Source organism: Chryseobacterium polytrichastri (assembly GCF_900142445.1).
Classification (GTDB): Bacteria; Bacteroidota; Bacteroidia; order Flavobacteriales; family Weeksellaceae; genus Chryseobacterium; species Chryseobacterium polytrichastri.
Genome location: NZ_FRAV01000016.1, coordinates 1 through 57,671, shown reverse-complemented (window position 1 = coordinate 57,671; position 57,671 = coordinate 1). Strand labels below are relative to the sequence as shown.

The window sequence follows — 57,671 nt, the reverse complement described above, 5'->3', positions numbered from 1 at the left end:
TTAAACGGAACTGAGCTTGCTATTTCTGAATCTCAGGAAAGAGTAGCAGTTGTTGTTGATCCAAAAGATAAAGAACAGTTTATCAAATTCTGTGAAGATGAAAACATTGTAGCTGTTGAAGTGGCAAAAGTGACAGATTCAGGAAGAATGCAGATGTTCTGGAAAGGCGATAAAATTGTTGATCTTTCAAGAGCGTTTTTGGATACCAACGGATGTGCTAAAAGTCAGGAAGTGAAAATTACACATCTTGAAGAAGTAAATGAAGAAACTCAATCATTCAACGAAGAGAATTTCTTAAAGATTTTAGCAGACAAAAATGTAGCTTCTCAAAAAGGATTGTTGGAAATGTTCGACGGATCTGTGGGAGGAACTACGGTTGCGATGCCTTTAGGAGGGAAATATCAGCAAACGTTGATGGAAGGAAGCGTTCAGACGTTACCCATCCTTGGCGCAAAAGATATTGAAACAGTTTCTTTAGCAAGTTGGGGATTTGATGCAGGGATTTCTAAGCAGAATTCACTGTTAGGATCTTCTTATGCGGTGGTAGAAAGTGTGGCTAAGATCGTTGCGATGGGTGGCGATTATAAAAATATCAGATTAAGTTTCCAGGAATATTTTGAAAAATTAGGTCAGAATCCTGAGAAATGGGGGAAACCTTTAGCTTCATTATTGGGAGCTTATGATGCGCAGATCAATCTTGGATTAGCTGCTATCGGAGGTAAAGATTCAATGAGTGGAACGTATCAGGATCTGAATGTTCCGCCAACGTTGATTTCTTTTGCTTGTGCTAATGGAGAAAAGAAAAATATTATCTCTCCTGAATTTAAGAATGAAGGAAATAAATTGTATTTCTTCAATCATATTGCTCAGGAAAACGGACTTCCAAATTACGAAAGCTTAAAAGCTGTTTTTGAATTTATTTTTGAAAATATCAAAGCCGGAAAAATTGTTTCTGTGAAAACAGTGAAGGAAGGCGGAGTTGCGGTTTCTCTTGCAAAAATGAGTTTCGGTAACAGATTAGGAGCTGAGATTACGATTGATGATAGCGTTTTATTAGCTAAAAATATCGGTAGCTTAATTATTGAATCTAAAGAAGAACTAAGTTTTGCAGCATTACAATTAATTGGTGAGGTTAAAGATTCGAAAGTTATTACAATTAATAATGCTGAATTTGCAATTGAAAAACTTTTAGCTGCAAATACAAACACATTTGAAAATCTTTTCCCAACGATTGAAAAAGAAAAACTGACGGTTGAATTGGATTCAAAACTGAATTCAATCAATCCGAGAAATATCATTATTAAAAAACATGGAATTGCTCAGCCAAAAGTATTCGCTCCGGTTTTCCCGGGAACAAATTGCGAGTATGAAACGCTAAATGCATTCCAGAAAGAAGGAGCTATTGTTAGCAGCTTACCACTGAAAAATATAAGTCACCAATTGCTTGAAGAAAGTATTGATGCTTGGGTGGAAGAAATCAGAACTTCTCAGATCTTAGCATTCTCAGGAGGTTTCTCTGCGGGTGACGAGCCGGATGGTTCTGCGAAATTCATCGTAAATGTTTTGAAGAACGAAAAGATGAAAAATGCCGTTCATGAATTATTAGAAAGAGACGGAATGATCATTGGTATCTGTAATGGTTTCCAAGCTTTAGTTAAATCTGGATTGTTGCCTTACGGACAAATCAAAGATCTTGATGAGAATTCTCCAACCTTGGCTCATAATGCCATCAGAAGACATATTTCTCAGATGGTGAATGTAAAAGTGGTGAACGATGAAAGTCCGTGGTTGAAAGGGATGAAAGACCAAGTGTTTACCATTCCAATTTCTCATGGGGAAGGTCGTTTCATGGCTTCACAAGAAGAACTTGAAAAGCTATACAAAAACGGACAAGTTGCCACTCAATACATTGATTTTGATGGAAATATTGCACACGGAATGCCGTTTAATCCAAATAACTCATTATTCGGAATTGAAGGAATTACGAGTCCATGCGGTAAGATTTATGGTAGAATGGGACATCCTGAACGTTTTGCAGAAGGGTTGATGAAAAACATTCCTACTGCGAATTATCACAATATATTTAAAAATGGAGTTGAGTACTTCAAATAACAATAAACGGAAAAGGACTGTCATTAATGGCAGTCATTTTTCAAATCTGGCAGGTTTCTACGAAGAAGTTTCCAAGGTCTTGACGAAGGATATTAACTGGAAAGTCGGAACATTAGACGGCTTCAATGATATCTTATACGGCGGTTTTGGAATTTTTGAAAATGATGATGAGGTAGAAATCCTTTGGGAAGAGTCTGAAAAGTCCAGAAAGGATCTGGGATTCGAAGCAACAAAAGAATTTTACGAAAATAAAATCAAACAAGGAAAACCTTTTAATGTTGAATTGATTCAGGAAAAATTGAATAAATTGATTGAGGGAAAAGGACAAACGTTATTTGATGTTTTGCTTGAGATTATAGAAGAACACAAAAATATTGTACTAATTTTGAATTAAGTTGAACCATTAAGGAGAATTAAGTTTTTAAGTTTAGTTAAGCTTAAATTACGAAAACTAACAAAGCTAGTATAGGCGATGTCATCCTGAGCATAAATTGAAGGTTTACGAACGTAGTTCACGAAGGATCTTAATAATTCTTAACTAAAATCTTAATGGTTTAAAATCAAAATCTTTAATAGTAAAATAAATGAAGAAAATAATATATGGTTTATTCTTTGGTGACAGCATCACCTACGGAGAATATGACGGTGTTTTTGGAGGTTGGGTTGATATTCTGAAGAGGTATGCATTGCAGAAATATAACGAAGGTGCAAAAGACGAATTGATACTTTTTAATCTTGGAATTGGAGGAGAAACAACTGAGGGTTTGATAAAAAGGATTCCGCATGAATTAAGGGCAAGAAATTCTGCTGATGGAAATATTGTTTTTATCGGTTATGGAGCAAATGACTTAGCGATAAAAGAAGGGAGTCAAATGGTAAGTCCTGAGCAATTTAGAAATAACATTCAAACTGCAATTCAACATGCGAAACAATATTCCAACGATATTTATTTGATAAGTATTTTACCGTTTTCTAAAACTGTTGATGGGCTGGTGGCAACTTCAGGAAAATTGAGAACCAATGAAGAAGTTGTGATGTATAATAAGATTCTTAAAGATATCTCGATTGAAGATGGATCAATTTATATTGATTTTTATTCTGCGTTTTTAGAAGATAAAGAATTTTTGCTATCAAAAGATGGAGTTCATCCTAACGAAAAAGGCTATGGAATGATGGCTGAAATTGCCCTGCCAATCATTGAAAAATATTTAGATTTTAAACACAAATAATCATTAATTTTTTCACAAATAACACAATCATCTGCGTAAATCCGTGAAATCTGTGGAAGAAAAAAGCTTTAGCCAGAACTTTGTATCCTCAATATAGGCTAGTTTGTTTTCTCGGGATGACAAAATCAATCAAAAGATATATTTCCAATACACCAAAATTCCAACAATAACAGATAAAGCCGCCATCAAAATAACCGCTCCCGCAGAGATATCTTTAATAAAGCCTATTCTTTTATCAAAATCCGGTTGAATAAAATCACATATTTTTTCAATGGCAGTATTGAAAATTTCGGCTGATAAAACACCAAAAGATACGATCAAAATTAAAGCAGTATCAAGTGTGGAAAGTTGTAAATAAAAAATTAATATAAGATTAACAATGAACGCCAGAAGTTCTAATTGAAAATTTCTTTCAGATTTTATCATTAAAAAAACACCTCGAAAAGCATTCAGAAAACTTTTATGAATCGGTGGTTTTCGCATAAATGAAAAGTTTATTTACAAATATAATTAATTGCTTGAAGAAAATCCTTATCTTTATTCCTTTATGATGTTTTATCATAAAAAACCAAAGTAGAGGTGATGTGGATAATCTTTTGATGGTTGTTAATAACTCTCAGGATTATATTTTTTAATCTATTTTGTATTTATTATATTTGTAAAAATTTATTTTTAAATCTATGAAATTTATTATTTCAAGTGGAGAACTGCAGAAAGCTTTGCAAACTGTAAGTGGCGTAATATCAAGCTCTCAATCGAGACCTATTTTAGAAAATTATCTTTTTGAATTAAACGGGAATAATGTTACTATCACTGCATCTGATGGGGAAACTACTCTTGTTACTTCTTTGGATGTTAAGTCTGATGATTCGGGTAAATTTGCTGTTCCTGCTAAAATTTTTCAAGATTTTATCAAGACATACGGCGAACAGCCTTTGACGTTGTCTGTAAAAGATAATGATGAGGGAACGGGAAGTCAGCTTGAGATTTTAGATGAAAAAGATAATTTCGCAGTAGCTTTAGATAATGCTGATGATTATCCGGAATTGCCGGAATTTGATGCTGCTCAAAGCGTTACAATGTCTGCGGGAGTTTTGTCTGAAGCTCTTACGAACACTCTTTTCGCAACAAGTAATGACTCTCTTCGTCCTGTAATGACGGGAGTTCTTTTCCAGTTTGGAGAAAATGAAACAAACTTTGTTTCTACAGATTCTCACAGATTGGTGGTGTACAAAAGAATGGATTTGATGAATCCTGAGCCAATGGAATTCATCATGCCTAAAAAACCTTTAAATATTTTCAAAAATATCTTAGCAAGCTCTAATGAAGATGTAACCATCGATTTCAATGAGAACATGGCTAAGTTTACTTTTGGTAAGCATATCTGGATTTGTAGATTGATTGATGGGAAATATCCTAACTATACAGCGGTAATTCCTAAAGAAAACCCGAATGTATTAACAATCAACAGAAATCTTTTGTTGGGAGCAATTAAGAGAGCATCTATTATGTCTAATAAATCTACGAATCAGGTTAGATTTAAATTGTCGGCAAACATTCTTCACCTTCATGCAGAAGATACAGAATATGCAAACAAAGCAGACATGCAGATTCCTTGCGATTATAATGGTGAAGATATCAACATTGGCTTTAGCTCTAAATTCTTAACTGAAATGTTAACGATTTTAAGTTCAGACGATATTACAATGAAGATGTCTCAACCGAACAGACCAGGAATTATTGAACCGTTGGATGGTCTTGAAGAAAATGAAAATATCTTAATGTTATCAATGCCAGTCATTGGATTGTAATATTTGATTAGATAAAAATATAAGAGGTTCTGAATTTTCAGGATCTCTTCTTGTTTCTAATAAGTAAAAATTAACAAAACTATTTGTTTTAAGTTAGTTCTAAATTTCGATATTTCTCAAAAAAACACGACATTTGTAACTCGAAAAATTCAAATAAAATTTTCAAAATTTAATAGATGAAATCCAAAGGTTCCATCTGTCCTAATAAATAGAAATTATCAGATGAAACTGTGAAGTTCCATTTGACCAATTAAAAAATAGATTTAGTAAATGAAAATATCAAACAACTGGCTGAAGGATTATGTTAAAACGGAATTGAAACCTGAAAGAATTGGTGAATTCCTGACGGATATTGGTCTTGAGGTTGAAGGGATAGATAAATTTGAAAGTATCAAAGGAAGTCTGGAAGGTATTATCGTAGGTAAAGTTTTAACTTGCGAAAAACACCCTAATGCAGACAAACTGAATAAAACAACAGTAGAAATAGGAAACGGAAAGGTGTTAAACATCGTTTGCGGAGCTCCGAATGTAGAAGCTGGGCAAACTGTGCCTGTTGCGGTTGTTGGAACAAAAATTTATGATAAAGAAGGTGGTTTTTTTGAAATTAAAGAAGCCAAAATCAGAGGAGAGGTTTCTCAGGGAATGATTTGCGCAGAGGACGAACTAGGTCTTAGCAATGATCACGGAGGAATCATGGTACTGGATGAAGAAAAATATGAAGTTGGAAAGAATTTTGCTGATTATTTTGAATTGACAACAGACGAAGTTTTTGAGATCGGATTAACACCAAACAGAACCGATGCAATGTCTCACTATGGGGTTGCTAGAGATCTATTTGCTTTCCTTTCTACAAATAAGCAAAAATCTGAATTTGAAAAAGTAAGTTCTGAAACGTTAAATAGTGAAGGTGCTCACAGTTTTAGTTTAGAAGTTGAAGATGCAGAATTATGTCCGAGATATATCGGAGCTGTCATTGAAGATGTAAAAGTTGCAGAATCTCCGGCTTGGTTGAAAAGCAGATTAAAAGCAATCGGATTAAGCCCGATTAATAATATTGTAGATATTACAAACTATGTTCTTCACGGTTTAGGACAACCTCTTCACGCTTTTGATGCAGATAAAATTGCTGACAAAAAAGTGAAAGTTGGAACCGTAAAAGAAGGAACTAAATTTACAACGTTAGACGGTGTTGAAAGAACTTTAAACGGTTCTGAGATTATCATCAAAGACGGAAGTGATAACCCAATGTGTATTGCCGGAGTTTTCGGTGGTGCTCATTCCGGAGTTTCTAATGAAACGAAAACTATTTTCTTGGAAAGTGCTTATTTCAATCCGGTAGCGGTAAGAAAAGGAGCCAAATTCCACGGTTTAAATACAGATGCATCTTTTAGATTTGAAAGAGGTGTAGATCCAAACATCACAAGAACTGCGATTACGCATGCTATCAAAATGATTCAGGAGATTGCAGGTGGAAAGTTGACCGGAGATTTGTTGGAAGAGTATCCAAAGAAAATTGAAGATAATTATGTGATCATCAGATTCTCTAAAATCGAACAGATTTTAGGAACTAAAATTCACAGAGAAAAAGTAAAGGAAATTTTAAAAGCCCTTGAAATTCAAGTTTTAAATGAAATTCAAAATGGTTTTGAAATCTCCGTTCCTGCTTACAGAGCAGACGTTACAAGAGAAATCGACGTTATTGAAGAGATCTTAAGAATCTACGGATATAACAAAATAGATGCTCCACAAAAGATTTCTTTCACTCCTGTAAAGCTAAGTGCGAAAGATCAGGATGAATTGGAAAACAATTGGGCAAGAAGTTTACAGAGCCTTGGTTTCAATGAAGTGATGAACAATTCATTAACTTCTGTAAAAGATGAAACGGATGCCGTAAGATTGTTGAATCCGCTAAGTAATGATTTAGCATTCATGAGAAAGTCTTTATTAGAAGGACTTCTAGAAAATGCTATTTACAATATCAACAGAAAGAATCAAGATATTAAGTTCTTCGAATTCGGTAAGATCTATCACAAAAGAGCACAATACGAAGAAAGAAAACAAATGGCAATTTTGATTTCTGGAAGAAATGTTGCTGAAAACTGGTTGCAGCCAAAATCTGCAACAGATTTCTATAACTTGAAAGCGTATGTGAAAGTTTTATTAGAAAGATTGGCTGTTGATTATAAAGAAGTTGCTTTATCTGATGCAAGATTCTCTGATGCTTTAGCATATGAGGTGGAAGGAAAAGCTCTCGTAAGAATAGGAAAAGTAGCTCCTCAGATGTTGAAAGATTTTGATATTGATCAAGATTGTTTCTATGCTGAAATTGAATTAGAGTTTGCTCAGGAATTACGTTCTAAAAATGTATTGAAGTTTAATGATATTCCAAAATTCAACAAAATCAGAAGAGATTTAGCTTTATTGATTGATAAGAATATTACGTATCAGGAATTGTATGAAACGGCTAAGAAGAATAAATCTCCATTCATCAAAAACATCAATTTATTTGATGTATATGAAGGGAAAAACCTTCCGGAAGGAAAGAAATCTTATGCAATGAGTTTCGAGTTGTTGAATGAAGAAAAAACGTTGGAAGAAAAAGAAATTTCTCAGGTTATGGATTCTCTAATCAAATCTTTCCAAAAGGAATTTGCTGCAGAATTAAGATCTTAATATAAAGATTACTACATTAATATATATTATCAAAACGGACTTTTTTAGTCCGTTTTTTTGTTTAATAGAAGGTATTTCGACTCGTCCAGAATGTTTTATCTAAATACTTACTGCGTTGCTTTGATAGTGAATTTTTAGCGATGTCATGCTGAACGGAGTCAAAGTGTTTTTAATAATAATTCTAATAATTTTTATAAAAAGTATCATGTTAATTTTCAACTAATTCCTATCAAGAGCTTCAAAATAAAATTCAAGAAGAAGTATTTTGGGAAATAATAAAATCCTCTGAAACCCGTTTGAATAATATAATTTCCGTAAATTTGGTTAAATCTAAAAAGAGAAAAATGAAAAATATTTTTTTAAGTATATGTACAGCAGCGGTATTGGCATCGTGTGGAACAATGTCGAGTCCTTCTGCTTCTAAAGTAGGAAAATCTCAACCGTCATTGTCAAACACAAAATGGACGTTGGCAGATAATGTAAAAGGAAAAGTTCCAACGTTAAATATTGAAGGGGAAAAGATCAACGGAAATGCGGGATGTAATAATTATTTTGGGACAGCAAAAGTAGATGTATCTACGGGAAGTTTTTCTGCCGGACAAATGGGTTCTACAAGAATGGCTTGTGATAATATGAGCGTAGAGCAGAATTTTATGGATATGGTAGGGAAAGCTAATAAATATGTTGTTTCCGGAAATACATTAGAATTGTATAAAGACAATCTTTTATTATTGAAATTTAATAAAGCTGAATAAATAAAAAAGGAACTCAATTTGAGTTCCTTTTTTTATGCTTAAGAGAGTTTCTTAGTCTTCCTCTTCTTCGTCGTACTTAGCCAACTCTTCATCACACCATTTGAATGCTGCTTCTACCACTTTAGTAGCCTCATCTGCCATAGTTTCTTCATCATCACCTTCTAAATCATCTAACCACTCAACTTCTTCTTCCTCAACGTTTAAGATAAATCTTGGATATTCTGTATGAACTACGAATAAATCTTCTGGAAATTCCGAATTATCTGCTAATAAAAACTTTGGTAACTTCATTTTTTTAATGTTTTAACTTTGATCAAAGATAATAAAATTATTGATATTTGTTCTTGTCGATTTTAATTTTTTGTAAAACTTTATAGCGCGTTAACGTTGTTCTTTTTAAAGTATCTTCAGGTTTAAAAGTGATGTATACTTGAGGATTTACGGTACTTATTAGTTCTGCTACCTGTATTTTTTCTAAATCTTTTTCTTCGATGATAAAAAACTTTAACGGGACTTTATCTAATTTTTCAGATTGTAAAAACTGAGTGATTTCTTTTCTGTTTTCAAGATAATTTCCTTTTGAAAGCCAAGTAAAAGCGAATCCTGAAAGCAAGCTTAGAGCGCCAATTACATATACTTTAATATCAAATATATCAAATAGTTTCTTGAAATAAACAATCCAGATAGGTAAACTAAAGGGGGCCATTAATCTGTAGTCTATAGAATTTACGGAATAAAAATATTGAATAAAATAAGAACAAACTATTCCCGAAGCGCCTACAAAAATGTAAAAAAACTCAGGATCAGACAATTTATTTTTTATAAATAAATAGATCATCAAAAGAATATTTACACATCCAATTCCATAGATAGCATAATTTATTTTTCCGCCGCCAGGGTCTGCAATGTGAATAAACGGATTAAAGCTCGTACATAAACCTTGGAATAATTCTACCAATAATTGAGAAGTAGAATGAAGACCCATTTCTAAAAATTGCTGAACGTAATTTTCATTAAAATAATCAATGAATAGAAATTTATAAAGAACAATAAAAATGAAACTTATTGCAGCAGAAACGATGAAGGATAAAGAATATTTTCTTTTCCAGAAAATAAGCCCGTAAAGTCCGGTTCCTCCAATAATGAATAAAGCGCTGTACCGGATGTTATAAAGTGCAATTAAAGATAAAGATAGATAGAAAATAGCTTTCCATTTTTCTAACTTTCCTGTAATGATGAGCATTGCGGTATATAAAAAAAGAAATACAAAAGGAAGAATGAGGGCTTCACTCATCGTGTAAGAGTAAATAGAAAGAAAACCAAATAAAGAACTTATAATAATGGTTTCTCTTACATAAAAGTTCTTTTTCCAAGCAAAAAATATGATAAAAAGAAATGCTAAAAGACCAACAACTTTACTGCTCCAAAATTCATCGAATCCAAAAAGAGTGAAAAATTTAATACTTAATGGATAGCCCAAAGGGGTGGTGGTGTTATCAATGACCGGAAATACATGAGCAGTTCTCATATATCTTATTGAATCTGGATTTACTCGACCTTTTTCATTCAATAAAAAACGTACAATGGTCATCACTAAAGTAATGATGACCATTGATATTTGAATGTATTTTTCTTTAAATTTCATCGAAGAAAAATAGTGAATTTTGCGATGCAAGTCAAATTTTCTTCAAACTGAATAATCTCATGTCAATTTTAAAAATTCACGATGAGCAATTGATAATTCATTTCTCTTATTTGGCAAACATTTTAGCTACTTTTTCTGCTTTTTTGCTTTCAGAATAATCATAGAAACCTTCACCAGATTTTACACCTAATTTCCCTGCCATTACCATATTCACCAATAATGGATTGGGCGCATATTTCGGGGTTTTAAAGCCGTCATACATTACATTTAAGATCGCTAAACAAACATCAAGACCAATGAAGTCTGCTAATTGAAGGGGACCCATTGGATGAGCCATTCCTAGTTTCATTACGGTATCAATTTCCTCAACTCCGGCAACACCATTGTAAAGAGTCTCGATAGATTCGTTGATCATTGGCATCAAAATTCTGTTGGCCACAAAACCTGGATAGTCGTTCACTTCTACAGGAACTTTTCCTAATGTTTTGCTCATTTCATAAATAATATCGAAAGTCTCTTTTGAAGTAGAGTAGCCCTTGATGATTTCTACCAATTTCATAATAGGAACTGGGTTCATGAAGTGCATTCCGATTACTTTATCTGCTCTTTTTGTAGAGGCAGCGATTTTAGTAATAGAAATTGAAGAGGTATTGGTTGCCAAAATACAGTGTTCAGGAGCAAATTCATCCATCTGACCAAAGATTTTCAATTTCAAATCTTGGTTTTCTGTTGCAGCCTCTACAATTAAATCTGCATTTGAAGCAGCATTTTTAAGTTCTGTGAAAGTAGTTATGTTCCCTAAAGTTTCTGCTTTTTGCTCTTCAGTAAGATTTCCTTTAGCAATAATTCTGTCAAGATTGGTGGTAATAGTTTTTAAACCTTTGTCTAAAGCATCTTGAGATACATCTACTAAATTTACATTAAAACCGCTTTGAGCGAAAGTATGTGCAATACCATTTCCCATGGTTCCAGCTCCGATAACTACAATGTTTTTGATCATTTTTCCTTAAATTATTTTTTATAGATAGTTAAATTTCTTGCGTTAGATAAGTCGGCTTTTTTCACAATTTCTGTTGCTTCAAAAGCCACTGTTCCGTCGTGATTCTCCTTTCTTGTATTATTTTGTGTTTCAATGGCAGATTGTAAACCTGTTACAAACATCGTGGTCTGTTTTTTTGAAAGATTATCGGTTCCTATATACAAATAAAATTCACCTTCTCTTCCCATGCCTCCTTGTTTGTAGATTTCCAGATTCTTAATTTTATTTTTTTTCTGAAACTTGTTTATGTAATTCATCACAGGATCTGTTGAAGGAGTTCCACAACAAATACTTCCATATCTTAATTGTAAATAGTTTTCACTTTTCTGTGCCGAAAAGAATGTAAAACCAAATACTGCTGATATTAATACTATTTTTTTCATATTAATTTGTTTTTATTGCTTGTTATTTTTAGCCCTTAAAACTCTTTAAAAATAAGCTTTAAAATTTACTTATTAAAATGGTCCCAAACTGCTTTTGAAATATCAGAAATTACTTTGCAATTTACGGCATCTGTTTCTGTAGAATTACTTACAAATAAAGCAATTGCATAATGTTTGCCGTTGGGTAAAGTTACAATTCCTATTTCGTTTTCGGCCCCGGTAAGTCCGTCTTTATTCTTTCCGGAAGCTCCCGTTTTGCGGGCTACAGGTGTATTTTTTGGAAGTTGCTCTACCATTTTATTTAATCCTGTTTGGGTTCCCAGCATTACTTTCATAAGATAATCTGTAGATTTTTTAGAAAGTAATTTTCCATCATAGAATTTTTTCAAGACCTGAACTGCAGAATTAGTCGTGCTGTAATTTTCATATTGTACATTCCAGTCTTTATGCATGGCTTCTTCATTGAATTTTATCTGAAAACCTTTTACGCCTTTAGAATCCATGAATTTTTGAACGGTTTGCGTACCTCCAATGAGTTGTAAAAGGATATCGCAGCCGTTATTATCACTCATCGCAACAGTTTGATCAATGATCTCACTTAATGGAACTTCTGCGTTGGCATCTTTATATTTATCGCGAAGAGGAGACCATGTATTTTCTAATAAATTAGATTTGTTGAGTGAAATTTTCTGGTCTAAAGATAATTTTCCTTTATCTACGAAATCCAAAACTGCCGCTGCAATATGGAATTTAAAAACACTTTGCATCGGGAGTTTTTTCTCTCCGTTTTTATTGTAATTAAATGCATTTTCAAAGCCTAAAACAGAAACGGCAACCGTTGCTTTTTTATCTTTAATAATTGAATTGATCTTCTTGTCCAGCACTGTATTTTGTGCAAATGTGAATGCTGAGATCAAAAGAAAAAGGAGCCCTGTTTTTTTCATAATATTTTATATTAAAAAATCCCTTTTAGAATCTAAAAGGGATTTGCAATTTAAGACAATTATAATTATTTTACTTCAAAATAATTAAGATTGACTCCGTCATTTTCGAAATAGATTCTGATTTTATTTTCTCCTTTTTTAAGAGTGATTCCTTTAGCAGAAACGGTTTTCCATGTTTCATTTCCTCCAGTAGAGTTGAGGGTGAATGTGGCTAGTTGTTTTCCTGTAGCATCCTCAAGTCTAATTTTACCATTCGTTTTACTTGAGTATCTGATGTCGAAACTATAGCTTTTATCAGCTTTTGCGTTAATGGTGTATTGTATCCATTCTCCGGCTTCTGTTTTTCCTATGTAATATTGGTTGGTGATTTTATCATTACATGTATAAATGTCAACACCATCATTTCGCATTTGATTTCCTGAATTCCATTCAGATCTTTTGGCTGGATCACTCACCCAAAGATTAACAAAGTCTTTATCCAGATACGCTGAACCCATTCTTCCCAAATCATATTCTGACGCAAAAACCCTTCCAGGAACTACATGATTTTTAAATGGTTTTGTAGAATCATCTGTTGTTTGTCTGAACATTGCATCAATTACATCATTCTTAATTTCAACATTACTGAATTTATAGTTGTCAGCAATTTTCATCAAAGCTTTTGTTGCGAATTCTTTAGACGGTTTCTCACCTCCATTTTTCCAATAATCTAGTAGCTTTTGATATTCCGGAGTAATCTTTACATTAGCGATTCCTGCAATATTATCAATCTTTTTCATTGGCCAGAACGCATATCCAATGTTATGCTTATCTAAAAGCTGGATTAATTCTGTAAACCAAACATTAGAGTTTTCTCCGGTTTCTCCCAACCAGATTGGCATGTTATGCTTCTCTCTCAGATCTAGTGCGTGTTTTAATGTTTCGTCATCATTATTGTTCCAATATTTATGGAAACTGAATGCCATGTTATTATCCCAAATCGGTGTCAATCCGTTATAATTATTTCCCCATCCGTTTCCTTCAAGGAAAATGATATGTTTTTTATCAACCTGACGAATAGCTTCTGTAATATCTTTCTGTAGTTTCCAAAGCGGAGCATTTGACATTTCATCTGTTCCGTTCGGGTTTTTTCCTGTGAAATTGATGTTAGGCTCATTAATTAAATCATAACCACCAATCCAAGGCTCATCTTTATATCTTTCTGCCAGTTTTTTCCAAAGGGCAATTGTCTTTTTTTGATTTTCCTCGCTTTCCCAAAGTGAAGGTTTTGATTTATCATTGTCAGAGATGTTCGCATCATTTCCCTGTCCACCGGGAAGTGCGTGCATATCCAGAATAAGATATATTTTATTGTCTGCACACCATTTCAAAAGATCATCCGTCATTTTGAAACCTTCTTCCAGCCATGTATTTTGACCTTTTACAGATTCTTTTTCAATAGGTAAGGTATACAGGTTATAATGCATCGGAAGTCTTATGGAATTGAATCCTGATTTTGCCAGAAAATCAATATCCTGTTTTGTAATTCCATTTTTTAGATAGGCTTTATAGAATTCATTCATTCCTTTTTCGCCGATTAATTCTGTAATCTTTTCTTTGATCTTATATTGTGGACCTGCGAAATCTGCTGTTTTCAACATATATCCTTCCTGCAACATCCATCCACCTAAACCTAGGCCTCTTAATTGAATATTTTCACCTTTATCATTTACGATTTTTTGACCATTGGTTTTTAACAACTGTGATGTCCCAAATTGAGACAATAAAACCGCGGACAATAGAATGGCTCTTTTCATAGTTTTGACTTTTAAAATATTAGGAGATTGATTTTAGAATTAATTACTTTTAAGTAAAGACAAATATATTTAAAAATTATTGAATAAAAAGTGAATAATTTGACAATTTACTGAAAAATAATAAGCGGGATTTATAGCCCGCTTATTAATGTTTTTTTTTAGAATTAATGTAAACAATAAGATAATACTGTTAAAAATAAGCCTAATAATATCTGTGGAAATATCTTTTTTATTTTGACACTTTTAAAGTAAAAGACACCTAGAATTACGAATAAAATTCCTGATATAATTACACTATAAAAATCAATATAAACGGAAAAATTTTCAAATTTTCGAATTTGAAAATATAGTTGGATTATAATTTCGAATAATGTGATTGATAAAAATAAAGTGTTGAAATAATTAATCAATTTTTTAGTAAAAACATATTTTATAAATCCAATGACACCAAAAATTCCTTTAAAAATTGTTATAAAAACATTCCAATTATCAAAAGGTGATAGTTGTATGAAAGATTTATAAGGTTGATAAATACTTTTGGAGATATTATAATCATCAATAATAAATAAGTAGCTTACATATAAACAGATTACTGATAGATACAAAAATATCAAGGGAAGTATGTAATCTTTTATTTTCTTCATTAATTATTTATCAATCTCATAATCTCCAAAGCCACTTTCAACGCTTCAGTTCCGTCTTCCAAAGAAACTTCTACATTTTTATCTTCTGTGATGGCATCTGCAAAAGAATTCAACTCATCCAAAATCGCATTGTTAGGTTGAATGTTTGGATATTCAAATAAAATCTGATTTTTCTCTCCATCTGCGTTCTCAATGATCATATCAAATGGAGTAGGGTTTTCAGGTGCATCTTTCATACGGATAACTTCTGCTTTCTTCTCCAAGAAATCTACAGAGATGTAAGCATCTTTCTGGAAGAAACGGCTTTTTCTCATTGCTTTCATTGAAATTCTGGATGTTGTAAGATTGGCAACACATCCGTTTTCAAATTCTATTCTTGCATTAGAAATATCCGGAGTTTTACTTACTACACACACGCCGCTTGCATGAATATTTTTAACTTTAGATTTTACAACACTTAATAAAATGTCCAAATCATGAATCATTAAGTCCAATACCACAGAAACATCTGTTCCACGAGGGTTGAATTCTGCCAATCGGTGAATCTCGATGAACATTGGATTTTTGATATATTCCTTAGTAGCCATAAAAGCAGGATTATATCTTTCAACATGACCCACCTGAGCTTTTATCCCATTTTCACGACATTTCTGAAGGATTTCTTCTGCTTGTTCCAATGTATGGGTTACAGGTTTCTCGATGAAAAAATGAAGTCCTTTATCAATTGCTTTTAAAGCATAATCGTAATGATAAATTGTGGGAGTTACAATATCCAACATTTCGATCTGATCCAAAAGATCATCAAAATTTTCAAAATATTTATATCCTAATTCGGCTTCTAATTTTTTACCGTTTTCTACATCTTTATCATGGAAACCTACAAATTCATACTTATCCGACTGATTAAGAAGTCTTAAATGTATTTTTCCTAAATGTCCGGCACCTACCAAACCTGCTTTTAACATAGTTGTATTAAATTTCTGTAAATATAATGATTTTAGGTATTAGGAAATAGATGATAGGTTTTAGGTTGATAAATAGTATTTGTTTTATTATTTTTGTGCAAACTACTACCCGAAAACCTAATAACTACTATCTAATGACGCACGATTCGTTTGTACATAAAGGAAAAAGAAAAAATTTGGTTGAATATCTTCGATATAGAATTGGAGTTTCAGATGAAAATGTACTTTCGGCAATGAATGAAGTTCCGAGACACCTTTTTATAGAAAGTATTTTTGAAGATTTTGCTTATGAAGACCGTGCCTTTCCTATTTTGGCACATCAGACTATTTCGCATCCTTCAACGGTGGCAGAGCAATCTGAATTATTACAATTAAAGGCTGGTGAAAAAGTATTGGAGATCGGAACCGGATGTGGCTACCAGACTGCTGTGCTTATAGCAATGAAAGGCTTGGTATATACAGTTGAAAGACAAAAAGATCTATTCGATTTTTCTAAGAAAAAGCTGCGTGAAATGCATTTGTATCCAAAGTTTCAGAGTTTTGGAGATGGCTTTGCAGGGCTTCCGACATTTGCTCCTTTTGATAAAATCATTGTGACTTGTGGAGCTTCCGTATTACCTACGGAATTATTGAAACAGCTAAAAGTAGGAGGCAAAATGGTGATTCCGTTAGGTCCAACAGATGAGCAGGTGTTGTATAGGTTTACCAAAATTTCTCCGACAGAGATTGAGAAAGAAGAATTTGGAGCATATAAATTTGTTCCAATGTTAGGCAAAACAAATCAATAATAACTCTAATTGTTGGCAAAACGCTAAGACGCAAAGATTCATAAAAAAACTTTTTTAAGGCGCTAGAAAATCAAAGATTTTCAGTGATGTTAACGTATTCAATTTTATCGAAGATAAAATCCTTGCGCCTTATTATGCATAATTGAATTAGAAAATAGCGTCTTTGCGATTACCAAAATTAAAAACGTTACAAATTATCCCATAATATGAAAACCTCCGTCCACGTGACGGATTTCTCCGGTTATTCTTGTTTCTTTTCTGAAAAGATGCACAATTTCGTGGGCTAAATCTTCAGGTAAAGCGTTTCCTAACGGACTTTTTTGATTGGCTTTCTCAACATCTTCAGTATTCAATGTAGCATTTCCGGCCTTACTTCCCATATAAGGTGAAAAACGAATGGCATTGGCACGAATCCCATGTTTTCTGCCTAATTCATGAGCGATTTCCATGGTTAAACGTTCAAGCGCAGCCTTAGCAATACTGATATTAATATAAGGAAAAGAAGAAACTTTTTCTGCCGCAATATAGCTAAGCGATACAATAGAAGCTCCATTCTGAAGAACATTATTAGAAAGTAATGCTTGCGATAAGGAAATCAAAGAAAAGGCGGAAACATTCATCGTTTCATTAAATTCTTCTACGGTAACCTCCAGCATCGGTTTTACAGATTTTTGTCTGATAGTTTTATCCATTGCGATAGCATGAAGAAAGCCGTTAAGTTTAATGTCTTTTTGATAGAGATCTTTCGCCAGAAAATCCAGGCTTTCTGGTAAGGTAACATCTAGAGGGGCGGTGTACACCTGATCTCCTAAAACTTTGTGGCAAGCGGTTTTAAAGTCGGTATAGTTTTTATGAAGAAATCCCTGAGCTTTTTCAGAGATGTTTTTATGAAAAGGAGTAACTCCTAATCCTGCGCATACCACGTTTCCGTTATTTTCAAGAATCTTTTCAGCGGTTTTCATGGCAAGAGAGTTTTCATCTGCAATGCCTGTAATTAGGAAGGTTTGATCTTTCAGCATAATTTTTTTATGTTATTTAAAATGAAATAGTAATTTCTAAGCCTTGTAAAGCGCTGTTCCCCAGGTCCACCCTGAGCCTACAGCAGCAAATAGAAGGATGTTTCCTGGCTGTATTTTTCCACTTTTATAAGTTTCGTCAAGAACAATAGGAATAGTTCCTCCTGAAGTGTTGGCGTATTTATCCATATTGGTCATTACTTTTTCAAAAGGGATATTGACTTTTCTGGCGGTTTCCTGAAGAATTCTGATGCTCGGCTGATGCGGAATTACCCAGTCTACATCGTCTGCGGAAAGCTTATTAGCCTCAAGGATTTCAGTAATTGTTTCAGGAAGCACCTTAGTTGCTGTATTAAAAACTTCCTTACCATTCATTTGAAAATAATGAAGTTTCTGTTTCAGTGTTTCTTCTGATGCAGGCATTTCAGAACCTCCGGCAGGAATATTAAAATGATATTTTCCACGACCATCTGCGTGAAGTTTAAAATCAAAAAATCCTTTGTCTTCCGTGGTAGCCGAAAGTAATATGGCACCTGCACCGTCTCCGAAAAATACCGAATCTTTTCTTTCCCAATCGGTAATGGTTGAAAAGGTATCAGCGCCAATAACTAAAACATTTTGATACATGCCTGTTTCTATAAACTGACAACCGATGGCGATTCCGTATAATCCGCCCGAACAGACTGCTGAAATATCAAATGCCACTGCCTGATAAGCTTCCATTTTTTCCTGCACAAAGCACGCTGTGGAAGGTGCTTGTCTATCTGGAGTAGAAGTTGCTACGATAATCAAATCTATTTCTTCTGCTTTTACATTGGCTTGTTTTAAAGCTTCTAATCCGGCTTTATAAGCCAAGTCGCTGGTTACTTCCCCCTCTGCAATTCTACGTTCTTTGATCCCCAAATTTTTATAAATCCATTCATCAGAAGAGCCAATAGCTTCAAAGAAATCATTTTTTAGAATTTTTGGAGGCACGTAAGATCCTGTACCTTTTATAAAGGCATTTTTTCTATTCATGTTTTTTTTTGTGTTATGTTGATTTATTTGTTTGAAATTTTGATTTTAATGTAAAAACAAAGCAAATCTATTAATAATTATATTAAACAAATGGTTTTTTGTTAGCTTTTTTATTTGTGTTATAGATGCTGTTTTTTGAAGATAAATCTTAAATCAGGTGGTATAAATAAGAATGGTTATGATTGTTTCGGAATGAAAATTGTAACGTTTTTATTATCGAATTTCTTTAGTATTGAATGGTATAGATATACACAGCTTTAAAATCATCACATAATTTTAGTAACACTCAAAAAATATGCTAAGTAATTAGGTTGAGGTGTAAGAAGTTATTCTCAATAACTTAATCATATTTTGTTGATATGAAAATTGAAAATCGATCAATAAGGATATATAATTTATGCTTATTGATTGTAAATTGAATTAAAAATGTCTGTTGAAATGAATTTAGAGAAAACAAGACAGATCAAAATAGATAGTTTCAAGATATAAATTAAGACCCCATTATAGCAGAGTGAGGTTTTCTATTTTAAAAGCTTTAATAATTAATTACAAAATAAATAATGAAAGTATTCATCAACAAAAGGATTCCGGAAATAGGAATCAAAATGCTGGAAGAGGCAGGATTCGAAATTACATTCCCATCACATGATAATCTACCTCATGAAGAATGGTTAAAATATTGTGAAAATGCAGATGCAATCTTAAATGTGGGACACAATACATTTGATCATGATTTTTTTGACCAATGTCCGAATGTAAAAGCAATTGCTTTGTATTCTGTAGGATTCGATCATGTGGATATTAAATCAGCTACCCAAAAGAATATTCCTATCGGAAATACACCGGATGTATTAAGTAAAGCTACTTCAGATGTTGCATTTTTATTGATGCAATCGGTTGCAAGAAGAGCGAGCTTTAATTTCCAAAAAGTGAAAGAGGGAAATTGGGGAGATTTTGATCCTCTACATGCTTTAGGACAAGAGTTGTATGGGAAAATCTTACGTGTTTTCGGATTGGGAAGAATAGGTTTCGAAATGGCCGAAAAATGTAAGAAAGCGTTTGATATGAATATTATTTATCATAATCGTCATCACAATGAAGAAGCAGAAAAAGCACTCAATGCTACTTATGTTTCTTTCGAAGAACTGGTTGCACAATCTGATGTGTTGAGTATTCATGCTAATTTTGTTCCCGACCAAAAAGATCTTTTTAATGCATCCGTTTTTGAAAAAATGAAAACCAATTCGATATTCATTAATACAGCGAGAGGTGGTTTTCATAATCAAAAAGATTTATATGAAGCATTGGTTTCCAAGCATATTTGGGGAGCTGGTTTAGATGTTACCAATCCGGAACCTATCTTTAAAGAAGACCCTATTTTGGAGCTTTCAAGTGTTTGTGTATTGCCACATATTGGTTCTGCAACCATTGAAGCGAGGAATGGAATGGCAAGAGTAGCTGCAGAAAATATCATTGCTTTTTCTAAAGGGGAAAAAATGCCCAATTGTGCTAATCCTGAGGTTTACAAAGGATAATTTGTTTGAGTTTTAATTAAAGACAAACTAAACCTATAAGGTTTTTAAAACCTTATAGGTTTGATAAGTATCAATCTTTTTCCTCTTTTAAGATAAATGATCTACTGCCTATCTGCACCAAGCTTACCGCTATCAGAGTGAATAGGATGATGAATTTATACTTGAAAAATAATGAAAACATCATTGAAAGCTGATCTTCATTAAACAGAGTAATTAATAAAACCAGACTCATTAATAGGATAACAGCAAGCAGAGAATATATTTTTAGATTGAACTGACGCTGTTGCTTTACTTCAATTTTTCTAATAATATGAGTAGAAAACCCTAATGAAAATCCTTTTTCAGAGGGCTTTTTTAAAGAATCATTAAGTATATCAAATCCTAATAAATCTTTTTCAAATTCATCATGATTTTTTTGATCAGCAATGAAATTGTTAGTTTTTTTATCTTTATTGGTATCCATCTTTTTTCAATTTTTCTTTTAATAATTTTCTTGCTCGGAATAAATATCCTTTAATGGTTCCTTCAGGGAATTTTGTGACTTTTTGAATTTCCTGAATACTGAAATCATCCAAATGATACAGCGTAATGACCGTTCTGTATTGCAATGGAAGTTCACTGATTAATCTGTTGATATAAAGATCAAATTCTTTTCCGATCAGTTTTGTTTCTGGAGTTTCAGAAGAGAATTGAAAATCTGAATGGTCATCAATGATACTAAATTGATGTTTTGCATTCTTCTTGATATAATTTACGGCAACATTGTAGGTGATCTTGGCGATCCAGGTAGATAATTTAGATTCTCTTTTGAAGCTTTTTAAATGCTCATATACTTTAATAAAAACCTCCTGTCCCACATCTTCAATATCTTCATCATTATTCATCATTCTGTTTAAAATAGAATACACCAAATTCTGATATTGCTTTACAATATGCTGGAAAGCGCCAAGGTTTCCCTTCAGGATTTCATTAATGGTTTTTTCTTCATCAAACATATCTTATTAGACAGATTTTTTCTCTTTAGGTTACAACTTTCTAATTTATTCTAATTTTTGTAACCTTTAGCCTTATAACTTTGTCTATTGGTCAAATATTAATCGAAATGAAATCATTGGCACCCTTTATCGTTATGATCGCGATTTTAATTTCCCTCTCGGTAATTATCGTGGTGATTACCAATTATAACTTGAAGAAAAAAATACTCAATAAAGAAAATATTGATGATAAGATGTATATCATCTTGAATAATCTCACGGGATTTAATACGGAAATGTTGAAATGGGGTATTATTTTACTGTTTGGTGGAATTGGTCTTATCGTATTAGAATTTCTTCCACATGATGAAAATACACCTCTTCCTTATGGAGTGATGGCAGTCTTTGTTGCACTCGGTTTTCTTACCTATTATTTCATGATGAAAAATCAGAAGAAATAAGTTTCTCAATCTAATTTAATCAATAAAAATCTCGAACTGTTTTCAGGGCAAAAAACTTTGCACTCGGGATTTCTATGTTCTTTTTTTATAATTATGAAAAACTCAAAGATACTTTCAATACTGGTTTTTATTGTGTTTATAAATACAGTACATGCTCAGGAGACGAAAAAAGATTCAATAGTGAATGAACGGGAAACTTCAATAAAAGAAGTCGTTATCAGTTCCAAAAAACCTTTAATTAAAAGTAAGATCGATGGTTTGGTATATGATGTTCAGTCAGACCCGGAAAGTAAATCTAAAAGTCTGATTGAAATGATGAAAAAGCTGCCTTATTTATCGATTGACAGCAATGAAAATATACTTTTCAAAGGGAATATGAATTTTAAAATTCTAATAAATGGTAAGGAAACTCAACTTCTCAATACCAATGCAAAAGAGGTTTTAAAAAGTATTCCGGCAAATACCATTCAACGTATTGAAATTATCACAAATCCTTCTTCAAAATACGACGCAGAAGGTGTTTCAGGAATTATTAATATTATCAGCACCAAGAAAATGAAAGACGGATATAATGCTTCTGTGAACTTCGGAACAAAATTTCCTAAACAGGAACAAAATGCAGGTTTTTCATTAAATATTCAACAGAATAAAATTGGAATTTCGGCATATGGTGGCGGTTTTTTTAGAAATAATCCTGAAATTGATTATCAAAATAATCAACAAGCTTTATCTAATTATCTAGATCAAAAGGGAAGGATTTCGAGCAAAGGAAATGGCAGATATTTTAATATGAATGTAAGCTATGAAATCGACAGTTTACATTTATTAAACATTCAAGTAGGGTCAAATTTTTCTAAAAGTAAGTCTAAAGATCTTCTTGATTCTTATTTCTACCAACAGGATATTCTGACAGAAAATACAGCTTCATCTAATAATTCTCAAAGTAAAGAAAGAGGTTTTGAAGCCTCTGTTAACTATCAAATGGGCTTTAAAAAAGATAAAAGCCAGCTTTTAACTTGGTCCTACAAATTCAACAATTATGATTACACTTTATCGAGCATTTCCGAGATCAATAATAGAATCGAAAATTCTAGCAGCAGAATTGATCAGGATAACAATAACCAAAATAGCGAAAATACATTTCAAATTGATTTTGTAAAAAATATCCAAAAAATATATTTGGAAACAGGCTTGAAAATGATTCTAAGAAAAAATAGTAGTGCTTACGATGCCGTTCCTGAAAATGTTTTGAATTCCAATGAATTTTTAAATCAACAAAATATTTATGGAGGCTATTTTTCTGCAAAATTTAGTGTATTCGACTGGAGTTTTCAAACAGGCCTACGACTTGAAGGTACAGAAACTAAAGTGAATTTTACTTCCACGGCTACAGGAGTAAAGCAAAATTATTTTAATTTGATTCCCAATATTTCGATGAATAAAAAATGGAAAGAATATCACAGCATTAATTTTGGTTTTTCACAACGGATTAAAAGACCCGGAATTATCAGATTGAATCCTTTTATCAATAAATCAAATCCGTATTTTGAAGTCAGTGGCAACCCATATCTAAAACCTGTTGTCAACAATGATGTGATGCTAAATTATTCATTTAATAAAAAAGTAAACCTAAATGTTGGGCTTTCATATTCCTTTTCAAATAAAGTTGATATCAAGGTTTCTACTTATGATTCTTCTACCAACGTCACCAAAACAACCTTTGAGAATTCAAGTAAAATAAGCAGATTAGGATTGGATTATTATTTTAATTATCCGGTTACCAAAAAGCTGAACCTAAGTATAAATGGAAATGCTGCCTTCTTTTTAATCAATGGAATAGTGAATGATGTTCTCGTTAAAAATAATCTTTTCACATATTATCTTTATATCACAGCAAATTATCAGTTTGAAAATAATTGGAATGTCAATTCAAATTTGGAAATCAACAGTAAAATGCCTGCAGGTTTACAAAGCACAACAAATGGTTTTGTAGGATCGTCTTTTAGTGTCAGTAAAAGTATTTTAAATAACCAGCTTGTGTTTTCTGCATCTATTAATAATCCGTTCAATAAATTTAGAAAATCGGTTACGGAAACATGGGGAGAACAATTTTATCAAAACAATTATATAAGAGATTATTACAAATCATTTGGGGTAAGTGTTCAGTATAAATTTGGAAAATTAAAAGATGAGATTAAAACAACTCAACGAAAAATAAATAATAATGATTTATCAAACTAAATTTTTATTCTTTATTTATCCTAATTGAAAATAATTTCCAAGTTGGAACCATTTTTGACTTAATATTATTCAACATTAAATACTCAAATTATGATACCTGAAGATAATACAAATGCCCAAAACAGAAAGTTGGAAGAGATGGATTATAATCCCAATGAAGATATTTTCAATAAAGAGAAACATATTCCTTTGGATGGCGATGGGAATCCTATTTTAAATGAAGATTTTGATGATGACAAAATTGATAAAGGACTGGATATTCCCGGAGTGGAAGATGACGATGAAATGGAAGAAATAGGCTCCGAAGATGAAGAAAATAACTATTGGAGTACAAGTGATAATAATGACGACCACGAGGAAACCAACGATGACGTACTTACTTAAAATAATCAACCTTACTGATAACAGTGAGGTTTTTGTTTTTGGAGCAGAAGCATATAGTTTATCTTTAAGGAAAATTCTTCTCCTCTAGAAAATCGAATTTTATCAAAGAAAGAAGACTAGGTGGTTAATAGGGAAAAACAAAAAATGGGGATCTTTAAAAAGAAAATACTAAATATTCCGTTTAATTCTTAAATTTGGCCAATGCAAAAGAATCTTTATCTCATCATATTATCATTTTCTCTTATCAGTTGCTATACTTACCAGGTTAAGAAACAGGCGGATATACCGGCGGACAATAAGAAGGAATCTAAAAAGAGCCCAACTCTTGCTAATGATACTTCTACGCAACTGAAAAGCTCAACAGCTGAATCCCAAGGCCTGAAGCCTCAACCAATGCCTATTCCGATCAATGTTCAAGAGAAACTTGTCCCTAACAAAAAATTTAAAATTGATGTTGACGGTAAGAGCTATAAAATAATAGTTGACAAATGGGAAAGAGATAGCCTAGTTGCACATCCGATTAATAATCCTAAAAGAATTCTGAAATTCCATAAGAATCAGATCAATGGTGAAAAAATTGCGGAAAAACGCTTCTCACAACCCATAGCTGATATTATTACTGTTGCTGCTTATACCGGAATTGGTGTTTTAATCTGGTATCTTCTTCGTTAATTTTTTAAACTTTTCCTGTAATTATAGAAGGAATTTTTATCGTTTAGTTGCATTGTATTTTCTAATTTGAATATCTTTAAGACTTTCAAATTAAACTAAGAACTTTATATAACAATATGACTTTCCAAGAACAAATACAGCAAGGTATTCCTAATCAATTACCTCAACCAAAACCATACGATACCAATATAAACCATGCACCGAAGCGTAAAGAAATTTTAGGGGAAGAAGAGAAAAAACTAGCCTTAAAAAATGCGTTGCGTTATTTTGAACCTCAGTTTCATGCAGAGTTGTTGCCTGAATTTAAAGAAGAATTAGAAAAATACGGTAGAATTTACATGTACCGTTTCCGTCCGGATTATGAAATGAAGGCAAGACCAATTTCAGAATATCCCGGAAAATCTGAGCAGGCAAAATCGATTATGTTGATGATTCAGAATAATCTGGATTATGCAGTGGCTCAGCATCCTCACGAATTAATTACGTATGGTGGAAATGGGGCTGTTTTCTCCAACTGGGCTCAATATCTTTTGACCATGAAGTATTTGTCGGAAATGACAAATGAGCAGACATTGACCATGTATTCAGGACATCCGATGGGATTGTTTCCTTCTCATAAAGATGCGCCGAGAGTGGTAGTAACCAATGGAATGATGATTCCAAATTATTCTAAGCCAGATGATTGGGAGAAATTCAATGCACTTGGGGTTACGCAATACGGGCAAATGACCGCTGGAAGTTATATGTATATCGGCCCGCAAGGGATTGTTCATGGAACTACTATTACGGTTTTAAACGCTTTCAGAAAAATTAATAAAGAACCCAAAGGTGGACTTTTCATTACTTCAGGTTTAGGAGGAATGAGTGGAGCTCAGCCAAAAGCAGGAAATATTGCTGGTTGTGTTACGGTTTGTGCTGAGGTAAATCCTAAAATTACAAAGATTCGTCACGAGCAAAAATGGGTGAATGAAATTCACGAAAATTTGGATGAATTGGTAGCAAGAGTCAAGAAAGCTCAAGACAGTAAAGAGACCGTTTCTCTGGCTTATCTTGGAAACATTGTTGAGGTTTGGGAAAAATTTGATCAGGAAAATCTAAGAATTGATATTGGTTCAGATCAAACATCCCTTCACAACCCTTGGGCTGGAGGATATTATCCTGCAGGACAAAGTTTTGAAGAATCTAACAAAATGATGGCTGAAGATCCTGAATTATTCAAAGAAAAAGTTCAGGAAACCTTAAGAAGACATGCGGCAGCAATCAATAAACATACAGAAAAAGGAACGTATTTCTTCGATTATGGAAATGCCTTTTTATTGGAAGCATCAAGAGCCGGAGCAGATGTAATGTCTGACAATCCGACGATTGGAAAAGAATTTAAATATCCGAGTTATGTTCAGGATATTATGGGACCTATGTGTTTCGATTATGGTTTCGGACCATTCCGTTGGGTTTGCTCAAGCGGAAAACCGGAAGATTTACAGAAAACGGATGAAATTGCGTGTCAGGTTTTAGAAGAAATGATCAAAACATCTCCTGAAGAAATTCAACAGCAGATGAAAGATAATATTCAGTGGATCAAAGGAGCACAGGAAAATAAATTGGTCGTTGGCTCTCAAGCGAGAATTTTATACGCCGATGCAGAAGGAAGAATGAAAATCGCTGAAGCTTTCAACAAAGCCATCAAAAATGGAGAAATCGGACCTGTCGTTTTAGGGAGAGATCATCATGATGTATCGGGAACGGATTCACCTTACAGAGAGACTTCCAATATTTATGACGGTTCAAGGTTTACAGCAGATATGGCAATTCAAAATGTGATCGGTGATAGTTTCCGTGGCGCAACTTGGGTTTCCATTCACAATGGAGGTGGAGTTGGCTGGGGAGAAGTAATCAACGGTGGTTTCGGAATGTTGCTAGATGGAAGCGATGATGCCGACAGAAGATTAAAATCAATGCTTTTCTGGGACGTTAACAACGGGATTTCAAGAAGAAGCTGGGCTAGAAATGAAGGTGCCGTTTTCGCTATTAAAAGAGCGATGGAAATGGAACCGAATTTGAAAGTGACGTTGCCGAATTTTGTGGATGAAGATTTGTTTTAAAAACTTTTTAGATATTGAAAAACCTGCTGTGAAGCAGGTTTTTTTTGTGGTAATATTGATTTTGTAATTTTTAATATTGGTTTCAATCATTTTTTTCCATTTGACGATTGAATTCATTTATTCTAGCTATTTCATCCCAATCACAATCTAGCTCAGATAAATTAATTTCATAAGATAATCCTAAATCATTAATTTTTTCACCCAAATAATTTAATTTATCTATAATTTCATTTACTTCTGTTGTATCAGTTGCCCAATCTTTAAGATTTTCAGCTTCAGTAAATATGTAATCAGAAAAAATGCTATCTAGATGATTTATAATTGTATACGAGTCAAAAGCATGAAAATCAATATCAAAAGTATCTTTTAAATTTTCCAGAAGTTCTACAGCTGACTCAATATCGTATTCTCCAATAACAAGTTCATTAACTATTTCTTCGGTTCTACTATCCAAGGCTTTTTTAACATAATAATTTTCATTTGTTTCCGTAACAAATTTTTTAAAGGCTATATTTAGTCTATAATTAGTATGAAGAGCCTCCCAGTCATTGATATCTTTAATGATTTTTACTAAAAAGTCATATTTAGTATATTCTTCAAAATGAGAATTTACAAAAGTTGCTAAGTGAATTAGATCTTCATCTCGGAAAGATTTTCTAACATAACTATCATAATTATTCATCATATCTAAAACTAAATCTGCTGGAAATAATATATTATGGAATTCAGTTAGTGATAAAACTAATTCAGAAACTTGTTGAATATATTTAATAGAATCTACCATTAAATTTATTTCTCTTGTATCAGTTTGAATATAATTTATTAAAAAGTCTTTTAGAGAAGGATTAATAAAATCCACAGTATTATTTTTTCTAATGATAAATCCTTTATCAAGCTTATCTAGGGCATTTTTAAATGGATTTATTGGAAGAACGGAATCTTTGGAAGTACAATAATCAATTCTCTTATTAAAAGCTTTTTCTAGTAAATTTATATCTACCCTTTCATTAAATGTTAAAAGTGTACTTAGTAGCCAGCGATCTATGTAATCAATTTGTTGTTCATAAGCATGTTTCCAAATTTCTGTTGGATTATTAAAATTTTCACGAATGTATTTTTCGAAAGTTTTAGCATTGTATTTTTCAACGTTTTCTTTTGATGTAATAAATTCTACAGATCTAGGATTGAAGTTTTTGTGTGATGTAATAAAATCAAATAAATCTTTTCTTTCAATTAAAGATTTTAAATCATCAGCCATTTCAGATTCATCAATATGGTTTCTAAGTAATTTTTCTTTGATATTTTCTGAATATTCTTTTAGATGAAAAACAGCCTCATTTAAGTTTTTGCTAAATCTTCTAAATCGATCTGATTTCTGTATTACGGTATTTAGAACAATACTTCTTGTAGTAAAAATTAATTTTTTGTTTGTCATCCTTTTTATACTTCCAATAATTCCTAAAAGTGCACTTTCACTTCCTTGTGCTTTATTTATTTCTGCAGAATTACTACCTAAAAAGTCATCAAAGTAAAATATCTGCTTAGACAGATCATTTTTAAGTACTCTGTCAATCTCTTTAATATCATCAAGTATATAAAGAAGTTGATAGTTTTCATTTATATATTCGTATGTCAACATCTCAGCTAAAGTTGTTTTACCAACACCAGGATCTCCCGTAATTATTACAAAATTGTTTTCTTTCAAGCTATCTCTCACAACATCAAACAGTGGAGTTTTTACATAAAACCTTATTCTTTTTGCTAATTCATATTCAATAAAATCTGTTGATCGAAATTGAAGATCGGAATTTAAGATTTTTGTTAAAACTGATGTATCCGAAAACCATAACTTATAATGTATGTTTAGAATATCTTCGTGACTTTCTATTAGTCTATTTAAATCTTTTTTACCATATATGTCGTTCAAATTCTTAATGTATGGATGAAAAATATCACTAATTTTTTTTGTATCTCCTACTCCAAGATCTACTGAAGTTGCGAAGATGTAATTTGTTGGAGCAAGTTTTTTAACTTTTTCGACTTCTTCATTTTCTAGTTTTCGAAACATCCCATCAAAACCTGTCCTATAATAATGTTTTACTTGTCCAACATGTTCATGTGTGTTATGTTCTGTAGAATATAATAAATCAATTCCTTGATCTTTACCATCTTTAAAAGTTTTATATTTAATTGGAGAATCATTTGGAACTTCGGCATTTAAAAGATCACAAACTAAATCTTCAAGATCTGAGCTGCTTAAAGTTGAGAAGTCATATTGCGCCATATTTTCTGGTAATTTTCTTGTAAATCAAATATACAAATAACTGTTAAACTATTTATTTCAAGATTGATTACATTTTCTATAATCTAACTTCTTATGATAAAAAAAATCTGCCAAAATTAACTAATCCCTGAGATTTTAATATAAGATGCTCGTAATAATTAGAGAGCTCTAGAAATCGAAAAAGATTATTAAGAAAACAATTTGTTTCCTATATTTGTATCATAAAACGATACCAAAAAACGTAAAATAATGATAGCAGAAATAGAAAAATATATCGAGATTCAAAATAGTATTGATGAGATTTTAAAAAATTCTCCTTTCAAAATGTCATATATTATTGAGGAATCTGGAATTAAAAAGCCTACTTTTTTCAAAAAACTGAAAGAAAAAAGATTTACACCAGAAGAGCTTTTAATCATTTCAAAAACCATTGAACTAAGACAATGGAGAAACGAAACCAAAGAGGAAATTTTGGAATCATTGAAACAAACTGAACAAGACTTTGAAAACGGAAAAGGAATTTCTGGAGAAGTTATTTTAGAAGATATGAAAAAACGCATAGAAAAGAAAACAGAAGATATCAAATAACGTGTATTCAAAACTAAAACCTCTCGGATTTCTCACACTTTTTATACTGATGGCATTTTACAGCCTTCAAGAAATTCCGTTGGTGTATCCTTCTTATTTTCCAAAACCGGTGTATGACTTTAAAACAAATCCCTTAAAACGTGCTAAAATAGAATTAGGTAGAAAACTATTTTACGACCCAATTTTATCGAGAGATCATACGATTTCGTGTTCTTCCTGTCATAATTCAAACCAAGCCTTTTCCCATGCAGGAAATGGTTTAAGCAAAGGTATTGAAGATGGAATTGGCGACCGAAATTCACCCGCGATATTCAATCTTGCTTGGCAGAAGAAATTCATGTGGGATGGCTCGGTTGTGAATATTGATGTTCAGGCGTTGGCTCCAATTAATCATCCAAAAGAAATGGGGGAGGACATTAATGCGGTTGTCCGAAAACTAAATAAATCAAAAGAATATAAAACGCTTTTCTACAGAAGTTTTGGTGACAGTTTAGCAACTACGGAACGGATTATGAAATCACTTTCGCAGTTTCAATTGACGATTGTTTCTGCCAATTCTAAGTATGATAAAGTAAAGCAAGGCAAAGCAGAATTTACCGAAGCGGAAGCTAATGGATATCAATTATTTAAAAACAATTGCAGTTCGTGTCATACAGAGCCTTTGTTTTCCAATTATGGTTTTGCAAATAATGGACTTCCTATTAATCCTGAACTCAAAGATTACGGAAAATGGAATAAAACAATGGAACCGGAAGATAAACTGATGTTCAAAATTCCAAGCCTCAGAAATCTTTCTTACACCTATCCTTATATGCATGACGGAAGATTTCAAACCCTGAATGAAGTCTTGGAACATTACGAAAAAGGTATAGAAAAAAGCCCGACCTTAGCGAAAGAACTTCAATATCCGATTGTTTTTAGTCCAAAGGAGAAAGAAAATTTGTTGGCTTTTTTGAGAACGCTTAATGATTCTGTGATGGTTTCAAATAGGGAATATCAAAAGATAAAATAGTTGAGGAGCAGTTTCCAACCTTTGTATAAGAAAAAGCATCTTTAGTAATAAATAGTTAATATGAAAATTACAGTACCAAAACCATGTCATGAAAACTGGGACAAGATGAAAATTGAAGAAAAAGGAAGATTTTGTGCGGTTTGTTCTACAAAGGTTACAGATTTTACCGTTGCTTCGGATGAAGAAATTATAGATGTTTTTTCGAATTCTTCAGAAAATGTGTGCGGGAATTTTAATGAAGGACAACTTAATAGAGACCTCCAATATTCCTATATTAATTCGCTTTTTACAAAATTTGCGGTGGGATTTATTTTAACTGCCGGAGGAATGGTCTCTATAAAGGCGCAACATTGTGAAATTAAAAATGATACCATTAAGCAACGGAATTTTAAAGGAAAACCTTATGTTGCACCGGCGAATGTTAAAAAAGATACGGTAAATAAAAACAGAATTATTTTAGGAGGTATCCGTTCTGAAAAACTAAATACTGCGAAACCTTTATTTGTGTTGGATGAGAAAATAATTAAAGAAGAAGAGTTTAGAGCACTCAACCCCAATGTAATAGGTAGTGTGAATGTTTTAAAAGGAGCTTCTGCGACTTCAGTTTATGGCGAAAAAGGAAAAAATGGAGTAATTGTTATCAAGAGTAAAAGAAAAGAGTAAATGAAAAAATATTGCTATAGCTTACTCTTCGGAGTGCTATTTTCAGCTCCTACACTGGCTTGTTTAAATGGTGACACCTTAAAGCTAGAAGATGGTACAATGCTTTATGAAGATTATGATGGTTTTGTTCCTTATGGTCATATGTTCGTAGGAAAAGAAGATTTAATTACTGTTTTAGAATCACTTGAAAAAGGCTATAAGGAGACTAATAATTTGAATTATTTATCAGATAAAGGACTGATATTGATTATTCAAGGCAGATACAAAGAAGCTATTGAACTGTATAAAAAGATTGAAACTCTTGAACCGAATCGTTATTCTACAGCTTCCAATATTGGAACGGCATATGAACTTATCGGGAATAATACAGAAGCATTGAAATGGATTGAGAAAGCTGTGAAAATTGATCCTAAATCTCATTTTGATTCAGAGTGGATTCATGTTAATATTTTAAGAGCTAAAATTAAGGGAGATCAATTTATAAATTCAGAATTTTTATTAGGTAATGATTTTGGAAAAGAAAAACTTCCAACATCTGATATGCAGAAAAAAGACTTATTAACTCTTAGGCAAGAGCTATATTATCAACTGAATGAAAGGATCACTTTTGTAAAACCAAAAGATAAAATTGTTGCGCAACTCTTATTTGATTTAGGAAATATTTCATATATGATCGGAGATAAAGAAGAGGCAATGGAGGATTATCAATTGGCTGAAAAATATGGATATGCAGGGCAAATTATAGAAAAAAGAAGTAAACTTTATTCTCCAAAAGTTATTGATAATATTGAAAGAAAAATAGTAAAAGAAGGAAAGTATCAAATAAAACCAACCAGAAGATCTCAATGGATGGAAACGCTTGTTTCTGTTTTTGCATTGATTGTTTCAGGACTTATTATTTTCATCTTCAGAAAGAAGATTTTCCCAATGCTTAAATAGTTTACTTTTTGAAAAAATATACCGCTCAGCTTCTTAAAAATCAATTTATTTTAGTTTCAGAAAATCATGATGAAATGGGAAGAATTGTCCATATCAGAAAGCTCTTTTTTGGTAGGCATTATATCATCCTTAATTCCAGAAGTTATGACATCAGGAACGTCGGTTTTCTGAAAAACGATTTGGAACTTTTTACGGCTAAAGGTGTTATTTATTTCACTGATTTAGCAAAGGAAAGGATTATCAAATCAGGGGGAAATGTCAGAGTTTATTATTTCAAGTTGGGAGTAACCAATCAATTATTTGAGAAGGAAAAATTATTGATAGAAATCCGGACTGAGAAAAAAAGATTTAAAGATCCTGTGTATTATCTAGAGGCGGATGATTCTGTAGATGATTTATTGGTTTTATTATTTTTGCATTATTCAACAAAGGAATTTAATTATATTGGAGGAGATGGAGATTAAATAAGATTTTAAAGTAACGTTTCCAAATAACAGTTTTTCGTAACTGATAAATCAAAAGAATTAAACAATGAAAAAAATAGGAATTATAGGATGCGGCTGGCTGGGAGATCATATTGCAGAGAGATTATCTGGTCAGTATGAGATTTTCACAACCACGACATCTCCTTCTAAAATAGAAGATTTAACGTCAAAAGGATATCATACCACATTGGTTGATTTTCCGGACGAGCATCTTGAAACGATGAAAGAATGGGAAGTAGCACGCCAATTGGATGCTGTGATTATTACGGTTCCTTTTGCCGGAGTAAGAGGTGCGGAAATTCCATTGCAGGAAAAAGCTCAGAACTTGTTGACATTCCTTGGAGATTATAAAGGTCAGCTTTATTTGATGAGTTCTACGGGAGTCTATCCCCAAGCTGAAAAAGAATTTACAGAAGACGACAAATCGGTGGACGATATTCCAAGCGAGCGTGTTATAAAAAATAAATTTCCTCAAGTCAATATTTTAAGATTGGCTGGATTAATGGGAGATCAACGATTGTTGAAGAATTATAATATTTCCAATTTGGATCTGTTGGTGAACCATATTCATTACGCTGATATTTGTTCGGTTGTTGAAAAAATGCTGAACAATGAATCTCATTCTAAAGTATATAATGTCGTGGCGCCTGTTCATCCTAATAAAGAAGAGATTATCAATGCTCAGAAAGATTTACCGTATTCAGGAGAACGTACTACTCAAGGGAGAACGATATCACCTGCAAAATTAATTTCAGAGTTGGGTTTTGAATTTGAATATCCGGATCCAAGGTATTTTCATTTGTAAGTAATCATATTATAATAATGTTTCTTCACTTTCAAATTTTATATTTGGATAATACATTTTATATCTTATGCCAAATATTTGTTCACCATGTAAGTTTTTAATTATTTGATATTTAGTGATTAGTTTGTTTTGTTCTTTTTCTGCTAAATATTCCCATTTCATTCCTAGTGGGGTAATACTATTAATTAATATTATCGCTTGTTCGTATGTTGAAAGCTGAGCTCTTAACATTTTACCATAATTATATTTTTGTATATCTTTTAGATATAAATTTTCGTTTAAGAATTTATAGGATTGAAATAAGTGCCTAAAATAGTGACCTAATCTAAACTGATGACCTCCATAATATTTTTCATAAATCAGATGCATTTTGAAATCACTAGAAAGTTCAGATAATCCTTCAGTTTTTTCTGGTGTATTCTTGTTATTGTATAACTCGGTAATTATTACCATTAGATCCTTTAAAGGTAAGTTTCTTAACTTTTCCCATAATTTATATCTAGTTTTGTTTGATTTTTTTGGTTTAAGTTTTAAGTAAAATAAAAGTTTATAATAGTATTCGGGTCTATATCTTTTTCTAATTATTTTTTTTATAATTCCTTCGCCTTCTGTTCCTAAACCAAAAAATACTACCGAGTATGCAATATCAATTCTTGCTAATTCTATTGGACTAATAATTAAATCATTTGATTTAATTATTTTTTTTAGTATTATTAAATATTTATCAGAAATATAATCTTTTTCAATATCAGAGTTAGAAAATTTTCTTACCTCTCGATAGCATTCAATAAATTCTTCAAATATTTTTCTAATAACTTGTCTGTTTTCAAAAATTGAAGCTTCTCCGTTTTTATGTTTTATATATTTAAATTCACTTACATTTTCTTTATGTAATCTGATCATTTCGAAAAAATATGATTCAAATGCATTTCTTTTATTCTCGTCCTGTTGTTCTTTTAGGGTTAAAATTAGAAGTAATGTTCCTGCTAAAGTAAAAAAGGTTCCAATAACTCCTCCTACATAGTCTCCAAATTGGCCCGTCTTTTCGAAATTTGTAGTATCATTAAAAGAGATAGAAAATCCATCTAAATTGGATTTTATAAGAAACATAATTATTATCAATAATCCTAATCCGATAATTGACCAAGAGAAAAAAAGGATTGTTCTTTTCATTAAAAAAATATTATTAGTTTTATATTATAGCAGTCTTTAGTAAATATAAAAAAAATGGTTAATATTATTGCATCTTTTGGTTTTTAACTGTGACTAATATTCTTTTATAAGAAAATTTTAATTTATTGCTAAAATGTATAATCTCTGAGATAGATTTTAATTAAAAAAAATCAATAAATAGTTGAACAAATTACTAATCAAAATGGATGTCATAAGAAAATAAACTTTGTATTTAATCGATTAAAAAAAATATTCATACCTTCAAGACGGGCTTTTCAAAAGTTCGTCTTGTTTTTATTCCCTAATCTATGAAAAACTTCAACTATATTCTATTGCTCATCGTCAGCTGTTTCTGTTGGTCGTGCATTCGGCCGGAACTTCCCAATGCTGAAGCTGATATTATATCCTGCCATGTAGATCCGCTTATTCTGAGAAAAGATCCTATTTTACAAAATGATCGTATTCAGATATTAGTAAAATCATCGACAGATTTAAGTCAACAGGCACCCGTTTTTACCTTAACACCAGGCGCAACAATTTTTCCAGAAAGTGGAACGGTTCTTAATTTTACAAAGCCTCAAATTTATACCGTAACCTCAGAGGATCATCAATACCAAAAGAAATATGAGGTGTCTTATATTATTTCAACCATTGGTTCTAAGTTCAGTTTTGAAAATGTGCGCCTTGAAAACGGTAAATATGATGTGTTTTTTGAAACAGATCAAAATAATCAGAACATCATGGATTGGGCCAGTGGCAATGCAGGTTTCAGCTTAACGGGAGCGTCTTCCAATTCGGAAGGGTATCCAACGGCTCGTTTGGCAGATGGCAAAGTTGGACAAGGGGTAAAATTAACCACTCAGTCTACCGGAAATTTAGGGGCCATAATGGGAAAACCTATGGCAGCAGGAAACTTGTTTATGGGAGAATTTGATTTGGGATCTTCCATTTCCAATCCTTTGAAAAGTTTACATCTGGGAGTGCCTGTAGATCTTGTTCCGAAAGGGGTAAAAGGTTTTTTTAAATATACAGCCGGGCCGGTTTACAGAGAAGGCGGAGTCGTACAGCCCAACAAGAAAGATACTTGGGATATCTATGCTGTTTTCTTTGAAACAGATGCCAATTTGAAATACCTTGACGGAACCAATAAGTTTACCCATCCCAATATTTTTTCTATTGCCCGTGTTACAGATGCTCAGCGAATTGAAGCTTCGGATTGGACAGCTTTTTATATTCCTTTTGATGTCATCAATAATCAGACAATAGACCAACAAAAATTAATAGACGGAAAATATAGTCTGTCGCTTGTCTTTACCTCAAGTATTGATGGAGATACCTTTGCAGGTGCGGTAGGAAGTACCCTTTTAATTGATGAAATTGAATTAACTCATTAGAATGAAGAATAATCTATATCTTTTTTGTACCTCATTGTCGATATTTCTTTTCGGAGGAAGTTCATTGATCAGCGCACAAGATCAAGAGCCTGCTCCAAAGGAATCGGGGGTCTTCGTATATCAGTTGAGGGTAGGAGTGAATATTGGAGGCGTTACGCCAATTCCACTGCCTGCTGAAATTCGGGAACTGAACAGTTTTAATCCAATGCTGAATATGAGCATAGAGGGGAATGTGGTGTATTGGCTGAATCAGTCTCCACGTTCTTGGGGATGGAGTACAGGAATTCGATTGGAAAATAAAGGCATGAAAGCCGATTCCAGAGTTAAAAATTACAGCATGGAAATCATTGGTGGAGAAGGGGAGAAAGTAGCCGGAAACTGGACAGGCGGTGTGTCTACTCATGTTGCCAATTCTTATATCACCATTCCAACGTTGGTCGCCTATAAGATGAACAACCGATGGTCTTTTTCAGGAGGTGCTTTCTGGTCATTGCTCATCGATAAAAATTTCTCAGGATATGTTTTTGATGGCTACTTGCGTGAAGGAGATCCTACCGGAGTTAAAGTTGTTTTTGAAGGTGATAAAACGGCTTCTTATGATTTCTCCAATGACTTACGACATTTTTCTTATGGAATTCAGCTAGGGGCTAATTGGAAGTTCTCTAAACACCTCAATGTCTTTAGTGATTTGAGTGTCGGATTAAATAATGTATTTAAATCAGACTTTAAAACAATATCTTTTAAAATGAGACCTGTTTATCTGAATGTAGGAGCGGGATATAGTTTTTAAGTTGAGGTGATTAAAAGAAGAATATATTTTTGTTGGATAATTGCGAAGACGCAATTTTTTTAATCTTTAAGCTGTTTTAAGGCGCAAGAAAATTGCAGATTTTCGTTCTAATATTATTAACCTCTTTTGTCATTGACTTCGTCGAATCTTCGATTTCTGGAAGAATCTAAATCAAACTTTTTTTAGTTCTGACAAAGTGCAAATTCATCTATAACATAATCCATTTTATCGTAGATAAAATCCTTGCGCCTTAAAGCATATACCTGATAAATCTCCTTGCGCCTTTGCAAAAACCAACCATATCAGATAAAGTTTAACCATTCTATATCAATAAAAACTCTATAACAATTTTTGATTACCAGAGTCTCTTTTTGTTGGATAATCGCGAAGACGCAAAGTTTCTTAATCTTTAAGCTGTTTTAAGGCGCAAGAAAATCAAAGAATTTTCGTTCTAATATTATTAACCTCTTTTGTCATTTCGGAGGAATCTCAACCAAACTTTTTTTTAGTTCTGACAAAGTGTAGGTTCATCTATAACATAATCAATTTTATCGTAGATAAAATCCTTGCGCCTTAAAGCATACACCTTATAAATCTCCTTGCGCCTTTGCGGAAACCAACAATACGACAGACTCTAAGAGCCTGTGATTTTAATAATTTCATCCTACATTTTTCAACATTAAGATTATGTAAGGTTTTTAGAATATTAAGTTTGAGCTTTGCTTTAAGCCGTCACGCTTAAGAAAATTTATAAATTTTTTCTTAATTTCCTTAACAACTAAAATTCCTCTTAATGGTTTGAAATTTTCACACATCCATTATTAACTAAAATTTAAACAGCCTCTAAATATCTATATCAATAAAAACCCTCCAGCAATATTAATCGTCAGAGGGTTTTCGAATTTATTTAAAAAGCTACTTAATTTTTAGCTGCTTTAATCGCTGCTTCATAATTAGGTTCTTGTGAAATATCAGCCACCTGCTCTTCATAAACAATCTTTCCTGAAGGATCGATCACTACAACAGCTCTGCTTAAAAGCCCTTTCATTACAGAATCTGTAATTTCTACACCATACGTTTTTCCAAAATCAGAACGGAAATCTGAAAGCATTACAACATTCTTTATTCCTTCAGCGCCACAAAATCTCTTTTGAGCAAAAGGTAAATCTTTAGAAATACAAAGAACAACCGTGTTCGGAATATTAGCCGCATCTTCATTGAAATGACGCACAGAAGCCGAACAAACTCCGGTATCTACACTCGGGAAAATATTAAGGATTAAGTATTTTCCTTTGTAAGATTCAAGGGTTTGATCTTTCATGGTAACATCGGTAAGGGTGAACTTAGGGGCTGCTTTATTTACGGCTGGTAGTTTAGCATAGGTATGTACAGGTTTTCCTCCCATCAAAATGGTATTGGCTGTTTTAGTATTTTGAGCAAAACTCAATGTTGAGAAAAATATTGCTGCGCTGAAAATTAATTTTGAAAACATAATGTTAATTTTTTAAGTCTGTTTAATGTTTTGATCACAAAAGGTTTTGTGTCTTTGATCGTTAAAAATAATACTGAAAATTTCTAAGCAAATTTATTCTTTTTTCAAATGCCAAAGATTAATTTTAATTCAAACACACCTTAAATAGAGCAAATCTATTAACCTGCTATTTTTAAAATCGATTTTTACGGCTACCTTTATTCTGACAAAAGTCGACACTCAAATTATTAAAAAAATAAAATGTTTATGGATTCAGTAAATAGCTCAGCATTTCACGAAATTTTCAAAAGCGAAAACGAAATTCCCGAAGAATATAAAGTACCCGAAATTCATCAACGAACCTATCTTTTAAATGGTGAACTGGTAGAATGGAATGGAGAAGTTACCAATATCTATTCACCCATTTGCATTCCTACAGAAAACGGACTGGAAAGAAAGCTCTTGGGAAGCATTCCTAATATCAGTCCAAAAGAGGCAATGGATGTTTTGGAAGCTTCTGTAAAAGCTTACGATAACGGTCTTGGGGAATGGCCAACGATGTCGGTGGAGGGACGTATAAAATGCATGCAGAAGTTTGTATACTTGATGATTGAACAAAGGGATTTGATCATTAAATTATTAATGTGGGAGATTGGAAAAACGCTGCCAGATTCGACGAAAGAATTCGACAGAACTGTAGACTACATCAATCAAACTATTGATGCTTTAAAAGATCTGGATCGTGAATCTTCAAGGTTCCAGCAGGCAGAAGGAACGATTGCTCAAATTCGTCGTGCTCCGCTTGGAGTGGTATTGAGTATGGGACCATTTAATTATCCTTTAAATGAAATTTTCACAACACTGATTCCTGCTTTGATCATGGGAAACACCATCTTGTTTAAACTTCCTAAGCATGGGGTTTTGGCACATTATCCTTTATTGAATGCTTTCAAAGAGGCCTTTCCGAAAGGAACTGTGAATACGTTATACGGAAAAGGATCTGAGATCATTACTCCAATCATGGAAAGTGGGAAAGTGAATGTTTTGGCGTTCATTGGTTCCAGTAAAGTAGCCAACGGATTGAAAAAATTACATCCAAAAGTAAATCGTTTGCGAGCAATTTTAAGTTTAGATGCTAAAAATGCAGCGATTGTGACTAAAAATGCTGACTTGGATGTGGCAGTGAATGAATGTATTTTAGGGGCTCTTTCGTTTAACGGACAACGTTGTACAGCACTTAAATTAATATTTGTACAAAAAGATGTTGCGGAAGAGTTTACACAAAAATTAACAGCAGCAGTTTCTGCATTAAAGGCTGGACTTCCTTGGGAAAAAGATGTGAAAATAACACCACTTCCGGAAGTAAATAAACCACCTTATCTGAAAGAATGTATTGATGATGCAGTTGCAAAAGGTGCAAAAGTATTGAATGAAAATGGAGGTTATAACGAAGCTTCATTTGTATTTCCTGCGGTTGTTTATCCTGTAAATAGTGAGATGAAGCTGTATCATGAAGAGCAGTTTGGTCCGGTAATTCCTGTGGTGCCGTTTGAAGATATTGATGAACCAATCGAGTATCAGGTAAATGCTTCGCACGGAATGCAGGTAAGTATTTTCAGTGAAGATGCACAGGAAGTTTCAAAACTGATCGATGCATTTGTAAACCTGGTAAGTCGTGTGAACATCAACTGTCAGGCGCAACGTGGCCCGGATGTTTTCCCGTTCACAGGAAGAAAAGACAGTGCAGAAGGAACGCTTTCTGTGTTTGATGCCCTTCGTTCGTTTTCCATCCGTTCTTTGGTGGCAGCGAAACTAACAGATTCTAATAAAAAGTTACTCAATACGATTGTAAGAGAACATGACTCTAACTTTTTAAGCACCGATTATATTTTCTAATAAAATTTCGGGGTCAATAAATAGAGTAAATCCTCTGTAAGTCTTCTTGATTTGCAGAGGATTTTATTTTAACTATTATTTGATCAAATTACGATCACGATAGCTTTTATAACAAATATGTTCAGCAGTATATTCTTCTGTCATAAAAGGGGAAGTGATGAGAAAATCTGCTGTTGCAGTATCGCAAGCCATGGGAATATTCCATACGACACCAAGTCTAAGAAGTGCTTTCACGTCACTGTCATGCGGCTGTGTTTCCATGGGATCCCAAAAGAAGATAATAATATCTATTTTTCCTTGAGAGATCATGGCGCCTAATTGCTGGTCTCCGCCAAGTGGCCCACTCATTACTTTTTTTGTTTTAATATGAACTTGTGATTCAATTAGTTTTCCTGTTGTTTCGGTTGCAATAAGCCGATGTTGGGAAAGTTTTTCTTTATGAAGATGAGTCCATTTTATTAATTCATTCTTTTTCTGATCATGGGCAACAAGGGCAATAGATTTTGTGATTCCAAGGATTTTTTGTGTTTTCATGTTGTCAAGTTTTAATCAAAATTAGATATAAATAATAAATAAAATCACCTTTATTTGAATAAATATGGTGTTTAATGTGTTCGTTTTAAGGTTTGTATATGTTTTTGTTCGTTTTTAATTAGAATCACAAATGGCGAATGAATGTTTAAAAAAATAAGATTTTTAAATTCTTGTTGAAATGTTGTAACATTATTTTTAAAAGACAACTAACTCTATAGAGTAAAAAGCCATGACCTCAGTAGAACAGGAATTTTTAGCTAAAATCGGAAAACATAAAGGAATCATTTTTAAGATTTCTAAAATGTATATGGATGAAAAAGATGATCGCGACGATCTTTTTCAGGAAATAACCTATCAGGTCTGGAAAGCCTATCCGGGCTTTAGAGGACAAAGTGAATTTTCAACCTGGCTGTACAGAATTGCATTAAATACTGCCATTGTCTTTTTAAAGTCTGAAAAGAAAAGAAGTTTTATCGCTAATGAAGATTTTTCTAATTACAAGATCATACAAGATGAATATGATCATGAAAAAGAAGATAAGCTAGATAAAATGTACAAAGCAATTCATCAGCTAAACCCCATTGATAAAGCTTTTATTTTTTATTATCTCGAAGATTTTTCCGGAAAAGAAATTGCTGAACAAATGGGTATTTCCGAAGGAAATGTAAGGGTGAAAATGAACCGCGCCAAAAATAAGCTAAAAGAATTTTTACTCTCTAGTAATACAAACCTTTAAACAAATAACAATGAATATAGATGAATTAAAAAATGCATGGAATGAAGATGATCATTTTGAAGAAACGCCAACGATTACGCTGGAACAAAAGAATAAGATGAATCATCCCCTAAAAAAGATGCAGCAGAATATGGTAAGACATTTCTGGTCGTTTGTTATTTCTTTTATTGGGATTTTTATAGGACTTGCATTCTATGTTGAAAGCAAAGTTGTGATGGTGTACTCCTTAACATTAGTGATTTCTGCTTTATTGGTAACCATCTTTTATGTGATGAAATTTATGAAGTTATACCGAAAGATAAAGTTTGAAAGCTTTGATACGTATAACAGTTTGCTGGAATTAGATTATCAGCTAAAGGTTTTTAAAGAAACTTATGTTTCGTTTTATATCTCCTATATCCCATTTATTTTATGTGAACTGATTTTACTGATTAACTTTTCAGAAAAGGCTGTCATGAAAACGGATGCCGAAATTATTAGGCAATTTATCAATACAATAGCAGTTACTGTTATAGCAGGGGTGATAGGAATAAGATTAGGATTTCAAATGTATTATGGCAGATACATTAAGCAAATAGAGAATCTTTTAAAAGAATTAAAATAAGAATTTCGGCGGGCTGAAAGCCCGCCGAAACTATATTTCATACTAATTTTTATTACGTTGTAATAGGCTTTTGGCGGAGTCGGAGGCTATAACGATCCCGGCTCCAAGCATAATAATATCTTTTATAACCAATCGGCCTGCTCCTGACAAATAAGGGAAGTCGTGATCTGGTCCACCTAAATTAGGAACCCAGACTTCGGGAGTGGTAATAAGAAAAGATAAAGTAACGAACGACATTCCGGCCGTTAAAATCCCTCCCCATAATCCTATTTTTGGATAAAAGATTCCTAATAAAACCGTGATTCCGATGAGTGCAATCGCGGTTCCTAATCCGTAAGAAAACACATAGGTTCCGTTGGCCTCGTGCCATTTTATATTTTGAGGAACAATTTCGCCTTCTTTGTTTTTGTGGAGTTTATAATTGTCAGTATCTGACCCGCTTTTATTCAGCAAGAAACTCATAAAAGGAGAGTTGGCAACAAAAGGAACAATACCTTCGGCTTCATAATGAAAGGCTTTCAACCCTCCAATCCACGCCATGACAATGAAGATACCTATTCTTAAAAAGTGAATGAAATTTTTCTGTGAGTGTGCTAAGAATTCGATCATAACTTATTTTTTTACAAAGTTAGGATGAATAGAAAGTCAATGGAATGGATGATTGTGGCTATTGCTTGTACAAATCTGCCACAATGGAGACACCTGTTTCTTTGCGAAAATGAGTAGGGGAAATGCCCGTGTACTTTTTAAAATATTTACTGAAATGAAATTCATCATTAAAATTGAGTTCGACTGCAATTTCTTTAATGGATTTTCGGGTAAGATGAATTTGTTTTTTTGCCTCCAGAATCACTCTTTCCTGAATGATCTGAGAAGGTGTTTTATTGAAACGTGATTTTATTTTCTTACTCAATGCATTGGGTGAAATGTTCAGCATGTCTGCATAAAAGGACACGTTTTTTCCACGAGAAAATGTTCTTCCACTAAGTTTTGAAAAGATTTCAGTTCATTAAAATCATCTTTAATCAATTCTTTATCGGGCAATAATTTGTTTTTTTCCTTGCTGGAAATAGCCAAAATAAGCTGCAGATAAGATTGTAAAACAGAACTTGAAAAATCTTCACGATGATCAATCTGTTGAATTTTCGCAAAATAATCTGAAATTTCAAGATAAACCTTTTCGCTTAATTCAAAATGAGGGAAAAGATAAACGTTGTTAAAAAGCAATCCGTTGCAGGCAACTTCCTTTTTATGAAATTCAATACAATAAAAATCTCCGTGAAAATTAAGCACTTCAACATCAATGGTATTCGGACTTAAAATCTGAATATTCTGATAAGGCGATGAGAAAAATACGGTTCTTCCATGAAAGGTATATTCTGCAAAATCTATGATGATTTTTCCATTTCCATTGAATAGAAAAATGTGATACATTGAGTCTCCGAAACTATTTTTAAAATCGTCGGAATTCTTTTTTTCAACAGAGAAAAAATTACTTTTCATTCCATAAAACTAAGGAAAATTTAGGTGTAAATATTAAATTGAGAATTCAAAAAATATCATTTTGATAAATACTCCTGTTCTTTTGCAATTTCATTTTTCACCCAATCCAGCTGCGGATCTTTTTTATCAATAATATCCTGAAGCGTTTCGGGAATGATCATATTAGGAATAACTCCTTTTTGAGAATAAGAAAGGGCAATGTTTGGGTTAACAAGAAGTAAACCTATCGGTAAAGTAAGTCTTGAGTTGGGTAGTACCTGATAAGAATAAAATCCTGCCACACTTCCGTCATTGGCACCGCCTGTTTCTTCACCTACTAAAGTGGCTCGTCTGTCATATTTTAATTTAGAACTTAAAATAGATGAGGATGAAAAACTTCCTCCGTTCACCAAAACAAATATCTTTCCTTGGAAAGCATTTTTATTAGGTTGAGTTACATGATCTGCTTTTATTTTATAATAAGATTTACCGTCTTTTCCTTTGTAAGTGTTTAGAGCTTTAAGAAAAATATAGGTTGGATAAGTCATTCCTTTGATAGCATATTCTAAAGCACTGGTTCTCTTAAAATAATTGGTTTGCAGCGGAGTCATGCTCGAGCTAAGCTCTGACGGTTTTATTAATATAAAAGATTGAGTCGTCAAATAAGAATACAGATCATTGATTTCTTCCAGAGAGCCCCCATAATTGTTACGGATATCGATGATAAGGTAGGATGTTTTAGCATCTTTAATTTCAGCAAAAGTATTTTTATAAAAAGGGTCGGAAGGAGAATGTGAAAATTTTTTGATCTTCAAATAAGCAACTGAATTATTTTCACCTAAAAATCTAAAATTCCTGTTGTATGGATTGTTATCTGCTGAATGACTGTTATCTGGTTTTTCAATGCATACCACCTGTTCTTTTTCTCGCTCTACAATGTACGTCTGCTTTTTATGATCATATAAAGTTTCAATTTTTGCGCTATCCAGCAGTCCGTTTTCCAACGTGTAAAAATGAAAAAACATATCTTTAAGATAATAAGGCTGAAAAGTAGTATTGAAACCATCACTGCTTATTAATTTTTTATATTTTTCGATATAAAGAGACACCGGAATATCATTGATGCTGATGACTTCTGTTCCTGGTTTAATATGATATAAAGAGTCTCTATTCTGTACAATATATAAATGATTATCCTGAATACGATACCTAAATCGCATAAACAAACGTTTTTTTATTTTCGATAAATCATCTTTAGAAAGAACATTCGGAGACTGAAGAGAAAGATGCCCTTGTCTTATGCTTGTAATAACGGGTTGTAGTTTAAAATAAAATTGGGTTGGGGTAAGTGGTTGATGAATAGTTTGTTTTAAACTGTCTATTTTATAATCCAGATCTTGTTTTGAAATATATTGATAGAGTCTCGGATGCATCTTTTTAAGCTTGTAATAAGCGAAATCTACATCTTGCTTAAGCTTCTCTGGTGGAATATAATGAGTCTTCTGCTGGTTTTTCCTTAAAGAAGAGCAGGAAGCCAACACAATAGTAGATAACAATAGCGAATAATTTTTCAAAGTGTCTGAGTTTTTTCAATCGGCTAAATTAAATAGTTTCTTATCATTCATTCGCCAAATGACTAATAAATTATTCAGAAGAGATTATAATTTTAGTTAAAAATAAAGGATAAATGCTTTTGAGTCGTCATGTAAGATTAAAGTCATACATTTGAAACCTATTTTTTAGAAAATGATCTATACAATTATTACGATAATCTTACTGTTAGTAGCAGCCTATTTTATAGTAACCGGACAGGAAGTTTTTGGGGAAGCGCCTAAAGGCAAGAGATTGGAGCGCGTGAAACAATCTAAACTATACAAGAACAAGCAATTCCAAAATATCAGTTATACACCGTCTATTACGGAGGGTTATGGAATGACAACCGTATTGTATGATTTCTTTTTTGCTAAAAAAGATCCTTTATTAAAGCCGTTAAAGCCTGTTCCTTCTGTTCATACAGATCTTAAAAATATTCCAAAAGATGAAGATGTTTACATTTGGTTAGGGCATTCATCTTATTATATTCAGATTGACGGGGTCTCTTTTTTGATCGATCCAGTGCTTAGCAAATATGGTTCGCCTTTCAAATTTTTCAACAAAGCTTTTGCTGGTTCGGATATTTTTAAACCTGAAGATATTCCGAGTATTGATTACTTGGTGATTACCCATGACCATTTTGATCATCTTGATTATCCTACAGTAAAATCTATAAAAGATAGAGTAGGAAAGGTTATTCTGCCGTTAGGGGTAGGTGCGCATCTTGAAAGATGGGGATATAAAGAAGAGCAGATCATTGAAGATGAATGGGGAGCTTCTTTTGATTTGAAAAATAATCTGAAAATAACTTTTACACCTGCAAGGCATTTCTCTGGAAGGAATGTGAAAAGAAACGGAACACTTTGGACTTCCTATGTATTGGAAACTCCGACTAAGAAAATATTTCTAGGAGGTGATAGCGGTTATGATACCCACTTTAAAATGATTGGTGAGAAATATGGACCATTTGACTATGTTATTATTGAAAACGGGCAGTACAACGAAGCCTGGAAATACATTCACGGATTGCCGGAAGATGTAGTACAGGCATGTTTAGACTTAAAAGCCAAGAATGTAATTCCGGTTCACTCTTCAAAATTTGCATTGGCACTTCATGCATGGAATGAGCCTTTGCAAAAGATTACCAGCCTCGGAAAAGAAAAAAATCTACATATTCTTACCCCAATTATTGGTGAGACCGTTGACTTAAATAAAGCCGACAATCAATTTAAAGTATGGTGGGAAGATTAATTTAGGCGTGCCAAATATCTTTATATCTTGCGGGATGATTTTCAAACTGCTTTCTCACAAAATCACATTCAGGATCTACCAATAGGTCTTTTTCTTCGGCGTAATGTACCAGGTTATCCAATAATAATTTGGCATATCCATGTCCTTCGTGCTCTTCATTAAGTTTGGTATAATAAACAATTAAGAGTCTTCCGTCAATTTTTATGGACATATAGCCTGCTTTTTTATCATCAATTAAGAGCTGCAACTCATCTTGATAGGGAGATATTTCAAATTTTATATTTTCCATAATGATTGAGATTTAGGTTGAATAAATGATTAATTTGAGTATTATTTCAAAATAATCTACTTTAAAATTACAAATTTAAAATGAAACTAAAATACAAAAAGCGCAGGTATTCGTGTAATTTGTGAAAAATTTATTAGTGATATTAGTGTTTAAATTAAAATATTAAAAACCAGCATCCATCCGCGATTTGTGAAATATTTAACAAAGATTGGGAAGATGTTGTATTGATTTGGCATTTTAATTGAGAATAGTATTGTAATTAAAGTAAAACGAAATGAAAAAGATATTGTTAGCCGCATTTTTTGTAGGGACATTTACTATAAGCTATGCCCAGTCAGATTATTATAATGATTATAGAAGAAGTGTAAGTGAGGTCAATTGGCAGAACGTAGTTGCAGATTTGGTATTGTCTAAAACACAGGCAAATCAGCTATACTCACTTAATGACAGGTATCACGACTACAATTCTTGGAATAAGGTATATGTAAACAATCCAAACAGATGGAAAGATGATAGATATGCTGAAATAGAAAGGATTTTAGGAAGAGAAAAATATGAAAAATTTAAAACGAAATATTACAAAGGTCAAAATCCTACCGCCGTATATAACCGTAATAAAAATAACGACAAGAGATACAAACACATGGATAAAAAATCTCAAGATTATAGACAAGACGATAGACCTGACAACGGAAGAGGTCACAGACATTAACCTATTATCAACTATATATTCAATTTTTTTAAATTTGGCTGGTCGCAAGATCAGTCATTTTTTATTGAATTAATTGTAATTATATCTTGTTTGAATTTTATAACTTTGATTCATGGAAACACCAGAAACGATAAGCGAGTTTTACGAACGTAATGTAAATAATATCACTTTTAAAGATATTACAACTCCGGGAATAGGGCATTTTAATGTCTTTAGCCGAGACGATTGTTCATTGATTACGCCATACAGCAGACGCGATTATTATAAAATTTCATTAATCATCGGAAAAGGAAAACTTCATTATGCTGACAAATGGATTCATGTTGACAGGCCTGCATTATTGTTTTCAAATCCTGTAGTTCCTTATTCATGGGAAGCTGATGATGAGGATCAAACAGGTTGGTTTTGTCTTTTCTCGGATCAGTTTTTACAAAATGGAAACCGTTTGGGCAATCTTCAGGACTCTCAGCTTTTTAAAATTGGAGGAACGCCGATTTTCTTTGTTGATGAAGAACAGCAAAAGTCAGTTTCTGATATTTTTCAAAAAATGATGGTTGAAATTCAGTCTGATTATATACATAAGTATGATATGCTTCGTGCTTATCTTCATCTTCTGGTTCATGAAACGATGAAAATAAACCCTGCTGAAAATTTTGAACATTATCAAAATGCCTCACAAAGAGTTGCTTCTTTATTTATAGAATTGCTTGAAAGACAGTTTCCAATTGATAGCCCGGAAGCGTATCTTAAACTCAAAACGCCTACTGATTATGCAGCAAGTCTTTCTATTCATGTGAATTCTCTCAATCGTTCTGTAAAAGAGATTACGGGTAAAACAACAAGTCAGCAGATTGCGTCAAGGATCATTCAGGAAGCCAATGCTTTATTACAGCACACAGACTGGAATATCTCTGAGATTGCGTATGGACTAGGCTTTGAAGAACCTGCTTATTTTACCAATTATTTTAAAAAGCAGACCGGACTTACTCCAAACACACTCAGAAATAGTCTTGTTTGATTTTTATAATTCTTAGTTTGAATTCTATATCATACAGTACAAGTTCTTGTTCTAATTTTGTTCTTATAATTTAAAATCACAATCAATTATGAAATTCAGAAAATTAGGAAACACAGGAGAGCAGTTATCTGCAATAGGATTAGGTTGTATGGGAATGAGCTTTGCGTATGGACCCGCAGACGAGCAGGAAAGTATCAATACCTTGCATAAAGCGTTGGATCTTGGAGTTAATTTTTGGGATACAGCGGATATGTATGCGAATGGAGAAAATGAAAAATTGATCTCGAAAGTATTGGTTCCGAATCGTGATAAGATCTTCATCGCAACAAAATTTGGATTTAGGTTTAAAGATGGAAAAGCAAGCCACAGCGGAGCTCCCGGAACGTATTTCGATGGTTCTCCGGAATGGATCAAAAAAGCAGTTGATCTAAGTCTTCAAAGATTAAAGATTGACGAAATAGATCTTTACTATGCACACAGAGTTGACCCAAATATTCCTGTTGAAGAAACAGTTGGAGCCATGGCAGATCTTGTGAAAGCAGGTAAAGTGAAATATCTTGGTTTATCGGAAGCTTCTCCGGAATCGATTAGAAAAGCTCATAAAATCCATCCAATTACCGCTTTACAGTCAGAATATTCTATTTTGACAAGAGATGTAGAGAAAGAAATTTTATCTACCATCAAAGAACTTGGAATTACGTTGGTTCCTTATTCACCTTTGGCAAGAGGCCTTTTTGCTAATATTAATGAAGTTCAAAACTTTGGAGATGATGATTTCAGAAAATCGCTGCCTCGTTACCAAAGTGAAAGTTTAGAAAATAATAAAAATTTAGCCAAAGAATTCAATGACCTTGCTGAATCTAAAGGAGTAAAAGGTACTCAATTGGCATTGGCTTGGGTTCTGAATCAAGGGGAAGATATTATTCCGATTCCGGGAACAAAACGAATCAAATATTTAGAAGAAAATATTGCTGCAACCAATATTGAGCTTTCTTCATCTGATCTTGAAACTATTGATGCTATCCTGAAAAAATATCCAAATATTGGAGAAAGGTACAGTGAAGGTTCTATGAAGTTGGTGAATAATTAAAAAAACACCATGTAAACCATGAACAGAAGAGAACTTTTAAAAACCGGATTATTGGCTGGAACATTGAGTGTGCTTCCGTTTTCCAATGCGTTGGCAACGATGAAAGAAAGACCATTGAATCTTGAAGATGATTTTTCAGGATGCAAAAAAATAAAATTAGGAGAACTTGATTTATTCATTTTAACGGATGGATTTATTCATGAGAAAAATTTGGAATCTTTTGCGCCAAGAGGAAATGTTTTAGAACTAAAAGCAATTCTTAAAGATAACTTCCGATCTGATGAATATGTTGATATGGCGATGAATGTATTGCTGGTAAAAACAAAGAATAAATTGATTTTATTGGATACAGGAATGGGGATTTTCGCTGACGAGAGAACAGGGTTTTTATTGAAAAGCCTTCAAAAAGCAGGTTTTTCGCCCAAAGATATTACAGATATTTTCCTTTCTCATGCACATCCTGACCATATTGGTGGAGTCGTAGATAAACAAAACAAATTGGTTTTTCCGAACGCTAATATTTTCATTTCAAAGGTTGAAAATGATTTTTGGATGCAGGCAACGATTAAAGATTTCGACAACAGTATATTGAAAACAGTACCTAACGTTCTTAATCAAATTATTCCGGGGATTCAGGGGGTATTGAAAACCATTCAAACCAAATTGAAGTTCTATGATCTCAACACCAATTTATATGAACATTTTAGTTTTCAATTGGCTCCCGGGCATACACCAGGCTTAACGGTTATGACGATTTCTTCAGGGAATGAAAAGCTACTTTATATCGCAGATTTAATTCATTCTGATGTCATTCTTTTTCCGCATCCGGATTGGGGATATTTCGGGGATACCGATCTTGATATTGCAATTGCATCGCGTAAAAAGCTGCTTCAGCAACTGGCAGAAACCAAAACCAGAGCTTTTGCCTATCATTTGCCTTGGCCGGGATTAGGTTTTAGCAAAAAGAAAGGGAACGCCTTTGAATGGTTTCCGGAAGCTTTTATGAATTAAAAGTGAAAGTTTCTTTAACCATTAAGTTTTTATTTAAGTCGTTAAGAATATTTAGCTTTTAGACTATGTTTTTTAGCTTAAAAAATCAAAATGATTTATCTTAATTAAACTTAACTTCTTAAGTTTTCTTAATGGTTCAAATAAAAATACTTAAATTTTCAACCCATTATAAAAACAATAAATCCTCTCATTGCTGGGAGGATTTATTTTAACATAAGAAAAGTTGATACTGTTACGTATCGTTGTGCAATATCAAAGACGGATGAAATTTATATTTACTTTAAATTTTTTCAAAAATTAATTTCTGAGCATAAATCTTTCTAAATAACAGGTAAGTTATTGAAAGCACAGTAAATGCCACGATCGTATCAATGGTTGAAGCAAATCCGAGAACTGCAATTTTCGAAAAGAAGGCAAAAATAATATCGAAAAACATTCCTGCAAAAACCCATTCTTTCATTCTTAATAATCTGTTTGGAAGTAAAAGAACGATGATTCCTGCTAGCTTAAACACACCAAGAATATAGATGAAATGAGATGGATAGCCCAACTGAAGTGTGATGTCCCAAACTACGGGATTTTTTGTCAGTTCAAAAAAGCCACTCGCTCCAAACCAAAGAGACATAAAGATTGCGCCTGACCAATAGATGATTTTTGTTGTTTTTGTTGTCATTTTTATTTGTTTTTAGTTGTTGATTTTTTAATTTGGTTAATCGCAAAGGCGCAAAGAATAATTAATAATAGAATGTTTTAAGACGCAAGAAAATCATCGATTTTTAATTAAATTGTTATTTTCCACAATCAATTTTATCGCAGATAAAATCCTTGCGCCTTAAAAGCATAAACTGTTTAAAGAAACTTTGCGTCTTTGCGTTTAACTTGAAAAATTTAGTTTAAAATAAAACTTTAGCAGAACCTAAAATTTCGCCAGATTTTGTATTCTGAATTAATCCAATCACTTCCCAGTCATTAGGATTGAAATTTTGAGGTAACGGAAAACTGGTCGCTCCTTCTGACATACTTTTTAATGAAATTTGATTTTGTTGATGAGCAATCTGCCAGTGTTGTAAATGGCGTCCTTCATTTTCACCCTTCATTACATTGGAGGATGATTTTTTCTCAACTAAAGTAATCAGTAATTGATGCTGAGGATTGGTTTCCGCAATTTTATAATTGACGGTAATTTCTTTTGAAAGAACCTTTACTTCCATATCTATTTTGGCATTATTTGAATTAGAAAAAGCATTTTGAATCGCACTTTCCACTGCATTTTGGTCTGAGCCTACCAATTCCTTTTTTCCATTGATAACCAATTGTGGAGTATAAATCTGAGACCGTAGCGTACGGCTGTATTGCTGTTGACGTTGAGAGTTTTCTGCACTGCTGAATTTATCTTTCCAGCCTAGATGGTTCCAGTAATCAACATGATAAGATAAAATGTAAACAGGTTTGTCTTTGTACTCTTTTTCGATTTCGCCCATCAAAGCATCCGCAGGCGGACAGCTTGAGCAGCCTTCTGAGGTAAATAATTCCAGAACGGCAAAACCATTGTTTTTAGAAGATAAATTTTGATGAGGTTCTTCAGTTTTATTCTTATAAACGAAAGCGGAGATGATGAACATGAGTGCTACAAAAGCGGCTGTTCCTATTAAGTTTTTCAGTATCATTTCTTTTAATTTGATTCAAAAGTAGATACCTTTTAAAGGCAAAAGAATACAAAAAAGGTTCAACCAGACAAATTGTAAGGTGAACCTTGAAAATATTAAATTGAATTTTTTTAAGTATTAACGATCTTCTAACCAAGTGAAAAAACTATGCGATTTTTCTTTATTAATTAAGAGTTGTTCTGGAGTTTCAACGGTTAGCTTAACGAGAATCTTTCGTTGAAAATAATGCTCCATTTCCTTAATAGCAGTGAAATTTATGATGTATTGTCGGTTAACCCTGAAAAATTGTTTTGGAGAAACCTGTTCTGCCACTTGACCCAATGTTTGACTCAGCTGGAATTGCTGTTTATCAAAGGTCATAAGGTGCGTGATTTCATTATGAATATAGAAATAAGCAATGTTTTCTATGGGAATCGTTGTATATTTTTGATTTTTAAAAACTAAAAAACTGCTTTTACCAGCCGATTGTGGCTGATTGATTTTTTGTAGAAGCGCTTCCAATTCCGGCAATTCATTTTTTTGAAAAAACTTCTTTAATTCGTCTACTTTTTTTAAGGCTTCGGCAATATCGTCTCGCGAAAATGGTTTTAAAATATAATCTACGCCTTTACTTTTAAAAGCATCCAGCATATATTGGTCAAAAGCAGTACAAAATATTACCGGACAGGTAATTTCTACCTGCTTGAAAATTTCAAACGAAAGTCCGTCTGAAAGTTGAATGTCCATAAAGATCAAATCAGCTTTAATTCCTTTGGATAAAGCTTCAACGCTGGTTTCAATGCTGTCGTAAACATCAATGATCTTGGCATCTGGCTTTAATTCTAACAATAAATTTTGAAGTGATTTCGCTGCTCGGAATTCATCTTCAATAATGATTATATTCATGGATAAAAGGTAGTTTTATTTGGAAAATTTTCTGGTCATCAAGAATGTCGATCTCTTTTTCTAACAGATGTTTGTAACGCATATTGACATTATTTAAGCCAACTCCCAAAGAATCTTCAGGAATCATTTTATGCTGAATGGGGTTCTCAATAATGATTTTATCTTCAGAATTATAGATCTTAATATGTAAAGGTTTGCTTTGTGAAACGATATTATGTTTGATACAATTTTCAACCAATAATTGTAAGGTAAAAGGCGGAATTAATGTTTTCAACACTTCGTTATTCAATTCATTGGTAAATGTAATTCCTTCACCAAAACGTGCTTTTTGAAGAAAAAGATACGAATCTAAAATGTTCATTTCTTCATGAACGGTAATAAGATCTAATTTTCTGCTTTCTAAAGTGAATCTATAAAAATCAGATAGCTTCATGATGAAATCAACAGACTCCAAATCATGAGTCTCAACCATTGATTTCAAAGTGTTTAAACTGTTAAAAAGAAAATGCGGATTAACCTGTTGTTTTAATAATTCATATTGAGCGCCTAAATTGTCACTTTTTACTTTCTCTAATTCGAGCTGAACTTGCTGTCCTGCATAATTATTTTGAAGCAACGTTAAAAACATATAGCAAACAAGGTTGATTAAAATCCCTCGAACCTCGATCATCAACATCGTTGGACCAAAATTAATATGAGATAATATCAATTGTTGAATCCAGGCTAAACCAAACATCACAACCATCCCGAAAGCCAAGACAATCATTAATCTTGAGTAAGAAATATTCTGTCTTCTTTTCCCTGAATTCCGATTCAGCATATATATGTTGAGGTACCACATAATCACTGAAAATGCCGATGTTATCGCTGAATTAACAATAGCTTCTTTCAAGTTAAAATCATGGGATGCCAATTGCGGAATAGAGGATAATATTCCTAAAAATAAGGAACTTACCCAAATGACAGCCTGTGATATTTTTATTTTTTGTTGTTGCATGAAAGGGATTTCATTTTAAAAAGGTTAAATTAATATTTTTAACTGAGAGTTTTGTGAATTGTCAATATTGAATTTGCTTCGCTTGTGAATCGTTGGAGTCTTTTAGGTTGACTATTCACAAGCGAAGCAAAATTCACCATTCACTAAACAATTATTAAGGCCTTACAACTGGCTTATAACTCATGATATACTGTATTCTTTCTTCTTGATTGGGTGGAATGTTTTCAGTTTTTGAAGTCTTTTGTATTTGATAAGAAACTCTTCCGTTTTTATCGGTCTGAACGGTTTCTACACTTAATAATTCACCTGTAATCGTTCCTCCGATATATTGTGGATTATCATGGTATTTCCAAGTGACTAATTTTATAATAGAACCAATTTTTGGTTGATTATTTTCACTTGATAATGAGGCTAAAGCTTCCTGATTTCCATACAAAGCAGATGATGTTTCTTTCTTTGTATTTAATGATGTAGAAATAAATTTCAAATTTCCCGGATCAAAAACAATACGTTTTAAATCTTTATCGGGCTCATCGATTTTACATGCAGTGAACAAAGCGCAGATTGATAGGGTGATGAAGAGTACTTTTTTCATTATTTCTGAAGGTTTTTGATTAATCTTTCTGTATTTACTTTCATGGGAACATCGAAAAGATATCCCGTTTTTTCGGCGAGTTGACGGTGACAGGCAATGCAGGATTCTTTGGCGAATGATGCTGTTTTTCCTGTGGGATGTAGTTCTGTTCCAGAAAATTTTGCAAATCCCCAACCTTCCGTATCTGTATATTTTTCTGAATCTTTAACCATAAATTGAGCATTCACAAATTCTCCTGCTCTTACTTCTCCATCATCTAATTTTTCTTGTTTCCAAACAGATTTTACAATAATGCTTCCATTAGGCCAAGGATGAAAGTTTTCTGTTTCAATGGCTTTTACAGCAATGTCATTTCCATAAATTACACGAACTGATTGGTCAAAAAGTGTACTCATGCTAATGACTTTCCAATTTTTATAATCATCTGTATATTGTACTCCGTTTGGCGAAGTTGGAAATTTTGATGGAGTATTATTTTTTGAAATTTCAATATTTTGATGAATATCTTTTCCTTCTTTTTTTAGAGGAACTATACTTGATAGCGAAAGCGTATATTTTCTAATCGTTTCTATATCTTTTGTCGTGATTTTTGCAGAAGGATGGAGTAGGGTATATTCATGGAGGGGCATTTTTCCACTTTGCATCATGTTTAAAATAGCGTACATTTTGCCCTGATGTTCACCTGCAGAATAATTCCATTCTGAAAAGTTGAGAACTTCTCTCGCTCTTTTTACATCTTTATTGACGGCCCAGGAAATTGGAGCAATTTTATCATACCAACTTAAATTGGACTGATTTGAATGGCAATTAAAACAGGAGTTCTCTAAGATGGCAAGAACTTCACGCGGTGCTTCGATTTTTTTTGTAACAGGTTTCCCTTCTAAAGGTTGGTTGAAAAGCTGTAGAGCGGTAAATAGTCCTATAATCAGCAAAAATACGAGAGCTATAGGTTTTACTTTTCTTTTTTTGTTTACTGAGTCCATATTATGTTATTTTTTATGGCTCAAAAGTAGATGCTTACAGGGATTTTTGAAATGTAAAACCAAGTGAAACGGACAAATCAAAAGGTGAAAATGGAATTTTTGAGGATTAAAAAAAAGAAGGAAGTTGGAGGTTTGGTCATTCATAGAATTTTCCTTTCTCCAGCTTCCATTATTTCATCTTACAGCACCATTCCACCATCAACAATGATTTCTGTCCCTGTGATAAAGCTAGCAATAGTATGATCAGAAAGATAAACAACCAATTTTGCGACATCTTCTGCTGTTCCCATTTTCTTTAATGGAATTTCATTGATTAAATAATCTGTCAATCCGCTTAATGTGGCTTCATCTAAACCTGCTTTGTTCATAATTTCTGTTTTGGTAGGACCCGGACTTACCATATTTACTCTTATTTTTTTAGGTGCTAATTCTGCAGCGGCTGTTTTTGCAATGGAATTTAGGGCTGCTTTACTTGCTTGATAAACTGAACTGTTGGGTTTATAAGTAGAAGCAACAATTGATGATAAAAATACTATCGATGCTCCTTCATTCAAAAGCGGAATGAATGTACTTAAAGTAAAGTATGCTCCTCGAAAATTGATATTCATTACATTGTCAAAATTTTCAACATCCATGTTTTCGATAGAAATTAAGCCTCCTGTAATTCCTGCATTGATAAATAGAATGTCAACTTTTCCATATTGATTTTCTATTTCCTTTTTCAAAGAATCAATATCATTAAGATTGGCCTGATCTGCAACAAACGGGATGGCTCCCAATTCTTCAGCTGCTTTTTCTATAGCTTCTTTTCGTCTTCCTGTGATAATTACTTTTGCTCCTTCAGAGATTAATTCTTTTGCTGTGGCATAACCAATTCCACTATTTCCACCTGTTACGATGGCTAATTTGTTGTTAAACTTTGTCATTACTTTTAAATTTTTCACAAAGTTATTTCAAATTGATATACTTTTGTAACCAGTATCACAGAGTATATCACTATCATCAATGATATCACGTAAATTTACAGATATGGAAAGAGATCAAACCGAAGAGCTTAGAGCACTGCAAGACACCCTTTATTTTATTGGTGGAAAATGGAGAATTCCTGTTATTAATGCTATTTGTAATGGCAATAAACGTTTTCGTGAGATTGAAAGAAGTATTCCTGGAATCACCACAAGAATGCTTTCAAAAGAGTTAAAAGATATGGAGATGAATAAGTTGGTAAAACGAAATGTTTACCCCGATACCCCTGTTTTAATTGAATACGTTCCAACAGAATACTGCCGAACTTTCGGGAAGATCATTAGTGAAATGATTAATTGGGGTAGGGAGCACAGGAGGGTGATTGTGGAGGATAGTTTTAAACACTAATGACACAAATATCCTTCACTAATAACACAATTTTTTAATGACTTTATCGTATCAATAGGAACGGGCTTTAGCCCAATGTCATTAAGTTAAGGCTTTAATATATTGATTTTCAGTTAATTTAGTTTGTTTTACTGGTTGTTTTTTTGTATATTTAACAGTGAATC

At 32.8% G+C, this 57,671-nt stretch carries 58 protein-coding genes (1 of these 58 running past the window's edge); 30 read left to right on the top strand and 28 right to left on the bottom strand.

Annotated elements, in window-relative coordinates:
- The 3 genes from BUB80_RS11410 to BUB80_RS11400 form a co-directional block, all read left to right on the top strand.
- A protein-coding gene (locus BUB80_RS11410; RefSeq protein ID WP_073293053.1) for a phosphoribosylformylglycinamidine synthase crosses the window boundary here: on the top strand, positions 1–2,112 show its 3' portion. Its footprint begins 1,584 nt before the window's first position; 2,112 of the gene's 3,696 nt are visible here — the last part of the coding sequence; the start codon falls outside the window, past its left edge; its stop codon occupies positions 2,110–2,112.
- On the top strand, positions 2,090–2,506 hold the full coding sequence (locus tag BUB80_RS11405; RefSeq protein WP_073293052.1) for a barstar family protein: 417 nt from the start codon (positions 2,090–2,092) through the stop codon (positions 2,504–2,506). Before BUB80_RS11410 ends, BUB80_RS11405 begins: the two co-directional genes overlap by 23 nt.
- A 190-nt stretch (positions 2,507–2,696) precedes the next feature.
- Positions 2,697–3,341: an SGNH/GDSL hydrolase family protein gene (locus BUB80_RS11400; RefSeq protein WP_083547144.1), complete on the top strand. Its 645-nt coding sequence runs from the start codon at positions 2,697–2,699 to the stop codon at positions 3,339–3,341.
- 129 nt (positions 3,342–3,470) lie between these two features.
- Here the strand turns inward: BUB80_RS11400 and BUB80_RS11395 are convergent, their stop codons facing one another.
- On the bottom strand, positions 3,471–3,824 hold the full coding sequence (locus tag BUB80_RS11395; RefSeq protein WP_073293051.1) for a diacylglycerol kinase family protein: 354 nt from the start codon (positions 3,822–3,824) through the stop codon (positions 3,471–3,473).
- A 197-nt stretch (positions 3,825–4,021) separates the two neighbouring features.
- On the opposite strand from BUB80_RS11395, the gene dnaN reads away from it, so the two are divergent.
- The 3 genes from dnaN to BUB80_RS11380 all read left to right on the top strand — a co-directional run bounded on the left by dnaN (position 4,022) and on the right by BUB80_RS11380 (position 8,580).
- Positions 4,022–5,152, top strand: a complete 1,131-nt coding sequence (gene dnaN / locus BUB80_RS11390) for a DNA polymerase III subunit beta (RefSeq protein ID WP_073293050.1) — start codon at positions 4,022–4,024, stop codon at positions 5,150–5,152.
- Positions 5,153–5,422: 270 nt separating this feature from the next.
- Positions 5,423–7,825 carry a phenylalanine--tRNA ligase subunit beta gene (pheT, locus tag BUB80_RS11385; RefSeq protein ID WP_073293049.1) on the top strand — a complete coding sequence of 801 codons (2,403 nt, stop codon included), beginning with the start codon at positions 5,423–5,425 and terminating at the stop codon, positions 7,823–7,825.
- 344 nt (positions 7,826–8,169) lie between these two features.
- A complete protein-coding gene (locus tag BUB80_RS11380; RefSeq protein WP_073293091.1) occupies positions 8,170–8,580 on the top strand; it encodes an META domain-containing protein in 411 nt (136 codons plus the stop codon).
- Positions 8,581–8,631: 51 nt separating this feature from the next.
- Here BUB80_RS11380 and BUB80_RS11375 read toward each other — a convergent pair whose 3' ends face one another.
- The 7 genes from BUB80_RS11375 to BUB80_RS11340 form a co-directional block, all read right to left on the bottom strand.
- Positions 8,632–8,871 carry a hypothetical protein gene (locus BUB80_RS11375; RefSeq protein WP_002977986.1) on the bottom strand — a complete coding sequence of 80 codons (240 nt, stop codon included), beginning with the start codon at positions 8,869–8,871 and terminating at the stop codon, positions 8,632–8,634.
- 37 nt (positions 8,872–8,908) lie between these two features.
- Complete coding sequence (locus BUB80_RS11370) at positions 8,909–10,225, bottom strand: hypothetical protein (RefSeq protein WP_073293048.1); 1,317 nt, start codon at positions 10,223–10,225, stop codon at positions 8,909–8,911.
- Positions 10,226–10,331: 106 nt separating this feature from the next.
- Entirely contained in the window at positions 10,332–11,222 is an 891-nt protein-coding gene (locus BUB80_RS11365; RefSeq protein WP_175549601.1) for a 3-hydroxybutyryl-CoA dehydrogenase, read from the bottom strand.
- Positions 11,223–11,236: 14 nt separating this feature from the next.
- A complete protein-coding gene (locus tag BUB80_RS11360) occupies positions 11,237–11,647 on the bottom strand; it encodes a hypothetical protein (RefSeq protein ID WP_073293046.1) in 411 nt (136 codons plus the stop codon).
- Positions 11,648–11,712: 65 nt separating this feature from the next.
- The gene (gene bla-A / locus BUB80_RS11355; RefSeq protein ID WP_073293045.1) at positions 11,713–12,591 is read right to left on the bottom strand and encodes a CGA/CIA family class A beta-lactamase; all 879 of its coding nucleotides are present in this window, start codon (positions 12,589–12,591) and stop codon (positions 11,713–11,715) included.
- A gap of 65 nt (positions 12,592–12,656) precedes the next feature.
- Positions 12,657–14,387 (bottom strand): cellulase family glycosylhydrolase, encoded by a 1,731-nt coding sequence (locus BUB80_RS11350; RefSeq protein ID WP_073293044.1) that lies wholly within the window; start codon positions 14,385–14,387, stop codon positions 12,657–12,659.
- A 643-nt stretch (positions 14,388–15,030) separates the two neighbouring features.
- Positions 15,031–15,996: a Gfo/Idh/MocA family protein gene (locus BUB80_RS11340; RefSeq protein ID WP_073293042.1), complete on the bottom strand. Its 966-nt coding sequence runs from the start codon at positions 15,994–15,996 to the stop codon at positions 15,031–15,033.
- A 134-nt stretch (positions 15,997–16,130) separates the two neighbouring features.
- On the opposite strand from BUB80_RS11340, the gene BUB80_RS11335 reads away from it, so the two are divergent.
- Positions 16,131–16,784: a protein-L-isoaspartate(D-aspartate) O-methyltransferase gene (locus BUB80_RS11335; RefSeq protein WP_073293041.1), complete on the top strand. Its 654-nt coding sequence runs from the start codon at positions 16,131–16,133 to the stop codon at positions 16,782–16,784.
- Positions 16,785–16,978: 194 nt separating this feature from the next.
- Here BUB80_RS11335 and BUB80_RS11330 read toward each other — a convergent pair whose 3' ends face one another.
- Together BUB80_RS11330 and BUB80_RS11325 are read right to left on the bottom strand one after the other, a co-directional pair.
- Entirely contained in the window at positions 16,979–17,803 is an 825-nt protein-coding gene (locus BUB80_RS11330) for an SDR family oxidoreductase (protein ID WP_073293040.1), read from the bottom strand.
- Positions 17,804–17,839: 36 nt separating this feature from the next.
- On the bottom strand, positions 17,840–18,817 hold the full coding sequence (locus tag BUB80_RS11325) for a 3-oxoacyl-ACP synthase III family protein (RefSeq protein WP_073293039.1): 978 nt from the start codon (positions 18,815–18,817) through the stop codon (positions 17,840–17,842).
- 560 nt (positions 18,818–19,377) lie between these two features.
- Between BUB80_RS11325 and BUB80_RS11320 the strand changes: the two genes are divergently transcribed.
- Complete coding sequence (locus tag BUB80_RS11320) at positions 19,378–20,352, top strand: 2-hydroxyacid dehydrogenase (RefSeq protein ID WP_073293038.1); 975 nt, start codon at positions 19,378–19,380, stop codon at positions 20,350–20,352.
- Between the two features lie 70 nt (positions 20,353–20,422).
- Here BUB80_RS11320 and BUB80_RS11315 read toward each other — a convergent pair whose 3' ends face one another.
- Together BUB80_RS11315 and BUB80_RS11310 are read right to left on the bottom strand one after the other, a co-directional pair.
- The gene (locus tag BUB80_RS11315) at positions 20,423–20,815 is read right to left on the bottom strand and encodes a hypothetical protein (protein WP_073293037.1); all 393 of its coding nucleotides are present in this window, start codon (positions 20,813–20,815) and stop codon (positions 20,423–20,425) included.
- Complete coding sequence (locus BUB80_RS11310) at positions 20,802–21,347, bottom strand: RNA polymerase sigma factor (RefSeq protein ID WP_073293036.1); 546 nt, start codon at positions 21,345–21,347, stop codon at positions 20,802–20,804. Before BUB80_RS11310 ends, BUB80_RS11315 begins: the two co-directional genes overlap by 14 nt.
- A gap of 107 nt (positions 21,348–21,454) precedes the next feature.
- Between BUB80_RS11310 and BUB80_RS11305 the strand changes: the two genes are divergently transcribed.
- The 5 genes from BUB80_RS11305 (at position 21,455) to BUB80_RS11285 (ending at position 27,186) form a co-directional block, all read left to right on the top strand.
- Entirely contained in the window at positions 21,455–21,787 is a 333-nt protein-coding gene (locus tag BUB80_RS11305; RefSeq protein WP_073293035.1) for a DUF6249 domain-containing protein, read from the top strand.
- A gap of 93 nt (positions 21,788–21,880) precedes the next feature.
- Entirely contained in the window at positions 21,881–24,028 is a 2,148-nt protein-coding gene (locus BUB80_RS11300) for an outer membrane beta-barrel protein (RefSeq protein ID WP_073293034.1), read from the top strand.
- A 90-nt stretch (positions 24,029–24,118) separates the two neighbouring features.
- Complete coding sequence (locus tag BUB80_RS11295; protein WP_073293033.1) at positions 24,119–24,412, top strand: hypothetical protein; 294 nt, start codon at positions 24,119–24,121, stop codon at positions 24,410–24,412.
- Between the two features lie 201 nt (positions 24,413–24,613).
- The gene (locus BUB80_RS11290; RefSeq protein ID WP_073293032.1) at positions 24,614–25,084 is read left to right on the top strand and encodes a hypothetical protein; all 471 of its coding nucleotides are present in this window, start codon (positions 24,614–24,616) and stop codon (positions 25,082–25,084) included.
- 116 nt (positions 25,085–25,200) lie between these two features.
- Positions 25,201–27,186 carry a urocanate hydratase gene (locus tag BUB80_RS11285; RefSeq protein WP_073293031.1) on the top strand — a complete coding sequence of 662 codons (1,986 nt, stop codon included), beginning with the start codon at positions 25,201–25,203 and terminating at the stop codon, positions 27,184–27,186.
- Positions 27,187–27,268: 82 nt separating this feature from the next.
- Here the strand turns inward: BUB80_RS11285 and BUB80_RS11280 are convergent, their stop codons facing one another.
- Entirely contained in the window at positions 27,269–29,470 is a 2,202-nt protein-coding gene (locus BUB80_RS11280; RefSeq protein WP_073293030.1) for an nSTAND3 domain-containing NTPase, read from the bottom strand.
- A 249-nt stretch (positions 29,471–29,719) separates the two neighbouring features.
- Here BUB80_RS11280 and BUB80_RS11275 point away from each other — a divergent pair, with 249 nt between their 5' ends.
- The 6 genes from BUB80_RS11275 (at position 29,720) to BUB80_RS11250 (ending at position 33,962) form a co-directional block, all read left to right on the top strand.
- On the top strand, positions 29,720–30,058 hold the full coding sequence (locus tag BUB80_RS11275) for a hypothetical protein (RefSeq protein WP_073293029.1): 339 nt from the start codon (positions 29,720–29,722) through the stop codon (positions 30,056–30,058).
- A gap of 49 nt (positions 30,059–30,107) precedes the next feature.
- Entirely contained in the window at positions 30,108–31,070 is a 963-nt protein-coding gene (locus BUB80_RS11270; RefSeq protein ID WP_073293028.1) for a cytochrome-c peroxidase, read from the top strand.
- 60 nt (positions 31,071–31,130) lie between these two features.
- Positions 31,131–31,733 (top strand): TonB-dependent receptor plug domain-containing protein, encoded by a 603-nt coding sequence (locus BUB80_RS11265; protein WP_073293027.1) that lies wholly within the window; start codon positions 31,131–31,133, stop codon positions 31,731–31,733.
- Positions 31,734–32,672: a tetratricopeptide repeat protein gene (locus BUB80_RS11260; RefSeq protein ID WP_073293026.1), complete on the top strand. Its 939-nt coding sequence runs from the start codon at positions 31,734–31,736 to the stop codon at positions 32,670–32,672.
- 8 nt (positions 32,673–32,680) lie between these two features.
- On the top strand, positions 32,681–33,136 hold the full coding sequence (locus BUB80_RS11255; RefSeq protein ID WP_073293025.1) for a hypothetical protein: 456 nt from the start codon (positions 32,681–32,683) through the stop codon (positions 33,134–33,136).
- A 67-nt stretch (positions 33,137–33,203) separates the two neighbouring features.
- Positions 33,204–33,962 (top strand): NAD(P)-binding domain-containing protein, encoded by a 759-nt coding sequence (locus BUB80_RS11250; RefSeq protein ID WP_073293024.1) that lies wholly within the window; start codon positions 33,204–33,206, stop codon positions 33,960–33,962.
- 9 nt (positions 33,963–33,971) lie between these two features.
- On the opposite strand, the gene BUB80_RS11245 is transcribed toward BUB80_RS11250, so the two are convergent.
- Positions 33,972–35,135: a putative phage abortive infection protein gene (locus BUB80_RS11245; RefSeq protein ID WP_073293023.1), complete on the bottom strand. Its 1,164-nt coding sequence runs from the start codon at positions 35,133–35,135 to the stop codon at positions 33,972–33,974.
- 308 nt (positions 35,136–35,443) lie between these two features.
- Here BUB80_RS11245 and BUB80_RS11240 point away from each other — a divergent pair, with 308 nt between their 5' ends.
- Positions 35,444–36,529: a PCMD domain-containing protein gene (locus BUB80_RS11240; RefSeq protein ID WP_073293022.1), complete on the top strand. Its 1,086-nt coding sequence runs from the start codon at positions 35,444–35,446 to the stop codon at positions 36,527–36,529.
- Position 36,530: 1 nt separating this feature from the next.
- Positions 36,531–37,319, top strand: coding sequence for a porin family protein (locus BUB80_RS11235; RefSeq protein ID WP_073293021.1), 789 nt, complete (start codon positions 36,531–36,533; stop codon positions 37,317–37,319).
- A 919-nt stretch (positions 37,320–38,238) separates the two neighbouring features.
- Here BUB80_RS11235 and tpx read toward each other — a convergent pair.
- Entirely contained in the window at positions 38,239–38,811 is a 573-nt protein-coding gene (gene tpx / locus BUB80_RS11230) for a thiol peroxidase (RefSeq protein ID WP_083547143.1), read from the bottom strand.
- 246 nt (positions 38,812–39,057) lie between these two features.
- On the opposite strand from tpx, the gene BUB80_RS11225 reads away from it, so the two are divergent.
- Positions 39,058–40,686 carry an NADP-dependent glyceraldehyde-3-phosphate dehydrogenase gene (locus BUB80_RS11225; RefSeq protein WP_073293089.1) on the top strand — a complete coding sequence of 543 codons (1,629 nt, stop codon included), beginning with the start codon at positions 39,058–39,060 and terminating at the stop codon, positions 40,684–40,686.
- 75 nt (positions 40,687–40,761) lie between these two features.
- Here BUB80_RS11225 and BUB80_RS11220 read toward each other — a convergent pair whose 3' ends face one another.
- The gene (locus BUB80_RS11220) at positions 40,762–41,220 is read right to left on the bottom strand and encodes a methylglyoxal synthase (RefSeq protein WP_073293020.1); all 459 of its coding nucleotides are present in this window, start codon (positions 41,218–41,220) and stop codon (positions 40,762–40,764) included.
- A 229-nt stretch (positions 41,221–41,449) separates the two neighbouring features.
- Here BUB80_RS11220 and BUB80_RS11215 point away from each other — a divergent pair, with 229 nt between their 5' ends.
- Together BUB80_RS11215 and BUB80_RS11210 are read left to right on the top strand one after the other, a co-directional pair.
- Complete coding sequence (locus BUB80_RS11215) at positions 41,450–41,956, top strand: RNA polymerase sigma factor (protein WP_073293019.1); 507 nt, start codon at positions 41,450–41,452, stop codon at positions 41,954–41,956.
- A 10-nt stretch (positions 41,957–41,966) separates the two neighbouring features.
- Positions 41,967–42,560 carry a hypothetical protein gene (locus BUB80_RS11210; protein ID WP_073293018.1) on the top strand — a complete coding sequence of 198 codons (594 nt, stop codon included), beginning with the start codon at positions 41,967–41,969 and terminating at the stop codon, positions 42,558–42,560.
- Between the two features lie 42 nt (positions 42,561–42,602).
- Here BUB80_RS11210 and BUB80_RS11205 read toward each other — a convergent pair whose 3' ends face one another.
- From BUB80_RS11205 to BUB80_RS11195, 4 genes are read right to left on the bottom strand one after another with little or no spacing between them, the layout of a single operon-like run.
- On the bottom strand, positions 42,603–43,169 hold the full coding sequence (locus BUB80_RS11205) for a DUF417 family protein (protein ID WP_073293017.1): 567 nt from the start codon (positions 43,167–43,169) through the stop codon (positions 42,603–42,605).
- 58 nt (positions 43,170–43,227) lie between these two features.
- Entirely contained in the window at positions 43,228–43,497 is a 270-nt protein-coding gene (locus BUB80_RS23830) for a helix-turn-helix domain-containing protein (protein ID WP_228433783.1), read from the bottom strand.
- Positions 43,491–44,063, bottom strand: a complete 573-nt coding sequence (locus tag BUB80_RS11200; RefSeq protein ID WP_228433781.1) for a hypothetical protein — start codon at positions 44,061–44,063, stop codon at positions 43,491–43,493. The genes BUB80_RS23830 and BUB80_RS11200 overlap by 7 nt, the downstream gene beginning before the upstream one ends.
- 56 nt (positions 44,064–44,119) lie before the next feature.
- Complete coding sequence (locus tag BUB80_RS11195) at positions 44,120–45,616, bottom strand: S41 family peptidase (protein ID WP_073293016.1); 1,497 nt, start codon at positions 45,614–45,616, stop codon at positions 44,120–44,122.
- A gap of 172 nt (positions 45,617–45,788) precedes the next feature.
- Between BUB80_RS11195 and BUB80_RS11190 the strand changes: the two genes are divergently transcribed.
- Entirely contained in the window at positions 45,789–46,886 is a 1,098-nt protein-coding gene (locus BUB80_RS11190; protein ID WP_073293015.1) for an MBL fold metallo-hydrolase, read from the top strand.
- A gap of 1 nt (position 46,887) precedes the next feature.
- Here the strand turns inward: BUB80_RS11190 and BUB80_RS11185 are convergent, their stop codons facing one another.
- Positions 46,888–47,175: a GNAT family N-acetyltransferase gene (locus BUB80_RS11185; protein WP_073293014.1), complete on the bottom strand. Its 288-nt coding sequence runs from the start codon at positions 47,173–47,175 to the stop codon at positions 46,888–46,890.
- A gap of 274 nt (positions 47,176–47,449) precedes the next feature.
- On the opposite strand from BUB80_RS11185, the gene BUB80_RS11180 reads away from it, so the two are divergent.
- The 4 genes from BUB80_RS11180 to BUB80_RS11165 all read left to right on the top strand — a co-directional run bounded on the left by BUB80_RS11180 (position 47,450) and on the right by BUB80_RS11165 (position 51,006).
- Positions 47,450–47,887, top strand: a complete 438-nt coding sequence (locus BUB80_RS11180; protein WP_073293013.1) for a hypothetical protein — start codon at positions 47,450–47,452, stop codon at positions 47,885–47,887.
- A gap of 112 nt (positions 47,888–47,999) precedes the next feature.
- A complete protein-coding gene (locus tag BUB80_RS11175; RefSeq protein WP_073293012.1) occupies positions 48,000–48,905 on the top strand; it encodes a helix-turn-helix domain-containing protein in 906 nt (301 codons plus the stop codon).
- 88 nt (positions 48,906–48,993) lie between these two features.
- Positions 48,994–49,995 (top strand): aldo/keto reductase, encoded by a 1,002-nt coding sequence (locus BUB80_RS11170; RefSeq protein ID WP_073293011.1) that lies wholly within the window; start codon positions 48,994–48,996, stop codon positions 49,993–49,995.
- 18 nt (positions 49,996–50,013) lie between these two features.
- Complete coding sequence (locus tag BUB80_RS11165) at positions 50,014–51,006, top strand: MBL fold metallo-hydrolase (protein ID WP_073293010.1); 993 nt, start codon at positions 50,014–50,016, stop codon at positions 51,004–51,006.
- 280 nt (positions 51,007–51,286) lie between these two features.
- Here BUB80_RS11165 and BUB80_RS11160 read toward each other — a convergent pair whose 3' ends face one another.
- The 7 genes from BUB80_RS11160 to BUB80_RS11130 all read right to left on the bottom strand — a co-directional run bounded on the left by BUB80_RS11160 (position 51,287) and on the right by BUB80_RS11130 (position 57,059).
- Positions 51,287–51,679, bottom strand: coding sequence for a DoxX family protein (locus BUB80_RS11160; protein WP_073293009.1), 393 nt, complete (start codon positions 51,677–51,679; stop codon positions 51,287–51,289).
- 220 nt (positions 51,680–51,899) lie between these two features.
- Positions 51,900–52,673, bottom strand: coding sequence for a DUF1223 domain-containing protein (locus BUB80_RS11155; protein WP_073293008.1), 774 nt, complete (start codon positions 52,671–52,673; stop codon positions 51,900–51,902).
- A 117-nt stretch (positions 52,674–52,790) separates the two neighbouring features.
- On the bottom strand, positions 52,791–53,558 hold the full coding sequence (locus tag BUB80_RS11150) for a LytR/AlgR family response regulator transcription factor (RefSeq protein ID WP_073293007.1): 768 nt from the start codon (positions 53,556–53,558) through the stop codon (positions 52,791–52,793).
- Complete coding sequence (locus BUB80_RS11145; protein WP_073293006.1) at positions 53,539–54,555, bottom strand: sensor histidine kinase; 1,017 nt, start codon at positions 54,553–54,555, stop codon at positions 53,539–53,541. The genes BUB80_RS11150 and BUB80_RS11145 overlap by 20 nt, the downstream gene beginning before the upstream one ends.
- Positions 54,556–54,709: 154 nt before the next feature.
- Positions 54,710–55,150: a hypothetical protein gene (locus BUB80_RS11140; RefSeq protein ID WP_073293005.1), complete on the bottom strand. Its 441-nt coding sequence runs from the start codon at positions 55,148–55,150 to the stop codon at positions 54,710–54,712.
- A complete protein-coding gene (locus tag BUB80_RS11135; RefSeq protein ID WP_073293004.1) occupies positions 55,150–56,133 on the bottom strand; it encodes a heme-binding domain-containing protein in 984 nt (327 codons plus the stop codon). Before BUB80_RS11135 ends, BUB80_RS11140 begins: the two co-directional genes overlap by 1 nt.
- A gap of 179 nt (positions 56,134–56,312) precedes the next feature.
- Positions 56,313–57,059 (bottom strand): SDR family oxidoreductase, encoded by a 747-nt coding sequence (locus BUB80_RS11130; protein ID WP_073293003.1) that lies wholly within the window; start codon positions 57,057–57,059, stop codon positions 56,313–56,315.
- A 79-nt stretch (positions 57,060–57,138) separates the two neighbouring features.
- Between BUB80_RS11130 and BUB80_RS11125 the strand changes: the two genes are divergently transcribed.
- On the top strand, positions 57,139–57,507 hold the full coding sequence (locus BUB80_RS11125; protein ID WP_228433779.1) for a winged helix-turn-helix transcriptional regulator: 369 nt from the start codon (positions 57,139–57,141) through the stop codon (positions 57,505–57,507).
- Positions 57,508–57,671: the final 164 nt, after the last annotated feature.

Coding starts and splice junctions, on each gene's coding strand:
- BUB80_RS11350 (WP_073293044.1), bottom strand. CDS start 14,387: ATGAAAAGAGCCATTCTATTGTCCGCGGTTTTATTGTCTCAATTTGGG.
- BUB80_RS11130 (WP_073293003.1), bottom strand. CDS start 57,059: ATGACAAAGTTTAACAACAAATTAGCCATCGTAACAGGTGGAAATAGT.
- BUB80_RS11175 (WP_073293012.1), top strand. CDS start 48,000: ATGGAAACACCAGAAACGATAAGCGAGTTTTACGAACGTAATGTAAAT.
- BUB80_RS11270 (WP_073293028.1), top strand. CDS start 30,108: ATGGCATTTTACAGCCTTCAAGAAATTCCGTTGGTGTATCCTTCTTAT.
- BUB80_RS11170 (WP_073293011.1), top strand. CDS start 48,994: ATGAAATTCAGAAAATTAGGAAACACAGGAGAGCAGTTATCTGCAATA.
- BUB80_RS11160 (WP_073293009.1), bottom strand. CDS start 51,679: ATGACAACAAAAACAACAAAAATCATCTATTGGTCAGGCGCAATCTTT.
- BUB80_RS11190 (WP_073293015.1), top strand. CDS start 45,789: ATGATCTATACAATTATTACGATAATCTTACTGTTAGTAGCAGCCTAT.
- BUB80_RS11265 (WP_073293027.1), top strand. CDS start 31,131: ATGAAAATTACAGTACCAAAACCATGTCATGAAAACTGGGACAAGATG.
- BUB80_RS11375 (WP_002977986.1), bottom strand. CDS start 8,871: ATGAAGTTACCAAAGTTTTTATTAGCAGATAATTCGGAATTTCCAGAA.
- BUB80_RS11250 (WP_073293024.1), top strand. CDS start 33,204: ATGAAAAAAATAGGAATTATAGGATGCGGCTGGCTGGGAGATCATATT.
- BUB80_RS11155 (WP_073293008.1), bottom strand. CDS start 52,673: ATGATACTGAAAAACTTAATAGGAACAGCCGCTTTTGTAGCACTCATG.
- BUB80_RS11280 (WP_073293030.1), bottom strand. CDS start 29,470: ATGGCGCAATATGACTTCTCAACTTTAAGCAGCTCAGATCTTGAAGAT.
- BUB80_RS11200 (WP_228433781.1), bottom strand. CDS start 44,063: ATGAAAAGTAATTTTTTCTCTGTTGAAAAAAAGAATTCCGACGATTTT.
- BUB80_RS11315 (WP_073293037.1), bottom strand. CDS start 20,815: ATGGATACCAATAAAGATAAAAAAACTAACAATTTCATTGCTGATCAA.
- BUB80_RS11295 (WP_073293033.1), top strand. CDS start 24,119: ATGATACCTGAAGATAATACAAATGCCCAAAACAGAAAGTTGGAAGAG.
- BUB80_RS11215 (WP_073293019.1), top strand. CDS start 41,450: ATGACCTCAGTAGAACAGGAATTTTTAGCTAAAATCGGAAAACATAAA.
- BUB80_RS11320 (WP_073293038.1), top strand. CDS start 19,378: ATGAAAGTATTCATCAACAAAAGGATTCCGGAAATAGGAATCAAAATG.
- BUB80_RS11240 (WP_073293022.1), top strand. CDS start 35,444: ATGAAAAACTTCAACTATATTCTATTGCTCATCGTCAGCTGTTTCTGT.
- BUB80_RS11380 (WP_073293091.1), top strand. CDS start 8,170: ATGAAAAATATTTTTTTAAGTATATGTACAGCAGCGGTATTGGCATCG.
- BUB80_RS11205 (WP_073293017.1), bottom strand. CDS start 43,169: ATGATCGAATTCTTAGCACACTCACAGAAAAATTTCATTCACTTTTTA.
- BUB80_RS11210 (WP_073293018.1), top strand. CDS start 41,967: ATGAATATAGATGAATTAAAAAATGCATGGAATGAAGATGATCATTTT.
- BUB80_RS11260 (WP_073293026.1), top strand. CDS start 31,734: ATGAAAAAATATTGCTATAGCTTACTCTTCGGAGTGCTATTTTCAGCT.
- BUB80_RS11185 (WP_073293014.1), bottom strand. CDS start 47,175: ATGGAAAATATAAAATTTGAAATATCTCCCTATCAAGATGAGTTGCAG.
- BUB80_RS11235 (WP_073293021.1), top strand. CDS start 36,531: ATGAAGAATAATCTATATCTTTTTTGTACCTCATTGTCGATATTTCTT.
- BUB80_RS11285 (WP_073293031.1), top strand. CDS start 25,201: ATGACTTTCCAAGAACAAATACAGCAAGGTATTCCTAATCAATTACCT.
- BUB80_RS11140 (WP_073293005.1), bottom strand. CDS start 55,150: ATGAAAAAAGTACTCTTCATCACCCTATCAATCTGCGCTTTGTTCACT.
- BUB80_RS11310 (WP_073293036.1), bottom strand. CDS start 21,347: ATGTTTGATGAAGAAAAAACCATTAATGAAATCCTGAAGGGAAACCTT.
- BUB80_RS11325 (WP_073293039.1), bottom strand. CDS start 18,817: ATGAATAGAAAAAATGCCTTTATAAAAGGTACAGGATCTTACGTGCCT.
- BUB80_RS11300 (WP_073293034.1), top strand. CDS start 21,881: ATGAAAAACTCAAAGATACTTTCAATACTGGTTTTTATTGTGTTTATA.
- bla-A (WP_073293045.1), bottom strand. CDS start 12,591: ATGAAAAAAACAGGGCTCCTTTTTCTTTTGATCTCAGCATTCACATTT.
- BUB80_RS11180 (WP_073293013.1), top strand. CDS start 47,450: ATGAAAAAGATATTGTTAGCCGCATTTTTTGTAGGGACATTTACTATA.
- BUB80_RS11370 (WP_073293048.1), bottom strand. CDS start 10,225: ATGAAATTTAAAGAAAAATACATTCAAATATCAATGGTCATCATTACT.
- BUB80_RS11145 (WP_073293006.1), bottom strand. CDS start 54,555: ATGCAACAACAAAAAATAAAAATATCACAGGCTGTCATTTGGGTAAGT.
- BUB80_RS11340 (WP_073293042.1), bottom strand. CDS start 15,996: ATGTTAAAAGCAGGTTTGGTAGGTGCCGGACATTTAGGAAAAATACAT.
- BUB80_RS11305 (WP_073293035.1), top strand. CDS start 21,455: ATGAAATCATTGGCACCCTTTATCGTTATGATCGCGATTTTAATTTCC.
- BUB80_RS11400 (WP_083547144.1), top strand. CDS start 2,697: ATGAAGAAAATAATATATGGTTTATTCTTTGGTGACAGCATCACCTAC.
- BUB80_RS11395 (WP_073293051.1), bottom strand. CDS start 3,824: ATGCGAAAACCACCGATTCATAAAAGTTTTCTGAATGCTTTTCGAGGT.
- BUB80_RS11290 (WP_073293032.1), top strand. CDS start 24,614: ATGCAAAAGAATCTTTATCTCATCATATTATCATTTTCTCTTATCAGT.
- BUB80_RS11275 (WP_073293029.1), top strand. CDS start 29,720: ATGATAGCAGAAATAGAAAAATATATCGAGATTCAAAATAGTATTGAT.
- BUB80_RS11125 (WP_228433779.1), top strand. CDS start 57,139: ATGATATCACGTAAATTTACAGATATGGAAAGAGATCAAACCGAAGAG.
- BUB80_RS11165 (WP_073293010.1), top strand. CDS start 50,014: ATGAACAGAAGAGAACTTTTAAAAACCGGATTATTGGCTGGAACATTG.
- BUB80_RS11330 (WP_073293040.1), bottom strand. CDS start 17,803: ATGCTGAAAGATCAAACCTTCCTAATTACAGGCATTGCAGATGAAAAC.
- BUB80_RS11360 (WP_073293046.1), bottom strand. CDS start 11,647: ATGAAAAAAATAGTATTAATATCAGCAGTATTTGGTTTTACATTCTTT.
- BUB80_RS11225 (WP_073293089.1), top strand. CDS start 39,058: ATGGATTCAGTAAATAGCTCAGCATTTCACGAAATTTTCAAAAGCGAA.
- BUB80_RS11220 (WP_073293020.1), bottom strand. CDS start 41,220: ATGAAAACACAAAAAATCCTTGGAATCACAAAATCTATTGCCCTTGTT.
- BUB80_RS11335 (WP_073293041.1), top strand. CDS start 16,131: ATGACGCACGATTCGTTTGTACATAAAGGAAAAAGAAAAAATTTGGTT.
- BUB80_RS11150 (WP_073293007.1), bottom strand. CDS start 53,558: ATGAATATAATCATTATTGAAGATGAATTCCGAGCAGCGAAATCACTT.
- pheT (WP_073293049.1), top strand. CDS start 5,423: ATGAAAATATCAAACAACTGGCTGAAGGATTATGTTAAAACGGAATTG.
- BUB80_RS23830 (WP_228433783.1), bottom strand. CDS start 43,497: ATGCTGAACATTTCACCCAATGCATTGAGTAAGAAAATAAAATCACGT.
- dnaN (WP_073293050.1), top strand. CDS start 4,022: ATGAAATTTATTATTTCAAGTGGAGAACTGCAGAAAGCTTTGCAAACT.
- BUB80_RS11245 (WP_073293023.1), bottom strand. CDS start 35,135: ATGAAAAGAACAATCCTTTTTTTCTCTTGGTCAATTATCGGATTAGGA.
- tpx (WP_083547143.1), bottom strand. CDS start 38,811: ATGTTTTCAAAATTAATTTTCAGCGCAGCAATATTTTTCTCAACATTG.
- BUB80_RS11135 (WP_073293004.1), bottom strand. CDS start 56,133: ATGGACTCAGTAAACAAAAAAAGAAAAGTAAAACCTATAGCTCTCGTA.
- BUB80_RS11405 (WP_073293052.1), top strand. CDS start 2,090: ATGGAGTTGAGTACTTCAAATAACAATAAACGGAAAAGGACTGTCATT.